The sequence below is a fragment of the Streptomyces coeruleofuscus genome, from assembly GCF_039532725.1.
Classification (GTDB): Bacteria; Actinomycetota; Actinomycetes; order Streptomycetales; family Streptomycetaceae; genus Streptomyces; species Streptomyces coeruleofuscus.
The window spans coordinates 230,687-287,803 of record NZ_BAAASE010000011.1 but is presented as its reverse complement, the minus strand read 5'-3'; the positions used below and the strand labels follow the sequence as shown (position 1 = coordinate 287,803).

Genomic DNA, 57,117 nt, shown 5'->3' with positions numbered 1-57,117 from the left:
CGAAGCCGTCCTCGCCGGTGTAGCCGGTGCGGGCGATCAGGGCCGGGACGCCCGCGACCGTGCCCGGCAGACCGGCGTAGTACTTCAGCCCGTCGAGGTCGGCGTCGGTGAGGGACTTCAGGATCCCCGGGGACTGGGGCCCCTGCACGGCGATCAGCGCGTAGGCGTCCCGGTCGTCGCGCACCTCGGCGTCGAAGCCAGCGGAACGTTCCGCCAGGGCGTCCAGCACGACCTGGGCGTTGGAGGCGTTGGCGACGACCATGTACTCGGTCTCGCCCAGCCGGTAGACGATCAGGTCGTCGAGGATGCCGCCGTCGGCCCGGCAGATCATGGTGTACCGGGCGCGGCCGGGCTTGACGCCGCCGATGTTGCCCACCAGGGCGTGGTCGAGGAGGGCGGCGGCCTGCGGACCGGTGACGGTGATCTCCCCCATGTGGGAGAGGTCGAACAGCCCGGCCTTCGTGCGCACGGCGTTGTGCTCGTCGCGCTCGGAGCCGTAGCGCAGGGGCATGTCCCAGCCGGCGAAGTCGGTCATCGTCGCGCCGAGCGAACGATGCAGGGCATCGAGCGCGGTGTGGCGGAGTTCTCCTGTGCTGCTCATCGGTCGGTCGTCTCCCAGGGCAATGGGGGTACCTCCCGCGCGAGCTCGTTCGAGCGTGGGGGAGGGCGAGGTCGTTCCTCCCCATCTGTCATCGGAACCTGAGAGGTTCGCCATGAAGGGACATGGCTTGCACCTTGGGTGGGACCACCGAGGACGGCGGCCCGCTTTTCAGATGTGCCTCGCCCGCGCGGTAACGGGGCCTGAGAGATTCAAGGGAGGGACTTGCTCCTTCGGCGCCCCAGCGTCAGTGGTGCTGGGGACTCTCCCGCGCGGATTCAAACGGCCGGTATGCAGTTGGCGCGCACATCATTGCACGCATCGTCGCGGGGTGGCAGGGGCACCACCCTGTAGCAGGCCTGTTGCAGGAAGAGGACTAAAACCAGAGACATCGGGCATTACCTTCTCTTTACACTCGGCGGGGATGGGACTCCACACCTGGCCCCAGGGGAGGACGATCACGGTGAACAGGACCACCGCGTACGCCACGACATCGGGCGTCGCGCTGCCCGAGCAGCCGGCCGCTCCGGCACGGGCGGCCTGCGGCCCGCTGCCGGTGCCGGTCGTCCGCGATCTGCGCGAGCGCGCCGGCCGCAGCCCGCACGCGCTGCTCTTCGGCCCCCGCGACCTCGTCGTGGTCACGGGCCTGCCCGGCAGCGGCAAGTCCACGCTGATGCGGCGCACCGTGCCCGGCCGGCGCATCGACTCCCAGGACACCCGCGACCGCTGGGACGGCCGCATGCCGCGCCTCCTGCCGTACGCGGTCTACCGGCCGCTCGTCCGCCTCGCCCACTACACCGGGCTGCGCCGCGCCCTGCGCACCGGAGAGGGCGTCGTCGTGCACGACTGCGGCACCCAGGCCTGGGTCCGCCGCTGGCTGGCCCGCGAGGCGCGCCGCCGGGGCGGCGCCCTGCATCTGCTCATGCTCGACGTCACCCCCGAGGAGGCCCTGGCCGGCCAGCGCGACCGCGGCCGCGGTGTCTCGCGGTACGCGTTCCTGCGCCACCGCGCGGCGACCACCCGTCTGCTGCGCGCCGTGGAGCGGGGCGAACTGCCCGCCGGCTGCGGTTCGGCGATCCTCGTCGACCGGGACGCGGCGGACACCCTGCGCCGGATCGGGTTCACCGGCTGACCGCGGGCGGCCGGGGAGACGCTAGCCTTTTGAGCCACAGCAGTGGTTCCAGGCAGGCGGTAGGCAGATGGACTTCCCGGCGGACTTCTCCGCGGACTTCCCGGCGCACACGCAGACCCACCCGCACGGCGGATGGCCAGGCAACGAACTGGAGGAGGTGCTCTCGGCCTCCCTCGGCGCCGGGCCGTCGGCCGGCGGGCGGATCGTCGAGGTGCTCGGCCGGAGTTTCGTCTGGGTCCCCCTGCCGAGCGGCGGCGGCCCGCAGAGCGGCCCCCTCGACCTGCCCGGCATCGAGATCGAGGGCCAGGCGTACGTACCGGTGTTCAGCTCCGAGGAGCAGTTCCGCCAGGTCGTCGGCTCCCACATGTCGTACACCATCGCGCCCGCCGTGGAGTTCGCCCGCGGTCTGCCCCCGCACGCCGGGATAGCCGTCAACCCGGGCGGCGTGGTCGGCATACCGCTCCCGCCGCCCGCCGTGGCCGAGCTCTGCCGGGCCGGCCGGACCCCCCTGGACGGCCCCGCGAGCGGCGGCCGGGTCCGCCTCTTCGAGCCCGACTGGCAGGACGACCCGGTGGACTTCCTCGCCGCCGCCTCCGCCGAGTTCGAGGCGATCGGCGTCGTCGTCACCGCCCGCCGCTGCCTCGCCGCGATCGAGACCGCCGACCCGGTGATGTTCGTGGGCGTCGAACTCTCCCAGTGGGAAGGCGACCTGCGGGCCCTCCCCCTGGACGCCCTGTCCCGGGCCGTGACCGGTTCCCCGGCCCCGTGGCCGGTCAACCTGGTCCTCCTGGACGTGGCGGAGGACCCCGTGGGCGCGTGGATGCGGGAGCGAGTGCGCCCGTTCTACCAAAGGGTTCACTAGCAGATCTTTCACAGGGTTCACCGGCAGACGCTCCCAGGAGTGAGGCACGCGACCGGTCACGGCCCGACCCGCACCCGCAGGACGAGGCAAGTCCCGAGTCGGCGGGCGGGCTTAAGCTAGGTCACGGTCGAGGCGTTGTACGAAGGGGCGGTAAAGGTGAGCGCGAGCGGCACGGCCGCGGCCGGACAGGTCGAGCACATGCTGCGCCAGGTCACGCCCGGGCGTTACGACGCCTACGAGGCACTCCTGCGCGCGCTCGCGACCCCGCACTCCGGCCAGATCTGGATGCTCCTCTGGCACGGCCAGGCGGGCTCCCCCGACGCCCAGTACGGGAACATGGAGGTCGACGGCTACGGCTACGCCCCCTGTGTGACCTCCGCCCAGGAACTCTCGGCCAGCGGCTGGAACCGCAGTTACGAGGTGGTCGACGGAGTCGACGTCGCCCGCGCCCTCTACCCCGACCACTACGGCCTCTGGCTCAACCCGCACGCCCCCGGCGGCGGCGTCGGCATCCCCTGGCTCGACCTGCGCCGGATCGCCACGGGCCTGGACCGCCAGCCCGCCGGCCCGCTGCGGCTGTCCGAACCCGCCATCGAGATCCCGCAGTTCTACGCCCTGCTCGCGCAGAACGCCCACCGCACCCCGGCCGTCCGCTCGCTGCGCCGGGCCTGGGTGCAGCCCGCGCTGGGCGCGCCGTATCTCGCCATCGGACTGGATGTGTACGACACCTCCCCGCCGGCCGTGGATTCCGTGCGCGCGATGATGCAGCAGTCCCTCGGTGCCGTGCCGGACGGGCTGCCCGTCTCCACCGTCGCCATGTCCGACGAACACGACCCGGTCGCCATGTGGCTGCGCAAGAGCGCCCGCCCCTTCTACGACCGTGAGGCCCACGCCACGGCCCCCGTCCAGGCCCCGGCCTCCGGCTACGGCTTCCCCCCGGCCCAGGGCAGGTACTGACCCGGCCCGCACCGGCCGTTGCCGCACCGGCCGTCGCCGCCCGGTCGGCCGGCCCGCGGGAGCAGGCGCTTTGCCCGCAATGCGCAGGTTTCAACGCCATATCGTCCGGACCACGTGCCCGCGTGTCCGGATAACGGAATCCCCCAGTCGGCATCACGGTTGCGCATACTTTCTCCACCAGGCCTGGCGTGTGATCGTGAGCGCGTTGAAGACTCGCCTCTCAGGCGCGAGGCCGTCGATCCTGTGAGCGATACCAAGCGAGGGATCGGCCTGACGGTGGCCGCACCATCTGCGGACGCCACGCCATAGCCAAAGTGGATAAAGCCGCCGAAAACGGTGGGCAAGGGGGCCGGTAACCACCGGCGAGAAGGGGCAGGGCACTTGTGACGGCACCGATCGAGACCACCGGATCGCAGGCCGAGGCCCAGCCGGAGGCCGTGCTGGCGGGTGTGAAGTCCCAGAACATCGAGGGCCGGTCTCTCGGGCAGATCGCCTGGACCCGCTTCAAGCGCGACAAGGTGGCGGTGGCGGGCGGCGTCGTCGTCGTGCTGCTCATCCTGACGGCCGCCCTGTCCCGCCCGCTGCAGTCGCTGCTGGGCCTCGACCCCAACGCCTTCCACCAGGACCTCATCGACCCCAACACCACGCTGCCCAAGGGCGACTTCGGCGGCATGAGCTGGGACCACCCGCTCGGTGTGGAGCCGAAGTTCGGGCGTGACATCTTCGCCCGCATCCTGGAGGGCTCCTGGGTCTCCCTCGTCGTCGCCTTCGGAGCGACGGTGCTGTCCAATGTGATCGGCACCGTGCTCGGCCTGATCGCGGGCTACTACGGCGGGCGCGTCGACGCGGTCATCAGCCGGCTCATGGACACCTTCCTCGCCTTCCCGCTGCTGCTCTTCGCCATCGCCATCTCGGCGACGCTCCAGGGCGGCGCCTTCGGGCTCGAGGGCCTCCCGCTGCACATCCTCGTGCTGATCTTCGTCATCGGCTTCTTCAACTGGCCCTACATGGGCCGCATCGTCCGCGGCCAGACGCTGGCGCTGCGCGAGCGGGAGTTCGTCGACGCCTCCCGGGGGATGGGCGCTTCGGGGCCGTACATCCTCTTCAAGGAGCTGCTGCCGAACCTGGTCGCGCCGATCATCGTCTATTCGACGCTGCTCATCCCGACCAACATCCTCTTCGAGGCCTCCCTCAGCTTCCTGGGCGTGGGCATCCAGCCGCCGCAGGCGTCGTGGGGCGGCATGCTCAACCAGGCCGTCGACTTCTTCGAGGTCGATCCGCAGTACATGCTCGTGCCCGGTCTCGCCATCTTCATCACCGTACTGGCCTTCAACCTCCTCGGTGACGGCCTCCGGGACGCTCTCGACCCCCGCAGCCGCTGACGTCTGCGGTCGCGGCCGGTGCCGCGTCCAGCCCAAGTGTTCAACTTCAGAAGGGGAATCCGACCATCATGCGAAGGTCAGCAATTGCCGTCGCCGCGGCCCTCAGCAGTGCCAGCCTCGTGCTGGCGGGCTGCAGCAAGGCCGACGACAACGGCGACGACGGCGGCAGCAAGGCCACCGCCGACGCCGCCACGAAGTCGGTCGTGAACGCCTCTACGGAGAAGGGCGGCACGGTCACCTACGCGATGTCCGACGTCCCGGACTCGTTCGACCCGGGCAACACGTACTACGCGTACATGTACAACTTCAGCCGCCTCTACGCGCGTCCGCTGCTCACCTTCAAGCCGGCTCCCGGCGAGAAGGGCAACGAGATCGTGCCGGACCTCGCGGAGTCCAAGGGCAAGTCGTCCGACGGCGGCAAGACCTGGACGTACAAGCTCCGCCAGGGCGTGAAGTACGAGGACGGCACCGAGGTCACCTCGGCGGACGTCAAGTACGCGGTGGAGCGCTCGAACTTCGCCCGTGACGTGCTCTCCCTCGGCCCGAACTACTTCGCCCAGTTCCTGGACGGCGGCGACAAGTACAAGGGCCCGTACAAGGACAAGAGCGACAAGGGCCTGGCGTCGATCGAGACGCCGGACAAGCACACGATCACCTTCAAGCTCAAGCAGCCGTTCACGGACTTCGACTACCTGGTCACCGCCCCGCAGACGGCTCCGGTGCCGAAGGCCAAGGACACCGGCGTCGACTACACCAAGAAGATCGTCTCCTCCGGCTCGTACAAGTTCCAGAGCTACGAGGAGGGCAAGTCGGTCACCCTGGTGCGCAACCCCGAGTGGGACGCCAAGACCGACCCGCTGCGCAAGCAGTACCCGGACAAGATCGTGGTCAACCTGAAGGTCAACCAGGCCACGATCGACAAGGACCTGATGGCCGGCACCACCACCGTCGACCTCGCGGGCCGCGGCGTGGACACGCAGACCCAGGCCCAGCTGCTCAACAACAAGGACAAGAAGGCCAACACCGACAACACCTACGGTGGCCGTCTCGTCTACGCGGCGCTCAACACCACGGTCAAGCCGTTCGACAACGCCGAGTGCCGCAAGGCCGTGCAGTACGCCATCGACAAGGTGGCCGTGCAGACCGCGCAGGGCGGCCCGGTCCGCGGTGACATCGCCTCCACGGTCCTGCCGCCGGACGTGATCGGCTACCAGAAGTTCGACTCCTACGCCACCCAGGGCAACAAGGGTGACGCCACCAAGGCCAAGGGGCACCTGAAGGCCTGTGGCCAGGAGAAGGGCTTCAAGACCTACATCTCCGCGCGCAGCGACCGTCAGCAGGAGGTCGACGCGGCCACGGCGATCATCGACTCGCTGAAGAAGGTCGGCATCAACGCCGAGATGAAGCAGTACCCGTCCGGCAAGTACTTCACGGACTACGCCGGTGTCCCCGCCTTCGCCAAGAAGCAGAAGATCGGCATCATGATGATGCAGTGGGGTGCCGACTGGCCGACCGGCTACGGCTTCCTGAACCAGATCCTCAACGGCAAGGCCATCAGCACCTCCGGCAACACGAACCTGTCGTCGTTCGACAACGCCGAGGTCAACAAGCTGCTCGACGAGGCCATCCAGAACCCCGACGAGTCGGCGCGCAACGCCGCCTACGCCGAGGTCGACAAGAAGACGATGGACGAGGCCGTCATCGTGCCGCTGACCTACTTCAAGGTCTTGCTGTACCGCTCGCCGAACGCCACCAACGTGGTCTCCTCGGCCGCCTGGAGCGGTCAGTACGACGCCCTCAACCTCGGTACGACCAAGAAGTAGCGCGAAGAGCAGCCCTGGAAGGCAGGTGAAGGCATTGGCGCCCGTGGGATTCACCCCCCGCGGGCGCCGGCGCCGGTCCCCGTGATCTCGTACATCATCCGCCGGGCGATCGCGGCAGTGATCCTGCTGCTGGTCGTCACCGCGGTCACCTTCGGCATCTTCTTCCTGCTGCCGAGACTGGCCGGGCAGAGTCCCGACCAGCTGGCCGCCCAGTACATCGGAAAGAACCCCTCGCCCGAGGACATCCTGGCGGTCAAGCAGAACCTCGGGCTCGACAAGCCGGTCTACGAGCAGTACTGGGAGTTCATCAAGGGGATCGTCTCCGGCGCCACCTACAACCTCGGCCCGACCACGGCCAAGTGTGAAATGCCCTGCTTCGGCTACTCCTTCAAGAACCACATCGAGGTCTGGCCGCAGCTCGTGGACCGGCTTCCGGTGACCATCTCCCTGGCCGCGGGCGCCGCCGTGCTGTGGCTGCTGTCGGGTGTCGCCGCCGGTGTGATCTCCGCGCTCAAGCCGGGCTCGTTCTTCGACCGCGCCGCGATGGGCGTGGCCCTGGCCGGTGTGTCGCTCCCCATGTTCTTCACCGGCCAGCTGGCCCTGCTCGTCTTCAGCTATCAGCTGGACATCTTCGGGCGGACCTATGTGCCGTTCACCGAGAACCCGTCCCAGTGGGCCAACACCCTGTTCCTGCCGTGGTGTTCGCTGGCCCTGCTGTACTCGGCCATCTACGCACGGCTCACCCGGTCCGGCATGCTCGAAACCATGAACGAGGACTTCATCCGCACCGCTCGGGCCAAGGGCCTGAAGGAGCGCAAGGTCGTCGTCAAGCACGGCCTGCGGGCGGCGCTCACGCCGATCGTGACGGTCTTCGGCATGGACATCGGCCTGCTGCTCGGTGGCGCGGTGATCACCGAGTCGGTGTTCTCCCTGCCCGGCATCGGCCAGTACGCCGTTCAGGCCATCACCGACAACGACCTGCCGCCGATCCTGGGCGTCACCCTGCTGGCGGCCTTCTTCGTCGTGCTCTGCAACCTGGTGGTGGACGTGCTGTACGCCACCGTCGACCCGCGGGTGAGGCTCTCGTGACCGAACTGACCAAGACCGGGGCCGCCGTGGGCGAGCCGACGAGCAGCGGGGAGGTCCCCCGGGCGTTCCTCGATGTGCGCGACCTCAAGGTGCACTTCCCGACCGACGACGGCCTGGTCAAGTCCGTCGACGGGCTCTCCTTCCAGCTGGAGAAGGGCCAGACCCTCGGCATAGTGGGTGAGTCCGGCTCCGGCAAGTCGGTGACCTCGCTGGCCATCATGGGCCTGCACCGCCTCGGCAACCGCGGCAAGAACGTGCGGATGTCCGGCGAGATCTGGCTCGACGGCAAGGAACTCGTCTCGGCCAGCCCCGACGAGGTGCGCCGGCTGCGCGGCCATGACATGGCGATGATCTTCCAGGACCCGCTGTCCGCGATGCACCCGTACTACACGGTCGGCAACCAGATCGTCGAGGCGTACCGGGTCCACCACGACGTCGACAAGAAGACCGCCCGCAGGCGCGCCGTCGAACTCCTCGACCGGGTCGGCATCCCCGAGCCCGACAAGCGCGTCAACAGCTACCCGCACGAGTTCTCCGGCGGCATGCGCCAGCGCGCCATGATCGCCATGGCGCTGGTCAACAACCCCGAGCTGCTGATCGCGGACGAGCCGACCACCGCGCTCGACGTGACCGTGCAGGCGCAGATCCTCGACCTGATCCGGGACCTGCAGAAGGAGTTCGGCTCCGCGGTCATCATCATCACGCACGACCTCGGCGTGGTCGCCGAGATCGCCGACGACATCCTCGTGATGTACGGCGGGCGCTGCGTGGAACGCGGTCCGGTCGACACGATCTTCTACGAGCCGCAGCACCCCTACACCTGGGGCCTGCTCGGCTCGATGCCGCGGATCGACCGTGAGCAGACCGACCGGCTCATCCCGGTCAAGGGTCAGCCGCCCAGCCTCATCAACGTCCCCTCGGGGTGCGCGTTCAACCCGCGCTGTCCGTACGCGGACGTCCCCAAGGGCGGGATCACCCGCACCGAGCGGCCCGAGCTGCGCGAGGTGGGTGGCAGGCACTTCACCGCCTGCCACCTGCCGCAGGAGGACCGCACCCGGATCTGGAACGAAGAGATTGCGCCGAAGCTGTGAGCGAGACCGAAACCCGGGCAGGGACGACGGCCGTGACCGACGACGATGACAAACCGCTGCTCAAGGTCGAGGGACTGGTCAAGCACTTCCCCATCAAGAAGGGCCTGCTCCAGCGGCAGGTCGGGGCGGTCAAGGCCGTGGACGGCATCGACTTCGAGGTGCGCCGCGGGGAGACCCTCGGCGTCGTCGGCGAGTCCGGCTGCGGCAAGTCGACCATGGGCCGTCTCATCACCCGGCTGCTCGAACCCAGCGGCGGGAAGATCGAGTTCGACGGTACGGACATCACGCACCTCGGCACGAGCGGCATGCGCCCGCTCCGCCGCGACGTGCAGATGATCTTCCAGGACCCGTACGGCTCGCTGAACCCCCGGCACACCATCGGCACCATCGTCTCGGCGCCGTTCAGGCTCCAGGGCGTGGAGCCCGAGGGCGGCGTCAAGCAGGAGGTCCAGCGCCTCCTGGAGCTGGTGGGCCTGAGCCCCGAGCACTACAACCGCTACCCGCACGAGTTCTCCGGCGGTCAGCGCCAGCGCATCGGCATCGCCCGGGCCCTGGCCCTGAAGCCGCGGATGGTCGTGGCCGACGAGCCGGTCTCCGCGCTCGACGTGTCGATCCAGGCGCAGGTCGTGAACCTGATGGACGACCTCCAGGACGAACTCGGCCTGACGTACGTGATCATCGCGCACGACCTGTCGGTCGTCCGGCACGTCTCGGACCGGATCGCGGTGATGTATCTCGGCAAGATCGTCGAGCTGGCCGACCGCGACTCGCTGTACGCCAGTCCGATGCACCCGTACACCAAGGCCCTGCTGTCCGCGGTGCCTATCCCGGACCCCCGGCGCAGGGCGGCCAAGAGCGAGCGCATCCTGCTCAGGGGCGACGTACCCTCGCCGATCGCCCCGCCGAGCGGGTGCCGCTTCCACACCCGGTGCTGGAAGGCCACGCAGATCTGCAAGAGCACCGAGCCGCCGCTGATCGAGCTGCGGCCCGGCCAGCGCGTCGCCTGCCACCACCCGGAGAACTTCGAGGACCAGGCACCGCAGGACACCGTTCTGCTGTCCGCCGCGAAGGAGGCGGCGGCACTGGTCGCCGACGAGGTGCTGGCCGAGTCGGCGCAGACGTCGGCGGCGGTGGCGGCGGAGGCCTCCGCGAAGGAAGCGGAAGGCTCCGCCTCCAAGGAGCCCGGGGAGACGTCCAAGGAGCCCGGGGACAAGTGACCCAGCCCTGCCAGAGCGCCTCTGCCTTGACAATTAAGGCAGAGGCGCTCTGGCAGGTAAAAATGTTCGGGTGCTCCAGCAACTGTTCAGCCCCTCCGTCCAGCACACGCTCGACCTGATCGGCATCTTCGTCTTCGCCATTTCCGGCGCCCTGCTGGCCGTGCGCAAGAACTTCGACGTGTTCGGCATCGCCGTGCTCGCCGAGGTCACCGCGCTGGGCGGCGGGCTCTTCCGTGACCTGGTCATCGGGGCCGTGCCGCCCGCCGCCTTCACGGACCTGGGGTACTTCCTCACCCCGCTGCTCGCCACGCTCCTCGTCTTCTTCCTGCACCCGCAGGTGGAGCGCATCCAGGTCGCCGTGAACGTCTTCGACGCGGCCGGCCTCGGCCTGTTCTGCGTCGCCGGCACCATCAAGGCGTACGAGTACGGGCTCGGCCTGACCGCCTCCGCCGGCCTGGGGCTGACCACCGCGGTGGGCGGCGGTGTGCTGCGGGACGTCCTCGCCAACGAGGTGCCCTCGCTGCTGCGCTGGGACCGCGACCTCTACGCGGTCCCGGCGATCGTCGGCGCCGCCCTGGTCGCCCTGTGCATCCGCTACGACGCCCTGAACCCGCTCACCAGCAGCCTCGCGGTCGTCACCGCCTTCGTACTGCGCCTGCTCGCCATGCGGTTCCACTGGCGAGCTCCGCGGGCCTGGCACCGGCGGTCGACGGTGAGCGAGGAGGAGCAGCCCGTCCTGCCGTGACGTGGCCGCGGCCGGTCACCTCCGTCAGCCAGCGGAACGCCGGGACCACCTGCGGCCGCCACAGCGCCATGGTGTGACCGCCCGCGCTCCTCGGGATGTACACCACGTGCACGGTCGTCGGCGCCTTCGCGGTCTGTTCCAGGGCGACGGCCGCCTCGTAGCCGTCGTGCGGCTGGCCGGAGAGGTAGAGCGAGATGCGCGGCGGGACGGGCGCCCCGCGCAGCAGCAGACAGGGGTTGTTCTCGGCCCGGAGGGCGGGGTTCTGCGCGGCGAGCGAGGCGCGTTCGCCGATCGGGTCGTTGTAGCCGGACAGGCTGACGGCGGCCCGGTAGCGGTCGGGGTGGGCGACGGCGAGCTTGGCCGCGCAGTGCGCCCCGGCCGAGTAGCCGGCCACCGCCCAGCCCCGCGGGGCGGACTCGGCGCGGAAGTTGTCCATGACCATCATCGGCACGTCGACGCTCAGCCAGGTGTCGGCGTCGACGGTGCCCGGGATGTTGGCGCAGCCGGTGTCCACCCCGGCCAGCAGGTTGGTGCGCGGCGCGACCAGGATGAACGGGGCGACCTGCCCGTCCCGCATCAGCGGCTCCAGCTGCTCGTGCGCGTGCAGCGAGCCGAACCAGGCCTTCGCCGAGCCGGGATAGCCGGGCAGCAGCTCCACGACCGGGAACTCGTGGTGCCGGTAGGCCGGTTCGTCGTACTGCGGCGGGAGCCAGACGTAGACCTCGGCGTTCACACCCGACACCCGGCCCTCGAGCTGGGTGACCCGTACCCCGCCGGCCGCGCCCATGCCGGGGCCGGTGGCCGGCCGGAAGGTCTGGCGCACTTTCGGCAGCCGCTTCAGGGCGATGCCTCCGGTGCCGTCGGCGCCCAGGTCGGCCGCCTGCTGCACGTGGTCGCCGGTGCCGAGCAGGTCGGCCCAGTTGTCGTACAGGTTGTCGGCGTTGTTGACCAGCGTGAAGACCAGCGCGACGGCGGTTCCCTGGGCGAACAGCAGCATCAGCGCGCGCGTCGCGGTGCGCAGGGCGCGGGGACCGCGGACGCGCGACCACAGGACGAGCGGCAGCGCCGGAGCGACGACCGACAGCGCGATCAGCGTGTAGAGGAACGGAGTCCCGGTGAGGCTCATGTCTCGTCAGAGGGACGGACGGTCCTCCGGGTTTACGGACGAGTGCGGACACTTACCGAGAAATTGCCTACACCTCACCCAAGACGGAACTGACCAAAGCTACCGCTTAGTAGTCAGTTCTTGTACTGTTCAGCCATGTCAGAAGCAGCCACCGCACCCGCCGTCCGGGCCACGATCGGCGACAGCGAGTTCGACCGCGACACCGCGCTCACCCGGCGCGCGCCCGGCGTCTACGACATCGACCTCTCCGCCGGCTGGACGATCATCAGCGCCGTCAACGGCGGCTATCTGCTGGCCGTCCTGGGCCGCGCGCTCGCGGACACCCTGCCGCACGCCGACCCCTTCACCGTCTCGGCGCACTACCTGACCGCGTCGCAGCCCGGCCCGGCGGTCGTCCGCACGGACACCGTCCGCACCGGCCGGACCCTGTCGACCGGCCAGGCCTCCCTCTTCCAGTACGACGACGAGGGCCGCGAGGTCGAACGCATCCGCGTCCTCGCCTCCTACGGCGACCTGGACGCCCTGCCCGACGACGTCCGCACGACGGCCCAGCCGCCCGCGATCCCGCCGCTGGAGCACTGCTTCGGCCCGGAGGACGGGCCCGCCCCCGTCGACGGCAGCTCGGCGATCGCCGACCGTCTGATGCTCAAGCTCGACCCGTCGACCCTGGGCTGGGCCCTCGGGCAGCCCTCCGGCAAGGGCGAGATGCGGGCCTGGTTCGGGCTCGCGGACGGCCGCGACCACGACCCGCTCTCCCTGCTGCTGGCGGTGGACGCCCTGCCGCCCACCGCCTTCGAACTCGGGCTGAAGGGCTGGGTGCCCACCGTCGAGCTGACCGTGCACGTCCGCTGCCGCCCGGCGCCGGGCCCGCTGCGCGTGTCGATCACCACCCGCAATCTCGCCGGCGGCTTCCTGGAGGAGGACGCCGAGGTGTGGGACAGCGCCGACCGGCTGGTGGCGCAGTCCCGTCAGCTCGCCCGGGTCAGGCTCGGCTGAGCGGCTCGCGCCCCAGCCAGGCCGCCAGCCTGCCGTAGGCGTCGGCGCCCTCGGGGGCCGGCCGGGCCGTGGCGAACGGCGTGTTCTCGTCCCGCTGTTCGTCCGGCAGCATGCGCTGGGCGACGGTCAGCGCGAACTCGGCGAGCTCCTGGTCGAGTTCACGCGGACGCCCCAGGGCCTCGGACAGGTCCCAGGTGTGGGTCACCGTCTCCAGGACGTAGGCCGACAGGGCGGCCCGGCCGGGCATCTCGCCGAACGGCAGGCGCACCACCGCGTCCAGCCGGTCGTCGCCCGCCCAGGCCTTCACGGCCCGGATCCTGGCCTCGTCGTACGCGGCCGTCCAGCCGTCGTCCGGGACGCCCTCGGCGAACGGCCGCACGGCGTTCGCGTCACCGCCCTCGGCGACGACGGCCACCCGGTGGGTCGCGCCGGTGAGATGGCTCAGCAGGGCGCGCACGTCGAACTCGGTACACGGCGTGGATCCGTCGAGCTGCTCCGCGCGGACGGACCGGACGAGCTCGGCGGCCTGCTCCGCGGCACGGCCGAACAGCGGACGGGGGTCGTTGGTCATGAGACTCCTCCTGAGTGCGTGGACAGGAGGAGCATGGCCGGAAAACCTGACATCCGCCGTCAACATTTGCCCGGGCCCCCGCACGCCACGATGCTGATGCCGTGAAGTCCGACCGCCTGCTGTCGATCCTGCTGCTCCTCCAGACCCGCGGCCGGGTCCCGGCGCGCGAACTCGCCGAGCGGCTAGAGGTGTCGGTCCGCACCGTCTACCGCGACGTCGAGGCCCTGTCGGCCGCCGGTGTCCCGGTCTACGCCGAACGCGGCCGGCACGGCGGCATCGAACTGCTCGCCGGTTTCCGCACGGACGTCACGGGCCTGACCGCCGACGAGTCCCGCGCGCTGTTCGTCCTGGCCGGGCAGGGCGCGCACGCCGCACTCGGCCTGGACGCGGCGTTCGGCTCCGCCCTGCGCAAGGTGATGGCCGCGCTGCCGGCTCCGCACCGCCCGGCCGCCGAGACGGTCTCCCGTCGCATCCTCGTCGACGCCACCCGCTGGCGCGGCGGGCCGCGACCGGCCGTCGACCTGGAGGTGCTGCGCGACGCGGTCTTCGCCGACCGCAGGCTGAGGCTGCGCTACCGGCACAGCGGAGAGCGCCAGGTTCGCACGTACACCGTCGACCCGTACGGCCTCGTCGCCAAGGCGGGCGTCTGGTACCTGGTCGCCGACCGGCGGGCCGAACCCCGGCTCTTCCGGGCCGACCGGGTGCGCTCCGCCCGGCTCCTCGACGATCCCGTACGGCGGCGCCCGGGCGTCGAACTCGCCGACGCCTGGCAGGCCCTGCGACGCCAGGTCGAGGAACGGCCCGGCGGCCTGGACGTCACCGTCCGGGTGCGGCGACACCGGCTCGACATGTTCCTGCGGCTGACGGCCTTCCTGCCGGCGGAGCTCCTGGACGACGACGGTGAGAGCGACTGGGCGACCGTGCGGCTGACGTACGGATTCCTCCCCGAGACCCGCCAACTGCTGATGTTCGCCGACCAGGTGGAGGTCCTCTCGCCCCCACAGGTGCGCGAGGAACTGGCCCGGGCGGCCGCTTCCGTCACGGAGCTGTACCGGGGCTCCGGCGCGGACCCGGGGTGAACGGCGGGAACGTGGGGTCGGTCAGTCCAGCCAGTGATGGCGGCCCAGGCCGATCAGCCGCATCTGCCGGGTCGCCATCTGCGCGACGTGCCGGGTCCGCTCCTCGCGCTCCCGCTCCGGTCCCTCCAGCGCCTCCAGGAAGAGCGACGCGGTGATCAGCATCTGGTCGACGTAGAGATGCGCGAGCATCAGCAGGTCGTCCTCGGTCCAGCCCGCGGACACCGGGTCCTTGGCCAGTTCGTCCTTGACCTCCTGGGCGAACCGGGCCAGTTGCTCCCGTATGGCCTCCCGTACCGGTTGAACTCCGCCATGTCGCTCACGGGCGATGAACCGGACATGTGCGGGGTACCCGTCGACGTGACGGGCGATCAGCTCGATGGTGCGCGTGATGCGCTCCTCGCTGTCACCCGTCGTGGACACCGTCGTCCGGATCATCGGGTGCAGGCTGCCCAGCGCCTCCTCGACCAGGGCCACGCCCAGGTCCGCCGTGGAGCGGAAGTGGCGGTAGAAGGCCGTCGGGGCGACACCGACGGCACGGGTGACCTCGCGCAGCCCCAGGCTGCTCAGACTCTGCTCCTCCAGCAGCCCGAGGGCCGCGTCCAGGAGCGCCTGCCGGGTCTTCTGCTTCTGGGCCTGCCGGATGCCGAGGGTGTGACTCATACCATGCAGTTAACAACTGTTCTCTGTAATTGGAAAGTCATGGGACGCGCTAGACTGGGAAGTCAGTGAACAAGTGTAACCACAAGCGTTCACCGAAACTCTGGGGGTTGTTTCCCGTGCTGTTCATCGTCGCCGCACTCCTGCTGCTGGGTGCCGTCCTGGGCACCGTGGCCCACGCGCCGCTCGGCTTCTCCGCCGCGGCCGGCGTCGTCATCGCCGTCTGGCTCGGCATCTTCGCGGTCCGCGAGCGCCACGGCCGTCGGCGCCACACCCAGGCGCACTGACGCGGTACGCGCTCAACCGACGACCACCACCGAACCGACACCGGGAGTCGATCACCATGCAGCTCACCGCTCCGGCCAGGCGCCGCACCGGTATCCGCGACACCGACGGCATGGCCGTCGCGTCCTTCGTCCTGGGCCTGCTCGGCCTCCTCGTCCTGAACGTCTTCCTCGGCCCGATCGCCATCGTGCTGGCGAGCCTTGCTCTGTGGCGCGGCACCCAGCGCCGCGGCCGCGCGTTCCTGGGCCTGGGCCTCGGCGTCGCCGACCTGGTGGTCCTGGTGGCGTTCATGCAGGCGGACAGCACGATCTCGTGGAGCTTCTGAGCCGTCCTCGGGCAGTCGCCCGCCGGCAAGCCGCTGCCCGCCCGGGGACGACGGGTCGCAGCCGCGCGGGGAAAGCGGTTCACGCCCTTTCCGGCTTCGGCCGACCTTGATCTGAGGACGGCCGAGGGGGAGCCGTAGAATCGGGCTCACCATGGCTTACCTCGACCACGCCGCGACCACCCCGATGCTCCCGGAGGCGGCAGAGGCGCTCACCGCCCACCTGGGTGCCACCGGCAACGCGTCCTCCCTCCACGCATCCGGCCGGCAGGCCCGCCGCACCGTCGAGGAGGCCCGCGAGACCCTCGCCGAAGCCCTCGGCGCCCGCCCCAGCGAGGTCGTCTTCACCTCGGGCGGCACGGAGGCCGACAACCTCGCCGTCAAGGGCCTTTACTGGTCACGCCGTGACGCCGACCCGGCCCGCACCCGCGTCCTCGCCAGCCCCGTCGAGCACCACGCCGTCCTCGACGCCGTGCACTGGCTCGGCGAACACGAGGGCGCCACCATCGAGTACCTGCCGGTCGACGCCCACGGCCGCGTCCACCCGGACGCCCTGCGCGAGGCGATCGCCCGCGACCCCGACGACGTGGCCCTCGCCACCGTCATGTGGGCGAACAACGAGATCGGGACGATTCTGCCGGTCCGCGAACTCGCCGACGCGGCCGACGAGTTCGGTGTCCCCCTGCACTCGGACGCCGTCCAGGCCTTCGGCCAGATCCCCGTGGACTTCGCCGCCTCCGGCCTCGCCGCGATGACGGTGTCGGGCCACAAGATCGGCGGGCCGTACGGCATCGGCGCGCTCATCCTCGGCCGCGAGCACACCCCCGTACCCGTCCTGCACGGCGGCGGCCAGGAACGCCACGTCCGCTCCGGCACCCTCGACGTCCCCGCCATCGCCTCCTTCGCGGTCGCCGGACGGCTGGCCGCCGAACAGCGCGAGTGGTTCGTCCGCGAGATCGGCGCCCTGCGCGACGCCCTGGTCACCGCGGTCCGTACGGCGGTGCCGGACGCGATCCTCGGCGGCGACCCGGACCCGGAGGGACGCCTCCCGGCCAACGCGCACTTCACGTTCCCCGGCTGCGAGGGCGACTCCCTGCTGCTCCTGCTCGACGCCCAGGGCATCGAGTGCTCCACGGGCTCCGCCTGCACGGCCGGCGTCGCCCAGCCCAGCCACGTCCTCCTCGCCACCGGCACCGACCCCGACCTGGCCCGCGGCACCCTCCGCTTCTCCCTCGGCCACACCTCCACGGAGGCAGACGTCGAGGCCCTGGCGAAGGCGATCGGCCCGGCAGTTGAGCGGGCGCGTGCGGCGGGGCTGACGTAGTCCCCGCCGTCTCCGCCCTGCTCGACCGGTCAGGCCGGCGCCGTACGCGCCTCGCGCACCAGCCGCATGTACCTGTCCCAGTCCCAGTGCGGTCCCGGGTCCGTGTGGTCCGTGCCCGGGACCTCCACATGGCCGATGATGTGCTCGCGGTCGACGGGTATGCCGTAGCGCGCGCAGATCCGGGCCGTGAGGCGGGCCGAGGCCTCGTACATCTCGTCCGTGAGGTCCTGCGGACGGTCCACGAAGCCCTCGTGCTCGATGCCGACACTGCGCTCGTTGTAGTCGCGGTTGCCCGCGTGGTAGGCCACGTCCAGCTCGCGGATCATCTGCGTGACGTGCCCGTCCTGGCGGACGATGTAGTGCGCGGCCGCCTTGTGCCCCGGGTCCTGGAAGGCCCTCACCGCGCTGTCGAAGCTGCCCTGCGTGACATGGACGACCACCATGTCTATGCCGTAGTCGTCGGGCCGGTCCGCGCGGCGCCAGTTCGCGTCCGACGCGGCCACCCAGCGCGCGCCCGCGTAGTCGACCTCGCCCTCCTTGCGCGGCTTCTCGACGCCGGGCACGCGCCACCACAGACGCGCCAGCTCGTCCCGGGCCAGCACGGCGGAGCCCGCCGCGGCCACCGTGCCACCGATCAGCAGCGCGCGACGGCCGACCTTCCGGTCGCCGTCCTTCGAAGCCTTCCGCTGTCCCATGTGATCGCCAACGGATACCCGGCGGCCTTGGTTCCCGCGCCCCCTTACCCTGGAAGGGTTATGACTCACACCCCGCAGCGCTCCCGCCCCCTCCGCGTCCTGGCCGCCATGTCCGGCGGAGTCGACTCCGCCGTCGCCGCCGCCCGCGCGGCCGAGGCGGGCCACGACGTGACCGGCGTCCACCTCGCCCTCTCAGCCAACCCCCAATCCTTCCGCACGGGCGCGCGGGGCTGCTGCACCATCGAGGACTCGCGCGACGCCCGCCGCGCCGCGGACGTCATCGGCATCCCGTTCTACGTGTGGGACCTCGCCGACCGCTTCCGTGAGGACGTCGTCGAGGACTTCGTCGCCGAGTACGAGGCCGGCCGCACCCCCAATCCCTGCCTGCGCTGCAACGAGAAGATCAAGTTCGCGGCGCTGCTGGACAAGGCGCTGGCGCTGGGCTTCGACGCGGTCTGCACGGGCCACTACGCGCAGGTCGTCACCCTGCCCGACGGCACCCGCGAGCTGCACCGCGCCTCCGACATGGCCAAGGACCAGTCGTACGTCCTCGGCGTCCTGGACGACAAGCAGCTCGCCCACGCGATGTTCCCGCTCGGCGACACGGTCACCACCAAGGACGAGATCCGCGCGGAGGCCGAGCGCAGGGGCCTGGCCGTGGCCAAGAAGCCCGACTCGCACGACATCTGCTTCATCGCCGACGGCGACACCCAGGGCTTCCTGGCGGACCGGCTCGGCAGGTCCGAGGGCGACATCGTCGACGAGTCCGGCAACCGGCTCGGCACGCACGAGGGCGCGTACGGCTTCACCATCGGCCAGCGCAAGGGCCTGCGCATCGGCACCCCGGCGCCCGACGGCAAGCCGCGCTACGTCCTCGACATCTCCCCGGTCACCAACACGGTCACGGTCGGCCCGGCCGACGCGCTGGACGTCAGCGCCCTGACCGCGATCAAGCCGCGCTGGTGCGGCGTCGCCCCCACCGGCCCCGGCACGTACACGGCCCAGCTCCGCGCCCACGGCGGCGAGACCGAGGTCACCGCCGAGCTGGTCGACGGCCGGCTGGAGGTGTCGTTCGCGGAGCCGGTCCGCGGCGTCGCCCCCGGCCAGGCGATCGTCCTGTACGACGGCACACGCGTGGTGGGCTCCGCGACGATCGCGTCGACCAGGCGGGCGACGGCGGGCGTGGCCTGACCCCGCGGGCGTCCGGGGGGGGCAGGCCGGTGCCACGCGCGCGTGCCCCCGTCCCTCCCGGCCCCGCCTGCTCAGCCCGCCTGCTCAGCCCCGCGTGAAGAACTCCAGCAGCACCGGCGCCAGCACGTTCGGCTCCACCATGTGCGTCTGGCCCTGGAGCGTGCGGTACGACCCGTCGGGGACGGAGTCCGCGATCGCCCGGGCCGCCTCGCGGAGCCAGGCCGGGCTCGCGTCGCCCGCGACCGCCAGGACGGGGACGCCGATCGAGGCCAGCCGGGCGCGCGGGACCCGGCCGTCGCGCATGACGGCGTCGTCGTAGGCGAGGCTCGGGGCGATCGCCTCCATGCCGGCCCACATGGGGGACTGGCGGGCGCCCTGGATCACCCCTTCGCCCAGGCCGGTCAGCCGCAGGAACAGCTCGACCGCGTCCCCGCGCCGCCCTTCGCCGAGCGCCTCCGTCAGACGCTCCGTGTACTCCGCGCGCTCCCTGGCGCCCTCCTCGGACATCGCGAACGGCGTCTCGTAGACGGCGACGCGCCGCACCGGCAGGCCGCTCGCCGCCGCCTCCAGTGCCAGTGCCCCGCCCGACGAGATGCCGTACAGGAACGCCTCGCCGCCCACCGCCTCGATCACCGCCGCCAGGTCCTCGACCTCGCGCTCCACGGCGTACGGCGCCGTGTCCCCGCTGGCACCGCGGCCCCGGCGGTCGTACACCACGGCCTGGAAACGCTCCGAGAGCGACACGGCGAGCGGTGCCAAAGTGCCGCCCGTCGACATCGCGCCGCTCACCAGGACGACCGCGGGGCCCCGGCCGGTGCTCTCGTAGGCGATGCGGGTGCCGTCACGCGAAAGGATCTTCTTGTCCATGCTCATGCAGACTGCCGCACGGCACGGTGTTCATCGATGAGGCGGGCCGCGCGTCAGCCGATCACATCACTTCCACGTCGTAGAAGCACAGGTGGTCCTTGATCTCCGCGACGTCCGGTTTGGGCTCCGGATACGCCCAGACGAGGTCCGCGGCGTCCGGCAGCGACCAGTAGGACGCGGTGCCCTTGAAGGGGCAGTACGTGCGCGTGCCGGACGGTGCCAGCAGGTCGAGGCGTACGTCCTCGGCCGGGATGTAGTAGCGCTCGGGGCAGCCCGTCTCGCGCAGGACCAGCGGCCGGTCGCTCTCCGCCATGACCTGCCCGGCGTGCACCACGCGAACGGGCCGGTCACTCTTCTCGATGGTGATGCGATGCCCGGTGGTCACAATCGCCCTCCTTGGGTAGCCGACTCCTCCGATACAGCGCAGGCTGAAGCGGAGTTCTTCCCTCGCCGCAGGAGGCCACCCATGCGAGCCACACAGCCGGCCAGAAACCGCAGCGCCCTGGCCCACCAGGTCCGGTACGCCCTGCGCCACCCGGAGCGCGTGCCCGCGCACGCCCGGCGCGCGGTGCGGGACGCCTGGCTGCGGCTGCGGTACCGCGACCACATCGCCTACTACCGCGCCGTGATGGCCTCCGACGCGGCGCGCAGCGCGGAGGCGGCGGTCGGGCACAACCCCTCACGCGAGGCGTGGGAGCGGATCGGGCGCATGCAGTTCGACTACCTCGTGGGACACGGCCTCCAGCCGCACCACCGCATGCTGGAGATCGGCTGCGGCAACCTGCGCGCCGGGCGCCTGTTCATCGACTACCTCGACGCCGGGCACTACTACGGCATCGACATCTCGCCGCACATCCTGCTCGCCGCCCAGGACACCCTCGTGGCCGGGAAACTCCAGCCCAAGCTGCCCTACCTGGCGCTCGCCGACGATCTCACCTTCGCCTTCCTGCCCGACGCGCACTTCGACGTCGTCCACGCGCACAGCGTCTTCTCGCACTCGCCGCTGCACGTCATCGAGGAGTGCTTCGCCCACGTCGGCCGGATCCTCGCGCCCGGCGGGTTCTTCGACTTCACGTTCGACCGCACCGACGGCGAGGAGCACCAGGTGCTGCACGAGGACTTCTACTACCGGACGGCGACGCTGACCGAACTCGCCGCCGAGCACGGCCTGGACGCCCGGTTCATGGACGACTGGGAACAACTCCCGCACCGGCAGTCCAAAATGCGGGTCACCACGACGTCGGACCGGGCCCGTACGGTGGGCCCATGAACATCTGTGTCTTCCTGTCCGCCGCCGATCTCGACGAGCGCTACACCCGTCCCGCGCGGGAGTTCGCCAAGCTTCTGGCCAAGGGCGGCCACACCCTGGTGTGGGGCGGCTCCGACGTCGGCCTCATGAAGGTGGTCGCCGACGGGGTGCAGGAGGCGGGCGGCCGGCTCGTCGGCGTCTCCGTGCGGTTCCTCTCCGCCAAGGCCCGCCCCGGCGTCGACGAGATGGTCGTCGCCCGCGACCTCGCCGAGCGCAAGAAGCTGCTCCTGGAGAAGGCCGACGCCGTGGTGATCATGGTCGGCGGCACCGGCACGCTCGACGAGGCGACGGAGATCCTGGAGCTGAAGAAGCACGGCCACACGGACAAGCCCGTGGTCCTGCTCAACACCGCCGGCTTCTACGACGGCCTGAAGGAGCAGTTCCGCCGCATGGAGGACGAGGGCTTCCTGCCCCGCCCGCTCACCGACCTGGTGTTCTTCGCGGAGGAGCCGGTGGGGGCGCTGGCGTACCTGGAGGAGAGCCGGGGCGTGGCGTGACGCCGGGCCGGCACCCCGCGTGACCCTCGCGTGATGCGAGCATGGCGGGCATGGCTACTCATGTGATCACCGGAGCCGGCTCGGGCATCGGCGCCGCCGTGGCCCGCCGTCTGCACGCGCGCGGGGACGACCTCGTGCTGCACGCGCGCGACGCGGGCCGCGCGAAGGAGCTGGCGGCCCAGTTCCCCGGGGCCAGGACCCTGGTAGGCGACCTGGCCGACCCCGACAAGCTCTCCTGGGCCTTCTCCCACCAGTCGCTGCCCGACCGCGTGGACTCGCTGCTGCACATCGCGGGGGTCGTCGACCTCGGCCCGGTCGGCGAGCTCACCCCGAAGACCTGGCGCCACCAGCTCAACGTCAACCTCGTCGCCCCGGCCGAGCTGACCCGCCACTTCCTGCCCCAGCTGCGGGCCGCCCGGGGCCATGTGGTCTTCGTCAACTCCGGTGCCGGCCTGAACGCCCACGCCGGCTGGTCCGCGTACGCCGCCTCCAAGCACGGCCTGAAGGCCCTCGCCGACTCCCTCCGCCACGAGGAGCACGCGGGCGGCGTCCGCGTCACCTCGGTCTACCCCGGCCGCACGGCCGGCCCCATGCAGGCCAAGGTCCACCAGCAGGAGGGCAAGGAGTACGACGCGTCGAAGTGGATCGACCCCGAGTCGGTCGCGACGACGATCCTGATGGCCCTGGACCTGCCGAGGGACGCCGAGGTCAACGACCTGACGGTCCGGCCGGGGAACTGACCGGCCGGGCCGCTGCGTAGGCTGCTGCGGTGAGCGAAAACAGCCAGTTCAGGTTCGGTGCCGCCACCGGTGTCGGCTCCATGCCCGGGGGCGACGCCCGGGAAGCCGCCAAAACGGCCACCGGAACCTTCGAGGACTTCCCCTTCCTGCCCGAACTGCCCGCCCGCGGGCCCGGCGCGGACATGATCGGGCGGACCGCCGGCATGCTCGTCGAGCTGTACGCGCGCGTGGAGCCCAGCGGCTGGCGGCTCGGCGACCGCCCGGGACGGGACACCAAACGGGCCCGCTCCTGGCTCCGCGAGGACCTCGACGCGCTGGAGGAATGCACGCAGGAGTACGCCGGGCAGCTGAAAGTCCAGGTCGTAGGGCCCTGGACCCTCGCCGCCAACCTGGAGCTGCGCAACGGCGAGGCCGCCCTCTCCGACCCCGGAGCCTGCCGCGACCTCGCCGCCTCCCTCGCCGAGGGACTCCGTCTGCACCTCGCCGAGGTCCAGCGGCGGGTCCCCGGCGCGCAGCTCGTCCTCCAGCTCGACGAGCCGTCCCTCACCGCCGTCCTGCGCGGCCAGGTGAGGACCGCCAGCGGCTACCGCACGCACCGGGCCCCCGACCGGCAGATCGTCGAGGCCGCACTCCGCGATCTCGTCGCAGTGCACGCGGGCGGCCCCGTCGTCGTCCACTCCTGCGCACCGGACGTCCCGTTCGCCCTGCTGCGCCGGGCGGGCGCGGCGGCCGTCTCCTTCGACTTCTCCCTGCTCACCGAGCGTGACGACGAGGTGATCGGCGAGGCGGTGGAGGGCGGCACCCGGCTCTTCACCGGTGTCGTGCCGTCCGCGGAGGGCCCATTGTCAGACCCTGCCGGTAGCGTCATGGGTGTCAGGACGTTGTGGCGCAGGCTGGGGCTGTCACCGGGGCTTCTCGCGGAGGCGGTCACGCTCACGCCGACGTGCGGACTCGCGGGGGCTTCCCCGGGATACGCGCGCGCGGCTCTCGCCCACTGCGCCCGGGCGGCGAGATCCCTCGCGGACAACCCAGAGTAACGGGAGGACGACACGGTGGCCGGCGACAAGCAAGCGGAGACGACGACGGTGCCCGCCGAGGCACGGGAGAAGCACGCGCGCCTCGCGGAGCAGATCGAAGAGCACCGCTTCCGCTACTACGTGAAGGACGCTCCCGTCGTCAGCGACGCGGAGTTCGACGAGCTGCTGCGTTCCCTGGAGGCACTGGAGGAGGAGTTCCCGGAGCTGCGCACCCCGGACTCGCCGACCCAGAAGGTCGCCGGTTCGTACGAGACGGAGTTCACGGCGGTCGAGCACCGCCAGCGCATGCTCTCCCTCGACAACACCTTCAACGACGAGGAGCTCGCCGCCTGGTCGGAGCGCATCGCCAGAGAACTGGGCGAGCAGGACTACCACTTCCTGTGCGAGCTGAAGGTCGACGGCCTCGCCGTGAACCTCACCTACGAGCACGGCCGTCTCACCCGCGCGGCGACCCGCGGCGACGGCCGCACGGGCGAGGACATCACACCGAACGTCCGGACGATCGCGGAGATCCCCGAGCGCCTCAAGGGCGACTCGGTCCCCGACCTCGTGGAGATCCGCGGCGAGGTCTACTTCCCGATGGAGAAGTTCCAGGAGCTCAACGCCCGTCTGGTCGAGGCCGGTGACAAGCCCTTCGCCAACCCGCGCAACGCCGCGGCCGGTTCACTGCGCCAGAAGGACCCGCGCGTCACGGCCACCCGCCCGCTGCACATGGTGGTCCACGGCATCGGCGCCCTGGAGGGCTTCACCGGCCTGACCCGTCTCTCCCAGGCCTACGACCTGCTGAAGACCTGGGGTCTGCCCACCTCCCGGCACAACAAGGTGGTCGACGGCCTCGACGGCGTACGGGAGTTCATCGCGTACTTCGGCGAGAACCGCCACTCCGTGGAGCACGAGATCGACGGCGTGGTCGTCAAGCTCGACCAGATCCCGCTCCAGGGCCGCCTCGGCTCCACCTCGCGCGCCCCGCGCTGGGCGATCGCGTACAAGTACGCGCCGGAGGAGGTCAACACCAAGCTCGTCAACATCCGCGTGGGCGTGGGCCGCACGGGCCGGGTCACGCCGTACGCCCAGGTCGAGCCGGTCACGGTCGCGGGCTCCGAGGTCGAGTTCGCCACGCTGCACAACCAGGACGTGGTCAAGGCCAAGGGTGTCCTCATCGGTGACACGGTGGTGCTGCGCAAGGCCGGTGACGTCATCCCGGAGATCCTCGGACCGGTCGCCGACCTGCGTGACGGCAGCGAGCGCGAGTTCGTGATGCCGGCCGAGTGCCCCGAGTGCGGTACGGCGCTCAGGCCGATGAAGGAGGGCGACGTCGACCTGCGCTGCCCGAACGCCCGCACCTGCCCGGCCCAGTTGCGCGAGCGCCTGTTCTACCTCGCGGGCCGCAAGGCGCTGGACATCGAGCACTTCGGCTACGTGGCCGCCGCCGCGCTCACCAAGCCGCTGGAGCCCGAGGACCCGCCGCTGGTGGACGAGGGCGACCTGTTCGACCTCACCGTCGAACAGCTCCTGCCCATCAAGGCGTACGTCCTCGACCCTGACAGCGGTCTACCCAAGCGCGACCCGAAGACCGGCGAGGAGAAGGTCGCCACGATCTTCGCCAACCAGGAGGGCCAGCCCCGCAAGAACGCGCTCGCCATGCTGGAGAACATCGCGGCGGCCAAGCAGCGTCCCCTCGCCCGGATCATCACCAGCCTGTCGATCCGTCACGTCGGACCGGTCGCCGCCGAGGCACTGGCCCGCGAGTTCCGCTCGATCGAGCGCATCGACCAGGCCACGGAGGAGGAGCTGGCGGTCACCGAGGGCGTCGGCCCGACCATCGCCGCCTCCCTCAAGCAGTGGTTCGCCGAGGACTGGCACCGAGAGATCATCCGAAAGTGGAAGGCCGCCGGCGTCCGCATGGAGGAGGAGAGCACCGGCGAGGACGAGGGACCCCGCCCGCTCGAAGGGCTCACCGTCGTCGTCACGGGCACCCTCGAACACTTCACGCGCGACGGCGCCAAGGAGGCCTTGCAGAGCCGCGGAGCGAAGGTGACCGGCTCGGTTTCGAAAAAGACGTCATTCGTCGTCGTGGGTGACAGTCCTGGATCGAAATACGACAAGGCGATGCAGCTGAAGGTCCCGGTCCTGAACGAGGAGGGTTTCGGGGTCCTGCTGGAGCAGGGACCGGACGCGGCGGCGGAAGTCGCCCTTTCGGCCGAGGAGTAGCGGTTGAAGGCCACCCGTTCGGCGCATACCAGATGCATACGGGTGGCCGGGGCGCATTCGGGCAACCGTCGGCGACCGCTGCCCGTGGAAGCCTTCTGCGGCCTACTGTTGAGATGTGCGCCTGCCGTGCCCAGCTGCGGTCGGGGCATCTTCGTGCTCGCGGAGCACGGGGAAGGGTTTTCCAACGCGGGCCGTTGAGGGTTGTCGGGCACCGGGCCGCGGGGCGTGGGCACCGCCGGCTGTGAGAGGGACGGGAATGGAACCGACCGAGAGCGCCGTGCCGGGCTCACGGCTGCGCCTGAGCCGCATGGCGGTCGCATGGCGTGCAGTCCGTGGGACGGGTCGGCCGGCGGGGCGTCCGGGCGCGGAAGTGCGCGCCGTCGGACAGTACACCGCGGACGGGCGCGCCTCCGGGGGGCGCGCCGCGGCGGACGGCCGCGGCGCCGCACAGCCGGTCACCGACCACACAGCCCGCCTGACCGGCGAGGACGCGGACACGGAACGGCACCTGTCCTGGCCCGCGCTGCCCGCGGCCGTCGTCGCGGCGGCCGGGTTCGTCCTGGGCGCCGGCTTCTACCGCGCCTTCACCGGCGGCCACGCGCTCTTCCCCTCCGGCACGGCCGGCTGGGCGCTGGCCGTGCTGACCGGCATCATCGTCGGCCACCTCGTCATGCTGGGCCGCTCCCGCTGGTGGGGCGGCACCGGCTCGGGTGCCGCCCTCACGCTCGCCGTGCTGCTGCTGTACGGCTGGGTACCGGCCGGCATGGTCAGCCTCACGGTCGTCGTGCTGGTCGGCGTAGCCCGCCGCAACCGCTGGCGCCAGGGCATCCTGCACGGGGCGGTCGACCTCCTCGGCATCGGTGCCGGCGCCCTGGTGCTGGGCGTCTTCGGATCCGTACCGTCCGTCGAGTCCCCCTCGGATCCGGACAGCTGGACGCTCTACACCGCGCCCGAGGTGGTCCTGGTCGCCGTCTCCTACCTGGCGGTCACCCGCGTCCTGCTCTGGTACCTGCACGCCCCGCGCCCCGGCCTGCCCACCGTCGCCCGCACCGCCCTGGTCAGACAGGGCCTGGTCGCCATCGCGCTGCTGGGAATCGCGCCGCTGGTCTGCGTGGTGGCCGTGGCCAAGCCGATCCTGCTGCCGCTGTTCTCCATCCCCCTCATCGCCCTGGACTCCACGCTCTGGATAGCCCGGGCCCGGGCCGAGGAGCAGCTGCGCGACCCGCTGACCGGGCTGCCCAACCGCCAGTGGCTGCTGGAGCGCATCTGGACCGCGCTGGACGACGCCGAGCGGATCGACGCGCGCGCCGCCCTGATGCTGATTGACCTCGACCGTTTCCGGTCGGTCAACGACACGCTCGGTCATCTGGCCGGTGACCGGCTGCTCCTCCAGATCGCCGACCGGCTGCGGTTGGCGCTGCCGCGCGGGGCGGAGGCCGCCCGGCTCGGCGGGGACGAGTTCGCCGTCTTACTACCGGTCGCCGACTCCACGACGTCCGCGACCAGGGTCGCCCGCAACCTGGTCGCCGCGCTCAGCTCCCCGCTCGACCTCGACGGCCTCACCCTCGTCCTGGAGGCCAGCGCCGGGGTCGCCGTCTTCCCCGACCACGCGCTCGACGCCGAAGGACTGCTGCGGCGGGCGGACGTGGCGATGTACCAGGCGAAGCGGGACCGTACGGGCGTGGAGGTCTACGAGTCCAAGCGCGACTCGAACACCCCGGACCGGCTCGGTCTGCTGGGAGACCTCCGCAGGGCGCTGGACGCCCACGAGGTGGAGCTGCACTACCAGCCCAAGGTCCGCTTCGACGGACAGGTCGCGGGCCTGGAGGCCCTGGTCCGCTGGGTGCACCCCGAGCGGGGCAAGGTCCCGCCGGACGAGTTCATAGCGATCGCCGAGTCCTCGGGCCTGATGCCCCACCTCACCGAGTACGTCCTGGAGACCGCGCTCGCCCAGGTCGCGCGGTGGCGGGCCCAGGGACTGTTCGTCCCGGTCGCGGTCAACGTCTCCCCGCGTGACGTCCACACCCCCGGCTTCGCCGGCTCCGTCGCCGCGCGGCTGGCCCGGCACGGCGTCCCGGCGGGAGCGCTCCAACTGGAGATAACGGAACACGTCCTCCTGGAGGACCCGCAGCGCGCCGCCGACACCCTCAATGCGCTGACCGGGCACGGCGTGAAGATGTCCCTGGACGACTTCGGCACGGGCTACTCGTCGCTGGTGCACCTGCGCAAGCTCCCGGTCAGCGAACTGAAGATCGACCGCTCCTTCGTCGCCCGGCTCGCCGTCGACAACGAGGACGCGGAGATCGTGCGCTGCACGGTCGACCTCGCGCACTCCCTCGGTCTGCTCGTCGTCGCCGAGGGCGTCGAGGACGACGAGACCTGGGAGCGCCTGCGCGACCTCGGCTGCGACGCCGTCCAGGGCTGGCTGGTCGCCGCCGCGATGCCCCCCGAGGAGACCACGGCCTGGCTCCGCGCCCGGGGCTCCCGCGGCTGGCAACGCCCCCGGGCCGCCCTCCCGGCGGCGACGGCGGACGACTCGGGGCGCATCGCCTAGGGCGGGAATCGAAGCGCCCTGGCGGGGCCAGGCAGCGGGCGCAGGGCAACCGTTTCACTGGCACACCCGCCCGCCCCATAGGATTGGCCCCAAACCACTCACACTCACCCCAGAGGATCGCTGCATGCCTGGCATCACGCGCGAGGAGGTCGCCCACCTCGCCCGGCTGGCGCGTCTGGAGCTGAAGCCCGAAGAGCTCGACCACTTCGCGGGACAGCTGGACGACATCATCGGCGCGGTGGCCCGCGTCAGCGAGGTCGCCGACCAAGACGTACCGCCGACCTCGCACCCGCTCCCGCTGACGAACGTCATGCGCCCGGACGAGGTCCGTCCCTCGCTCACCCCCGAGCAGGCGCTCTCCGGAGCCCCGGCCCAGGAGCAGCAGCGTTTCAAGGTGCCGCAGATCCTGGGGGAGGAGTAACCCGCCATGACGGAGAGCCCCATCATCAAGCTCACGGCCGCCGAGACCGCCGCGAAGATCGCCTCCGGCGAACTCACGGCCGTCGAGGTCACCGAGGCCCACCTGGCCCGGATCGAGGCCGTCGACGAGAAGGTGCACGCCTTCCTGCACGTCGACCGCGAGGGCGCGCTCGCGCAGGCCCGTGCCGTCGACGAGAAGCGGGCCAAGGGGGAGAAGCTCGGTCCGCTGGCCGGCGTTCCCCTGGCGCTCAAGGACATCTTCACCACCGAAGGTGTGCCGACCACCGTGGGTTCGAAGATCCTCGAAGGCTGGATCCCGCCGTACGACGCGACCGTCACCAAGCGGCTCAAGGCCGCCGACGTGGTGATCCTCGGCAAGACCAACATGGACGAGTTCGCCATGGGGTCCTCCACCGAGAACAGCGCCTACGGGCCGACCGGCAACCCCTGGGACCTGACCAGGATCCCCGGCGGCTCCGGCGGCGGTTCGTCCGCCGCGCTCGCCTCCTTCCAGGCCCCGCTCGCCATCGGCACCGACACCGGCGGCTCCATCCGCCAGCCCGCCGCCGTCACCGGCACGGTCGGCGTGAAGCCGACGTACGGCGGGGTGTCGCGGTACGGCATGGTCGCCTTCTCCTCCTCCCTCGACCAGGGCGGCCCCTGCGCCCGCACGGTCCTGGACGCGGCCCTGCTGCACGAGGTGATCGCCGGCCACGACCCGATGGACTCCACCTCGATCGACGCCCCGGTCCCGCCGGTCGTCGAGGCCGCCCGCAACGGCAGCGTCGAGGGCATGCGCGTCGGCGTCGTCAAGCAGTTCCGCGGCGAGGGCTACCAGGCCGGTGTCATCCAGCGGTTCGACGAGTCCGTCGCGCTGCTGAAGAAACTGGGCGCCGAGATCGTCGATCTGGACTGCCCGTCCTTCGACCTGGCGCTGTCGGCGTACTACCTGATCGCGCCGTCCGAGTGCTCCTCCAACCTCGCCCGCTTCGACGGCCTGCGCTACGGCCTCCGCGCCGGCGACGACGGCACGCACTCCGCCGAGGAGGTCACCTCCCTGACCCGCGAGGCCGGCTTCGGCCCCGAGGTCAAGCGCCGCATCATGCTCGGCACGTACGCGCTGAGCTCCGGCTACTACGACGCGTACTACGGCAGCGCCCAGAAGGTCCGCACGCTCATCAAGCAGGACTTCGACAAGGCGTTCGAGCAGGTCGACGTGATCGTCTCCCCGACGACCCCGACCACCGCCTTCCCGATCGGCGAGCGCGCCGACGACCCGATGGCGATGTACCTCGCCGACCTGTGCACCATCCCGACCAACCTGGCGGGCAACGCGGCCATGTCGCTGCCGTGCGGCCTCGCCCCGGAGGACAACCTCCCGGTCGGACTGCAGATCATCGCCCCGGTCATGAAGGACGACCGCCTCTACAAGGTCGGCGCCGCCGTCGAGGCCGCTTTCGTGGAAAAGTGGGGCCACCCGCTGATCGAGGAGGCTCCGTCGCTGTGAGCGCACTGTCCAAGGCCAAGGGCTTCAAGAGCTCCAAGTCCGGTCTGTACATCTCGATGGCCACGTCGGCCTTCGGCGCCGTCGGCGTCTACAAGCAGATCAAGAAGGCCCGCGGAGACAACGACACGCTGCGGCTGCTCGACGCCGTCGTGACCGGTGCCGCGGTCGTCACCAACCTGGCCATTCTCTACCGCGAGCTGAAGCGGCTGGGCGACGATGACGTCCTGCTGGGCTGAGAGGGAAGTTTCACCGTGACCACCACGACAGACCTGGTGTCGTACGAGGAAGCACTCGCGTCGTACGACCCCGTCATGGGCCTCGAGGTCCATGTCGAACTCGGCACCAAGACCAAGATGTTCTGCGGCTGTTCGACCGCCCTCGGGCAGGACGCCAACGCGCAGACCTGTCCCGTCTGCCTCGGCCTGCCCGGCGCGCTCCCGGTCGTCAACGCGACCGGCGTCGAGTCCGCGATCAAGATCGGCCTCGCGCTGAACTGCGAGATCGCCGAATGGTGCCGCTTCGCCCGGAAGAACTACTTCTATCCGGACATGCCGAAGAACTTCCAGACCTCCCAGTACGACGAGCCGATCGCCTTCAACGGCTACCTCGACGTACAGCTGGAGGACGGCGAGACCTTCCGCGTGGAGATCGAGCGCGCCCACATGGAGGAGGACACCGGCAAGTCCACGCACGTGGGCGGTGCGACGGGCCGTATCCACGGCGCCTCGCACTCGCTCCTGGACTACAACCGCGCCGGCATCCCGCTCATCGAGATCGTCACCAAGCCGATCGTCGGCGCGGGCGAGCGTGCCCCCGAGGTGGCGAAGGCGTACGTCCGTGAGCTGCGCGAGGTCATCAGGGCGCTCGGCGTCTCCGAGGCCCGCATGGAGATGGGCCAGATGCGCTGCGACGTGAACCTGTCGCTGCGCCCGAACGGCACCGAGAAGTTCGGCACGCGTTCCGAGACGAAGAACGTCAACTCGCTGCGGTCCGTGGAGCGCGCGGCCCGCTTCGAGATCCAGCGGCACGCGGCCGTACTGAGCGGCGGCGGGACGATCGTCCAGGAGACCCGGCACTTCCACGAGGACACGGGGTCGACGACCTCGGGCCGCGTGAAGGAGGAGGCCGAGGACTACCGGTACTTCCCGGAGCCCGACCTCGTCCCGGTGGCCCCGTCCCGCGAGTGGGTCGAGAAGCTGCGGGCCACTCTGCCCGAGCTGCCGCTGGTCCGCCGCAACCGGCTCCGCGAGGAGTGGGGCGTCTCGGCCACCGACATGCAGGCGATCCTCAACGCCGGTGCGCTGGAGCCCATCGTCGCCACCATCGAGGCCGGGGCCGACGCCGCGTCCGCCCGCAAGTGGTGGATGGGCGAGCTGGCCCGCAGCGCCAACGAGTCGGGCAAGGCGCTCGACGAGCTGGCGATCACGCCGCAGCAGGTCGCCCGCGTCACCGAGTTGGTGGCGAAGGGTGATCTGAACGACAAGCTGGCCCGTCAGGTCATCGAAGGCGTCCTCGCGGGCGAAGGCACCCCGGACGAGGTCGTCGACAAGCGGGGTCTGAAGGTCGTCTCCGACGAGGGCGCGCTCACCACCGCCGTCGACGAGGCCATCGCGGGCAACCCGGCCATCGCGGACAAGATCCGCGGCGGCAAGGTGGCGGCGGCCGGCGCGCTGGTCGGCGCGGTCATGAAGGCGACCCGGGGGCAGGCCGACGCGGCCCGCGTCAAGGAGCTGATCCTTCAGAAGCTGGGCGTCAGCGAGGGCTGAGCCCTTCCGTGGACCGACAGAGGGGGGATGCGCCGAACCCGGTGCATCCCCCCTCTCAGTCACCTAAGGGCGACGCCCCACGACCCGGACGAAGCCCAGCGTGCGGCCCTGGTCGAGGCGCAGCATCTCGGCGCACTGTCCGGCCATCCGGACGTGCCACTCGTCCGTGTGCTCCTCGGCCACGACCTCGCACCACCGCAGCCAGTCGCGCCAGCCGTCGTCCAGCCAGTCGGCCGTCTCGACCTCCACGGTCCCGCTGCGGGTCCACTGGCGCCGCCACCAGGCGGCCGAGTGGAAGCACCAGAAACCCGGCTCCCAGTACGGCTTGAGGTGCTCCGGCGGCTCGGCGCCGTCGATCTCCTCGCGCAGCGCCGGTACGACGACCCCGATCCGCCCGCCCGGCTTCAGCAGCCGGGTCAGCCTGGGCAGGTACAGGTCGTCGGTGCCGAAGTACTGGTACGCGTCGACGGAGACGATCGCGTCGAAGCCGCCCTCGCCGAACGGCAGGTCGTGCGCCTCGGCGAACACGGGCAGCACGCGGTCCGCGACGCCGGCCTCGGTGATACGGGCCGCGTTCTCACCGGGCTTGACCCACAGGTCGGCGGCGGTGACCTGAACGTCGTACTCCTTGGCGAGGAAGATCGACGTCATGGCGCGGCCGCAGCCCAGGTCGAGCACGCGGGAGCCGGGGCTCAGGGTGTCGAGCCCCAGAGCCGGGGCCAGCCACTCCAGCAGCCACAGCGCGTGCGGGCCCATCTGGTTCTCGATGGTCCAGCGGGCGTCGTAGCGGTTGCTGCGCGGGTAGCGGGGGTTGCTGACGCGGTCAGTGAGGGGGTCGTTCGAGGTCCGGGAAGTGATGTCCGACATCGGTGAACGGGCTCCTTGAGTCCTTGAGGAAGAAAGGGGATGCGTCGGAGCTCGGTCGGACCGTCAAACAATGCACCTGCTTCGGCCGGGCGGCGGGGTGCCGCGGGCGTACCTCGAACCAGCGGACGCTAACAGCCGGCCCGTCGGCCCCGCACTCGGTTTTCCCACCCGACGCGCTACCGTCTCGGCCATGAGTGGACGCGCTGATTCCGACACCGATCCTGAGATAACGGACCCGGGGGCAGCCGCCGCGCAGGACACCGAGCCGGAGGCCGTGCCCGACGACGAGCCGATCGACGCCGACGAGCTGGACGACGCCGATGAGCCGGACGACGATGCCGACGATGCGGCGGAAGGCGCGCGGCGGGCACGCTGGACGGCCGCCGGCACCGGCACCGTTCTGGCCCTGGCGGGTCTGGCCGCGGCACTGCTCCGCCTCGCCCGCTCCGCACCCGCACTCGTCCCGGCGGCGTACGCCGGCGGAGCGGCCGTCTGCGCGGGCGCCGCCGTGCTGGGCTCCCGGGGACGCACCCGGCGCGCGCTGTGGCTGCTGATCGCGGGCGCGATGGTGATGGCGCTGGGAGACCAGTTCGACTGATCCCTCCCGCTGTGAATAAGCCCACGAAAACGACAAATGATCTCGTAGGCCTGTAAGAGTGATTCCGCATTGCTCATGCGTTCTTTGCGGGCTGTTCAGTTCACGGACGACTGCTCCCGGTCAAAGATCCACAAAAAGTCACCCTGGGAGCACGTTTCGTGGCAGCCCTCGCACACTGGTGTGTCCGACGCCGTCTGGTCACCGTTCTGCTCTGGCTCCTCGCCTTCGCGGGGGTGGCCGCGGGCGCCGCGGCCGCCGGATCCGCGTACTCGAACGACTACCAGGTCCCCGGCACCGAGTCGGGCCGCGCCACCCAGCTGTTGCACGAGGGCTTCCCGCAGCTCGGCGGCGACAGCGACACCGTCGTCTGGCACACCACGTCCGGCAGCGTCCGCGCCGCCGACGTCGAGCAGACGATGACCCGCGCCCTGGAACGCGTCGAGAACCTGCCCGGCGTGGCCTCCGTGACCAGCCCTTACGACGGGCCGGGCACGGGACGCGTCAGCCCGGACGGCCGTACGGCGTACGCCACGGTCACCTTCGACGACCAGGCCCAGGACGTCAGCCGGTCCGAGGCGCAGGCCGTCGTCGACACCGCGAAGAGCGCGGAGACCGACGGGCTCCAGGTGGAGCTCGGCGGCAGCGCCGTCGCGCTCACCGAGTCCTCCGGCGGGCACGTCGCCGAGGTCGTCGGGGTGGTCGTCGCCGCGGTCGTGCTGTTCCTCGCCTTCGGCTCGCTCGCCGCCTCACTGCTGCCCATCGCCACCGCCCTGGTAGGCGTCGGCACCGCCTACGCCGGGATCGTGCTGCTCGGGCACGTGATGACCGTCGCCGACTTCGCCCCCATGCTCGGCATGCTCATCGGGCTCGGCGTCGGCATCGACTACGCGCTGTTCATCGTGACGAGACACCGGCGCGGGCTGAAACGCGGGCTGTCCGTCACCGAGGCCGCCACCAACGCCGTCGCGACCACGGGACGCGCGGTCGTCTTCGCGGGTGCCACCGTTTGCATCGCCCTGCTGGGCATGCTGATCCTGCGGCTGAGCTTCCTCAACGGCGTCGCCATCGCCGCCAGCCTGACCGTGATCCTCACCGTCGCGGCCTCCGTGACGCTGCTGCCCGCCCTGCTGTCCCTCATCGGCATGCGGGCGCTCAGTCGCCGCGAGCGCCGCCGCCTGGCGGAGCACGGGCCCGAACCCGAGCTGCCCACGGGCTTCGCCGCCCGCTGGTCGGCGTTCGTGGAGCGCCACCCCAAGGTGCTCGGGGCGGTAGCGCTGGTGGTCATGGCCGTCCTCGCGCTGCCCACGTTCTCCCTGCACCTGGGCACCTCCGACCAGGGCAACGACCCGAAGACGTCCACCACCCGCCAGGCCTACGACCTCCTCGCTGGGGGCACCTCCCGCTCGAGCGCAGCCGAGAGTGGGGGAGGCTTCGGCCCCGGCGTCAACGGCCCGCTCACCCTCGTCACGAAGGTCGACGGAGCCGACGACAAGCTCGCCCTGGACAACCTCGACGGCACGCTCCGGACCACCGAGGGCGTCGCCTCGGTGACGCCGGTGACGTTCGACTCCGGCGGCCACACCGCATACCTGACCGTCGTACCGGAGTCCTCGCCGCAGTCGAAGCAGACCAGCGACCTCGTCGACCGGCTGCGCGACGAGGTGCTGCCCCGCGCCGAGGCGGGCACCTCGCTGGACACGCAGGTCGGCGGCATGACGGCCGGCTACGACGACTTCGCCGACGTCATCGTCTCCAAGCTGCCCGTCTTCATCGGCGTCGTGATCGGCCTGGGCTGTCTGCTGCTCCTGCTCGCCTTCCGGTCGATCGGCATCCCGCTGAAGGCCGCCGCGATGAACGTCGCCGCCGTGGCCTCCGCCTTCGGGGTGGTCGTCGCGATGTTCCAGTGGGGCTGGGGCAGCGAACTGCTCGGCCTCGGCAGCGCGGGCCCCATCGAGCCGTTCCTGCCCGTGATCATGGTGTCGGTGCTCTTCGGCCTGTCCATGGACTACCAGGTGTTCCTGGTGAGCCGGATGTACGAGGAGTGGCTGGAGACCGGCGACAACCGGCGGGCCGTCCGGGTCGGCCTCGCCGAGACCAGCCGGGTGATCAACTCGGCGGCGGTGATCATGATCTCCGTCTTCCTCGCCTTCGTCCTCAGCGGCGACCGTGTGATCGCCATGTTCGGCATCGCCCTGGCCGCCGCCGTCGCCCTGGACGCCTTCGTCCTGCGGACGCTCCTCGTCCCCGCGCTCATGCACATGCTCGGCGGCGCCAACTGGTGGCTGCCCCGCTGGCTCGACAAGCGCCTGCCGCGGATCAGCATCGAACCGCCCGAGGCCAGGGCCGCCCATGAGAGGCTGGCCGCCGCGACGGACGCCGAGGTGGCGGACGTCCTGGCGGAGGAGGAGCGGCAGCGGGATGTACGCGATATCCCTGGGTGACGACGGCGCGGAACTGCGGCCCCTGGAACCCTGGCACGCGGAGGAGTTCTTCGCGCACCTGGAGCGGGGCAGGGAGTTCATCGGGCGGTTCATCAACTTCGGGTCGCAGGAGACGGACGTGGAGTCCGCGCGGGCCATGCTCCAGCGGTACGCCGAGATGCGCGCCGCCGACACCCGCTCGCTGCACGGACTGTGGCTGAACGGCAAGCTCGTGGGCGGCGTGCTGTTCCTGAACTTCGACGCCGCGAGCGGCAACTGCGAGGTCGGCTGCTGGCTGGAGCCCGCCGGGACCGGGCGCGGTCTGGTCACCCGGGCGATGCGCGTCCTCATCGACTGGGCGGTCGAGGAGCGCGGCATTCACCGGATCGAGTGGGTCGCCGCCTCGGGCAACCAGCCGAGCCTGAACGTGGCCCGGCGCCTCGGCATGACCCGCGACGGTGTGCGGCGCGAGGCCCACCCCTATGGTGGCGTACGGCACGATCTCGAAGTCTGGTCGGTGCTGGCACCCGAGTGGCGCGCGGCACGCGCGCGGGCCGCTCACGACGATCATTAAGAGACTTCTCAGACAGCGACCCTACGGTGCGAGACATGGCAACGAACGCAGTGGACGAGACCGAGGCCACCGAGGCCACGACCGACGAGAAGGCGGTGGACACCACCAAGTCCGACGAGGTGACCAAGACCGAGGTCCCGGCCGAGGCCGCCGAGACCAAGGAGGAGGCACCCTCCGGCGTCGGCCAGGGTGCTGCCGCCGTGGTCTCCGCGGCACTGGGCGTCGTCTCGCTCACCGGCAGCTGGCTCGGCACGGTGGCCGCCGCACGCCAGAACCTCATCGGTCAGCTGGAGACGGCGCAGAACGCGGACGTGGCCAAGCAGATCCAGGCGGTCTACGGCGACGCCTGGCAGACCACGGCCCTGTGGGGCGGCTTCTTCGCGCTGGTCGCGCTGGTCGTCGGCGTCGTGACGCTCGCCCGGCCGGCGTTCGGCACGCCCGGCAGGATCCAGGCCCCGTGGATCAAGTCGGTCGCCTGGGCGGGTGTCGCGCTCGGCGTGATCGGCCTGTTCCTGGCCGTCCTCAAGTACACCGGCATCCTGCTCGGACTGCCGTCGGCGAGCTGAGTCACCGCAGGTCCTGAGGGGTCTTAGGGAATCCGTGAGCACCTTACGGAGGCCCTGAGGCCCCTCAACCGTGTCTAAGGCCCCGACCGCCCCCGAAGATGCGGAACTCTCCCGATGTGGCAGCCCCGCCTGGGAGACGAAGGTGGAGGCATCGCAGAAAGCGAAGCCCAAGCACCCGACTCCCACCGAGGACACGCCATGTACGAGTACGAGCTCCAGCAGCTGCGCGCCGCCGACCTCATCCGCCGCGCCGACCACGAGCGGCAGGCCCGCGAGGCCACCCGGGCCCGCCGCGCCGCCCGTCACGAAGCCGCCGAAAGCTCCGCCGAGCACGAGAGCCATAGCCGCCGCTTGCGCAGGCCGCGGTCCGCCCGGACGGCGTGAACACGGGGCCGGGCCGGACCGGCGGCGTGACCGTCCGTACGAAAGCGGCTGTCGATGGGGCGGCCGTACGTACGGAAGCGGCTGTCGATGGGGCGGCCGTACGTACGGAAGCGGCTGTCGATGGGGCGGCCGTACGTACGGAAGCGGCCGTTGATGGGGCGGCCGTCCGTACGGAAGCGGCCGTTGATGGGGCGGCCGTCCGCACGGAAGCGGCCGCCGGTCCGGTGGCCCGCAGCGGCAAAACCGGTGCCGTGCCGCCGGACCCGCGTGCGATGCTCGGGTCCGTGGAGACCAGGTCCGTCAGCCCCGTGTTCGTCGGCCGGGCCGCCGAGTTGAGCATGCTCGACGAGGTGCTCGCCGGTGCCGCCGCGGGCGACCCGCAGGCGTTGCTCATCGGCGGCGAGGCCGGAGTCGGCAAGACCCGCCTCGTCGAGGAGTTCGCCGGCGCGGCCCGCGGGCGGGGCGCGGTCGTCGCCCTCGGCGGCTGCGTCGAGATCGGCGCCGACGGGCTGCCGTTCGCGCCGTTCTCCACCGCCCTGCGCGCCCTTCGCCGCGAGCTGCCCGGACAGCTCGCCGCCGCGGCCGCCGGGCAGGAGGAGGAACTGGCCCGGCTGCTCCCCGAGATCGGCACGGCCGCCGCACGCGAGGCGGCCCGGCACGACGAGGACGGCATGGCCCGCCTCTTCGAACTCACCGCACGCCTGCTGGAGCGCGTCACCGCCGAGCACACCGTCGTCCTCGCCCTGGAGGACCTGCACTGGTCCGACGCCTCCACCCGGCACCTGCTCACCTACCTCTTACGCACCCTGCGCACCGGCCGCCTCGTCGTCCTCGCCACCTACCGCTCCGACGACATCCACCGCCGCCACCCGCTCAGACCCCTGCTCGCCGAACTCGACCGCCTGCGCACCATCCGCCGCCTCGACCTCGCCCGCTTCAACCGCGAGGAGGTGTGCCGCCAGGTCGCCGGCATCCTCGCCCAGGAACCCGACCCGGACCAGATCGACGCGATCTTCGAACGCTCCGACGGCAACGCCTTCTTCGTCGAGGAACTCGCCGTCGCCGCCCAGGAGGGCTGCCGCACGGGCCTGACCGACTCCCTGCGCGACCTGCTGCTCGTCCGGGTGGAAGGGCTGCCGGAGACCGCCCAGCAGGTCGCCCGGATCGTCGCCGAGGGCGGCTCCACCGTCGAGTACCGGCTGCTGGCCGCCGTCGCCCGGCTCACGGAGGACGACCTCATCGAGGCACTGCGGGCCGCCGTCAACGCCGGCATCCTCACCCCCGCGCCCGGCGGCGACGGCTACCGCTTCCGCCACTCCCTGGTCCGCGAGGCCGTCAGCGACGACCTGCTGCCGGGCGAACGCTCCCGCCTCAACCGCCGCTACGCCGAAGTCCTGGAGACCGACCCGGCCCTCGTCCCCGCCGACCAGCGCGCGACGCGTCTGGCCAGCTACTGGTACCACGCCCACGACGCGGCCAAGGCCCTGCCCGCCGTCCTCGACGCCTCCGTCGAGGCCCGCGACCGCCACGCCTACGCGGAGCAACTCCGGCTGCTGGAACGGGCGATGGAACTGTGGGACACCGCCCCCGAAGCCGTACGCCGGGCCCTGCGCCCCGTCGACTACGCCGAGGCCTACCCTCCGCCACTGCCTGAACGGCGTGGGGGGAACCCCGTCGGCGGCGACCCGGAGGCCGGCGCCCTGCGCCACCTCGACCTGCTGGCCGAGGCGGCGGTCGCCGGACGGCTCTGCGGGGAGCGCGAGCGCGCCCTGAAGATCACCAAGCGGGCGCTGCGCCTCCTGGAAGTGGAGGACGATCCCCTGTGCGCCGCCTGGTTCTGGATCCAGCGCTCCCGGCTGGTGCAGCGGCTCGCCCGTGGTGACGGCTGGAAGGAGATCGCCACCGCGCAGGATCTGGTCCGCGGTCTGCCGCCGTCCGGGGTGCACGCCGAGGTGCTCGCCACGGTCGCCCATTGGTCGATGCTCCGCCAGCCGGGCCCGCAGGCCCTGACGGCCGCCGAGCGGGCGGTGGAGTACGCGCGGATGGTCGGCGCCGAGGACATCGAGGCCAACGCCCGGCTCACCCTCGGCGCACTCATGATCGACGCCGGGCAGATCGAGGCCGGGCTGGCCCATATGTACGAGATCAGCGACGCGGTCGTGGCCCGGGGGCTCGTGGGTGTCGTGGGCCGCAGCCATGTGAACCTGCCCTCCGCCCTGGAGGGCATCGGGCGCTCCGAGGAAGCCGTGGACGTCCTTCACGAGGGCCTGCGCCTCACGGGCAGGATGGGCCTGCGGGACTCCGAGGGCTGGATCTGGGGCAACCTCGCCGAATCGCTCATCTCCCTGGGCCGCTGGGACGAGGCGGCCGAGGCGGCCGTCAACGCCCAGCGGCGCGGGCAGACGGCCGCGCCGTACGGGTCCGGCGCCAACAGCCTGGCGTTTCTCGCGCTCGCCCGCGGCCGGGTGCCCGAGGCGGCCCGTCATCTCGCCGAGGGCCGCGGCTCCTACGGCCCGCACGACCCCATGCCGCAGCACGACCTCCCGCTCTCCTGCCTCACCGTCGCCGTCGCCGTCGCCGAGGGCCGCCTCCCCGACGCCCGCGCCGAACTGGCCCGCACCCTGGAGTCCGGCTTCCCGCCCGGCACCCAGCGCTACGCCTGGCCGCTGCTGCTCGAAGCCGCCACGGCCGAGGCCGACGCCCGGACGGTGCCGACCGCACGGGACGGCCGTGCGGAGGTCCTGAGGAGCATCTTCGGGGCCGTCAAATGTCTCACCACGAACGCTCCCGTCTGGCTCGCCCACGAGAAGTGGGTCCGCGCCGAGCTCCACCGCGCCGAGAGCCGGAGCACCCCGGACGTCTGGTCGGAGGTGGTCACCGCCTTCGAACCCCTGGAGCGGCCCTACGACCTCGCCCGCGTCCGGTACCGCCTGGCCGAGTCACTGCTGACGGGCGGCGGCGAGGCCGACGAGCGCGACCGTGCCACGGAACTGCTCCGCCTCGTCCATGCCGTCGCCCGCCACCTCGGCGCCCGGCCGCTCGCCGACGCCGCCACCGGGCTCGCCCAGCGGGCCCGCCTGCCGCTCACGCCCGCCACGGAACCGGTCCCCGCCCCCGCGGACCCCGCCGAGGCGCTGGGCCTCACCAGCCGGGAACGTGACGTGCTGCGCCTGGTTGCCGCCGGCCACACCAACCGCCGGATAGCCGAGGAGTTGTTCATCTCCCCGAAGACCGCGAGCGTCCACGTCTCCAACATCCTGGCGAAGCTCGGCGTCTCCGGGCGCGGTGAGGCGGCGGCGGTGGCGCACCGGCTGGAGCTGTTCACGGCCGAATCCGTCACGCCCGGCTCGGCCAACTGAGGTATACGCTGTAAAGGACGTCGGGGGAGACGCGGCCCTGGGAGGCTCCGTTGTTCAACATGTTCGAGGAACTGTTCTCACCCGGCCGCAAACACACCCGCGACGAGCAGAACCGGCTGGAACTGACCCGCGAGGACGTCGGGGACGGAGATCCCGGACGCGGGCCGATAGACCTGTCGTCCGGGAAGGTCGTCGTACACCCGCCACAGGAGCCGGAGGCCGAAGACCCGGAGGACTGAGCCCGGGTTACGTCACCCGCAGTTCCAGGATCCGGTCGTCCCCGTCCTCCGGATTGCCCCGGCCGTCCGTGTTGCTGGTCACGAGCCACAGCCGGTCACCGCCCGCCGGGACCACCGTGCGCAGCCGGCCGTACTCCTCCTCCAGGAACGCCTGCGGTTCGGCCGATGCCTCCGTGCCGTTCAGCGGGATGCGCCACAGCCGCTTGCCGCGCAGGCCTGCCATCCAGACCGAACCCTCGGCGTAGGCGATGCCGCTGGGCGAGGCCTCGGCCGTGGTCCACTGGTCGATCGGGTTGTGGAACCCGGTGTCGCCGGACCGGCCCTCCGCCTCCGGCCAGCCGTAGTTGTCGCCCGGCTTGATCGCGTTGAGCTCGTCCCAGGTGTCCTGGCCGAACTCCGAGGCGAACAGACGCTGCTTGCCGTCCCAGGCGAGGCCCTGCACATTGCGGTGGCCGTACGAGTACACGGGGGAATCGGGGAACGGGTTGCCCGGTGCCGGTTCGCCCTCCGGTGTCAGGCGAAGGATCTTGCCGCCCAGGGACTCCTTGTCCTGGGACAGTCCCGTGTCACCGCTCTCGCCCGTGCCGACGTACAGCATCTTGTCCGGGCCGAACTCGATCCGGCCGCCGTTGTGGACGAAGCCCTTGGGGATGCCCCGGAAGACCGTGTCGGGAGCGCCGAGCTGCTCGCCGGAGGGCTTCTTCTCGTCGTACAGCATGCGGACGATGCGGTTGTCGGAGGCCGAGGTGAAGTACGCGTAGACCATGTGGTCCGAGGCGTAGTCGGGGGACAGGGCGATGCCGAGCAGGCCGCCCTCGCCCGCGGCCGATACGCCCGGCACCTCGCCCAGCACGGTCTTCTTCCCGGTCTTCTCGTCGACCCGGACGATCGTCCCGTCGTCCCGGGAGGAGACGAGCAGGCCGCCGCCGGGCAGCGGGGCGAGGCCCCAGGGGGAGTCGAGGCCCTCGGCGACGGTGCGTACCACCTTCACCGAGCCCTTGGCGGGTGGTGTCTCCTCGGCGGCCTGCCCCGCCGGTGCGGACGATCCCGGTGCCGCACGGCTCGGGGAGGCGCTCCCGTCCGTGCCGGGCGATCCTCCGCCGTCGGAGGAGCAGCCGGCCGTCAGCAGGAGCGCGGCGGCGGCCAGCACGGCCGGCACGGCTCGACGTTGCACGATCATTGTCCCTTCGAGCGGCGGCGGGTTCTACCTGTCATACACCTCCCGCGCCTGGGAAGTTCCCGATCACCCAACCCGGAACCGCGAACGCGGGCGCGCTCAGGGCTTTTGCCCGGATCCCTCCGTCCGACGGGCATCGCCCCGCGCTCGCGGGATCGCCGTGGGCCGGCGGTGCCAGTCCTTCAGCGGCGCGGAGACCGCCCGTGCCCGAGCCGCCGCGTGTGAACGCGGGCCGGCCCGGGGGCAGTCCCACGAGCCGTGGGTGGGCCGTCTGCCCCTGAGGCTTTGTCTGAATCCCTCGGCGCGACGGTGCACGCCCGCCTCCTCGGCGGACTTCCGTCGGCCGGCGCTGCGAGCTTCGGGCAGCCGGGGCTTCGCTGCGGTGCCAGTTCTTCGGCGGCGCGGAGACCGCCGGTGGTCGAGCCGTTGCTCGTGGCGGGCGGCCCGGGTGCGGATCAGCCCCACGCCCCGTGTGGGGGCGGCAGTTCTGCCACCCTCAGGGCTTCGCCCGAAGCCCTCCGGGCGACGGTGCACGCCCGCCCCCCTCCGCGGACCGCCGCCGGGCGCCGCCACGGCGTCGGCCTCCGGCATCCGTATGCCGGTGCGGTGCCAGTCCGTCGGCGGCGCGGAGGGCGCCGGTGTCCGAGTTGCCGCGGGTGGTCGCGGCCCGGGCCGGGTCAGTCCCACGCCCCGTGTGTGGGCGCAGTTCTGCCACCTTCAGGGCCGAAGCCCTCCGGGCGACGGTGCACGCCCGCCCCCCCTCCGCGGACCGCCGCCGGGCGCCGCCACGGCGTCGGCCTCCGGCATCCGTTTGCCGGTGCGGTGCCAGTCCGTCGGTGGCGCGGAGGGCGCCGGTGTCCGAGTCGCCGCGGGTGGTCGCGGCCCGGGCCGGGTCAGTCCCACGACCCCTGTGCGGGCGGCAGTTGCGCCACCTCTCGCAGGTCCTCGGTCGTCAGGCGCAGGGTCGCGGCCGCCGCGTTCTCCGCGACCCAGCGCTCCTGCTTCGTGCCGGGGACCGGGACCACGTGCGGGCCCTGGGCGAGGATCCAGGCGAGGGCGACCTGGGCGGGGGTGACGTGCTCGCCGTGGCGGCGGGCCACCCGGCGCAGGCCCGCGACGATCGGCTGGTTCGCGGCCATCATCTCGGCCGTGAAGCGGGGGTGCCGGGCCCGTATGTCGTCCGCCTCGAAGCCCGCGCCGGGCCGCAGCCTGCCGGTCAGGAAGCCGTTGCCGAGCGGCATCGCCGCCAGGAAGCCGATGCCCCGCGTCCGGCACCACGGCAGCAGCGTCTCCAGAGCCTCCGGCGACCACACCGACAGCTCCGCCTCCACCGCGCTCACGGGGAACACCTGCTGCACCCGTTCCAGCTGCCGGATCGTCGCGTCGTGCAGCCGGGCCCCGGAGCGGCGGCCGGCCCGCGCGCCCACCGCGCACAGGCCCAACGCCCTCACCTTCCCGGCCCGGACGAGCTCCGCCATCGCGCCCCACGTCTCCTCGACGGGGACCTCCGGGTCGGCCCGGTGCAGCTGGTAGAGGTCTATGACGTCCGTCTGGAGGCGCCGCAGCGACGCGTCGCAGGCTCGTCTCACATATCCCGGGCGGCCGTTGGCGACGATGTGCTGGTCGCCCACGAGCAGACCGACCTTCGTCGACACGAAGGCGTCCGACCGCCGCTCCTTCAACGCCCGCCCCATCAGCAGCTCGTTGGTGAAGGGGCCGTACATGTCGGCCGTGTCCAGCAGGGACGAACCCAGGTCGAGAGCCCGGTGCACCGCCCTGAGCGACTCGTCGCCACGCTGCCGCGACGCGCTGTACGCCCAGCTCATCGGCATGCACCCGAGTCCGACGGCCCCCACCGCGAGCGCCGCCGCGCCGATCGTCCTGCGCTCCACCTGGTCGTGACCCTCCCTGTTCCGGCCACCCCAACCTAACCTCTGCCGTCGCACCCTCCTGACATAGCCTCCAGAGCATGACTGCTGACGTGTGGCTGCCCATCCCGCCGGACGAGATCGAGGGACTCCCCGAGGGCCCCGCCTACCGCTTCTGGAACGGAGAGGAGGACTTCCCCGCGGACCCGGCGGACTGCGCCTTCTACGTCGTCCCCTACATGAAGCCCAGCCCCCTGTGCGTGCGTCCCATGGCGGGGATGAGCCGGGTCCAGGTCGTGCAGACGCTCTCCGCCGGCATCGACCACGTGGAGCCGGGGCTGCGCCGGCTGCCCGCGGGCGTGCGGCTGTGCAACGCGCGCGGGGTGCACGAGGCCAGCACCGGAGAGCTCACGCTCACGCTGATCCTGGCCTCGCTGCGCGGCGTCCCCGACTTCGTCCGCGCACAGGACCGGGGGGAGTGGCTCGCCGGATTCCGGCCCGCGCTCGCCGACAAGAACGTCCTCATCGTCGGGTACGGATCGATCGGCGCGGCCATCGAGGACCGGCTCGTTCCGTTCGAGGTGGCGCGGGTGGCGCGCGTCGCGCGCTCCGAGCGCACCACGGCGCGCGGGCCGGTGCATCCGCTCACCGAACTCCCCGCGCTGCTCCCGGAAGCGGACGTCGTCATCCTGTCCACGCCGCTCACCGAAACCACCCGTGGCCTGGCCGGGGCCGACTTCCTGTCCCGGATGAAGGACGGCGCGCTCCTGGTCAACGTCGCCCGCGGCCCCGTCGTCGACACCAAGGCGCTGCTCGCCGAACTGGAAAGCGGCCGCATCACCGCCGCCCTCGACGTCACCGACCCCGAGCCCCTGCCGCGTGAACACCCCCTGTGGCGTGCGCCGGGGGTACTCATCAGCCCGCACGTCGGCGGACCCACCTCCGCGTTCCTGCCGCGCGCCAAGCGGCTCCTGGCGGACCAGTTGAACCGTTATGTGAACCGGGAGCCGCTGCGCAACGTGATCCTTACGACGGGTGCACCAACCGGCTGATCCGAACTTCGGGTACTGTCCGCAATCCTTCGGGCGCGGTGGGTACTCATGTATCTGGTGATCGTCACGGAGCGTAGAGAACCTATGTCCCTGAGTGACGAGACTGGTGTATCGTCCCGACAGGGGCTGCGCCGGGGACAGTTCGGCGCCGGGGACGGACACTTCAGGACTGTGAGGGGGGCGACAGGCGATGCACGGCCTTTGGACGAGCGATCCGACGGGGCGGGGCTGCCGGCGGCGACCCTGGCGGACGGCCGCGAGCAGACGACGCGGTCACCACGCCGATCACGGCGGGCAGCACACCCACCACAGCGACCACCACACCGACCACAGCCATCACCACCGCGGGGCCGGCGGCCGCGGAAGGCATGCCCAGCCGGCGCACCGGGGTCCGGTGGACCCGGGAGCGGCACGGACCGGGAGGGTCCGGTGAGCGCGCCGCCGACCCCCACACCCACGCTCGACGGAGCGCTGCGGGCACAGCCTCCGTCCCCCGGGGCGCTGCTGCCCCGCATGCCGGCCCCCGGCCCCCGGCCGGGCCTGGCCCTCCAACTCGTCCTCGCCCTGGTCTGCGCGGGATACGCCGTCGGTTCCGCGTTCGGCTGGGGTTCGTACGAACTGGCCCTGATCATGGGCGACTTCGGGCTGAGCGCCGCGGCGGCCACCGCCGCCGTGTCGTGCTTCCTCTACGCCCGCAACCGCCGCACCCGCTTTCGACCCGCCTGGCTGCTCTTCGGCCTCTCCTCGGCCATGGCGTCCATGGGCAACCTGGTCTGGGGGTGGTACGAGGTCGTCCTCGGGCAGCCCGTGCCCAGCCCCAGCTACGCCGACCTCTTCTTCCTCTGCTTCGCGCCACCCGCGATCGTCGGGCTGCTCGTGCTCGCCAAGCGGCCGGTCACCAAGGCCGGCTGGGTCTGCCTCGGTCTCGACGCCTGGCTGATCGGCGGCTCGCTGCTCACTCTGGCCTGGAGCCTGGCCCTCGCCCAGGCCGCGAAGTCGGGAGGGCCGAGCGTGGCGCACATCGCGCTGTCGCTGGCCTACCCGCTGCTCGACATCGCGCTGGTCAGCATGGTGCTCGCGCTGCACTTCAGGCGGTCCGCGGTGAACCGCTCCGCGGTCAACACCGCCATCGGCGCCCTCGCGCTGACCGTGATGTGCGACGCCCTGTTCACCTCACCGCTGATGCACCACGACTACCGCTCCGGCCAGCTGCTCGACGCGGGCTGGTTCGCCGGCTCGCTGCTCCTGGCGTACGCCCCGTGGGCCGCGCCCCGCACGCCGGACACCGACCGGCACGGCCCGGACCGGCAGAGCACGGCGGGGCACACGCGCGTGGTGCACGAGCACGTGCCCGGTCAGCGCAGCGGCCCGCACCATCATGCGCCGCTGCCTGGAGACGAGCTCGGCCGGTATCCGGCCGCCCGGCCCATCGCCGGCTCCCTCGCCGCCCTCACGCCGTATCTGGCGGCGGCCGTGTGCACCCTGGGCATCCTCTACAACGTCCTCAACGGCCGCAGCGTCGACCGCGTGGTCCTGCTCACCGGTGGCACGGTCGTGCTCGCCCTCGTGGTGCGCCAGGGCATCATGCTGCTCGACAACATCACGCTCACCCAGGAACTGGCGCAGAAGGAGAACCACTTCCGCTCCCTGGTGCAGGGCTCCAGCGACGTCATCATGATCGCCGCACCCAGCGGCGTCCTGAGGTACGTCTCCCCGGCCGCCGCCGGTGTGTACGGCCGCCCGGCGGAGGAGCTGGTGGGTACGGAACTGGCCGGTCTCATCCACCCGGAGGATCTGGGCTGCGTCGTGCACGAGGTGCGGCGTTTCCTCGCCGCCAACCCGGTCGAGGAACCCACTACGCGCATCGAGTGCCGATTCCGGTCCGGTGACGGAGGCTGGCTGAACGTCGAGTCGACCGTCAACCGCCATCACGGCGGCCTCATCTTCAACAGCAGGGACGTGACCGAAAGGGTCCGGCTCCAGGCCCAGTTGCAGCACAACGCCGAGCACGACCCGCTCACGGACCTGCCCAACCGCGCCCTGTTCACCAAGCGCGTCCAGCACGCCCTCTCGGGCCGCCGTGCCTCCGACCGGGGCGTGGCCCTGCGGAACACGGCCGTGCTGTTCATCGATCTCGACGGCTTCAAGGCCGTCAACGACACCATCGGGCACCAGGCCGGGGACGAGCTGCTCGTCCAGGCCGCCCGCCGGCTCCAGGACTCCGTCCGGCAGGGCGACACGGCCTCCCGGCTGGGCGGGGACGAGTTCGCGGCCCTGATCGTCGGGGACAACACCCGCGACCGCGAGGCCCGGCAGCGGCACATACTGGAGCTCGCCGACCGTCTCAGGACGACGCTGTCCCAGCCGTACGTCATCGACGGCAACGATGTCCGTGTCAACGCCTCCATCGGCGTGGCCTTCGCCGAGCCGGGCCTCGGCGCGGGCGAGCTGCTGCGCAACGCCGACCTGGCCATGTACCGGGCCAAGGCCGGCGGCAAGGGCCGCGTCGAGCTGTACAAGCCGCAGATGCAGCAGGACGTCGTACGGAAGGCGGAGCTGGCCACGCGCCTGCGGGCCGCGCTGCACGACGGCGAGTTCACCCTGGTGCACCAGCCGGTGGTGTCCCTGGAGGACGGCCGGATCGCATCGGTGTCCGCGCAGGCGCGGTGGCGCTCCTCACAGGGGGTGCTGTTCACCCCCGCGGAGTTCCTGCGGGTGGCCGAGGACAGCGACAAGACCGCGGAACTGGGCCGGTGGATGATCGAGGAGGCCGTCGAGCAGGCCGCCGAGCGGCACGCGACCGGGCTGCCCGCGCCGGTCGTCGTCCGGATGAGCGCCCGCCGGCTGCTGGACAAGTCGATGCCGCTCGGCACGATCGAGGCGCTGCTCACGCGCCACGGGCTGCCGTCCGGGTCGCTGGTCATCGAGCTGTCCGACGCCGACCCCAGGGCCGGCCTGGACGAGCTGGAGCGGCGGCTGGGTGCCCTCAGGCGGGCCGGTGTCCGGATCGCGCTCGACGGGTTCGGCAGCGGCTACGGGGCGATCACGGCCCTCAGGCGGCTGCCCGTCGACATCCTCAAGCTCGACCGCAGTCTGGTCGAGGGCGTCGTCGAGTCCGCCCGCCTGCACAAGATCACCAGTGGGCTGCTGCGCATCGCCGGCGACCTCGGGCTGACATCCGTGGCCGACGGGGTGGATCTGCCCGAGCAGGTCGTCGCCCTGCGGGCGATGGGCTGTACGCACGGGCAGGGCATGGCGTTCTCCGGGCCGCTCGACGAGTACCGGCTGCGCCGGGCGCTCGCTTCCGGCCACTATCCGGTGCCGCACGAACCGGCCGAACCGGCGTTCGCGGGCGGCGCCCCGCGGGTGTACAGCTCGGGTGTGTCCGCCGTCATCGGAGGCGGTACGGTCCTCCGCTCACATAATGAGACTCCCGTCCCACCCACTTGACAGTGAGTGCGTGCCGGGGAGAGGGTCTGTGCCATGCGCACCCGAATTCTCGTACTTGGAAAGCGCGTCGGCTGACGCTGAGCCTCGACCGCTCAGCGACCGCACCCGGCGCGCTCCCCTCGCTTGCCTTATGGCACGAGGGGTTTTTTGTTGCACGGGCGCCTTCCGTGCAACAGCCGAAAACCGTACAACCTTCGCAAAAAACCCTCAGCATCTGAGAAGAGAATGCCGATGACCGAGCAGGCCACCGGGGCCCATCACCCGCAGCCCCGGCCCCGATCCGGAGGACAGCACTCCGCCCCCGAGCAGGTGACGGGCGCGCAGTCCCTCATCCGCTCCCTCGAGGAGGTCGGCGCCGACACGGTATTCGGCATTCCCGGTGGTTGCATCCTTCCGGCGTACGACCCGCTGATGGACTCCACCCGCGTGCGTCACGTCCTGGTGCGTCACGAGCAGGGAGCCGGTCACGCGGCCGAGGGGTACGCGCTGGCCACCGGCAAGGTCGGCGTCTGCATGGCGACCTCGGGCCCCGGCGCGACCAACCTCGTCACGCCGATCGCCGACGCGCACATGGACTCGGTGCCGATGGTCGCGATCACCGGACAGGTGGCCTCCAAGGCGATCGGCACGGACGCCTTCCAGGAGGCGGACATCGTCGGCATCACCATGCCGATCACCAAGCACAACTTCCTCGTCACCAAGGCCGATGACATCCCTCGGGTGATCGCGCAGGCCTTCCACATCGCCTCCACCGGCCGTCCCGGCCCGGTCCTGGTCGACATCGCCAAGGACGCCCTCCAGGCGAAGACGACCTTCTCCTGGCCGCCGGCCATGGACCTGCCCGGCTACCGCCCGGTGACCAAGCCGCACGCCAAGCAGATCCGCGAGGCCGCCAAGCTGATCACCCAGGCCCGCCGGCCCGTGCTGTACGTCGGCGGCGGCGTGATCAAGGCCAAGGCCACCGCCGAGCTGAAGGTCCTCGCCGAGCTCACCGGCGCGCCCGTCACCACCACCCTGATGGCGCTCGGCTCGTTCCCCGACAACCACCCGCAGCACCTGGGCATGCCCGGCATGCACGGCGCGGTGGCCGCCGTCACCGCCCTGCAGAAGGCCGACCTGATCGTCGCCCTCGGCGCCCGCTTCGACGACCGCGTCACCGGCAAGCTGGACAGCTTCGCCCCGCACGCCAAGATCGTCCACGCCGACATCGACCCGGCGGAGATCGGCAAGAACCGCGCGGCCGACGTGCCGATCGTCGGTGACGCCCGCGAGGTCATCGCCGACCTGGTCCAGGCCGTGCAGAAGGAGCACAGCGAGGGCCACCAGGGCGACTACGGCATGTGGTGGAACGACCTGAACCGCTGGCGCGAGACCTATCCGCTCGGCTACGACCAGCCCGACGACGGCTCGCTCTCCCCGCAGCAGGTCATCGAGCGCATCGGACAGCTCGCCCCCGAGGGCACGATCTTCACCGCGGGTGTCGGCCAGCACCAGATGTGGGCCGCGCACTACATCGAGTACGACAAGCCGGGCACCTGGCTGAACTCCGGCGGCGCCGGAACCATGGGCTACGCCGTCCCGGCCGCCATGGGCGCCAAGGCCGGCGCGCCGGACAAGGCGGTCTGGGCGATCGACGGCGACGGCTGCTTCCAGATGACCAACCAGGAGCTCGCCACCTGCGCCCTGAACAACATCCCGATCAAGGTCGCCGTCATCAACAACGGCGCCCTCGGGATGGTCCGCCAGTGGCAGACCCTCTTCTACAACCAGCGGTACTCCAACACGGTGCTGCACTCCGGCCCGGACGACGTCAACCCGCAGGCCCGCGGCACCCGCGTCCCCGACTTCGTGAAGCTGTCGGAGGCCATGGGCTGCTACGCCATCCGCTGCGAGTCCCCGGACGACCTCGACAAGGTGATCGAGGAGGCGAACTCGATCAACGACCGCCCGGTCGTCGTCGACTTCATCGTCCACGAGGACGCGATGGTCTGGCCGATGGTCGCCGCCGGCACCTCCAACGACGAGATCATGGCCGCCCGGGACGTCCGCCCCGACTTCGGCGACAACGAAGACGACTGAGCGAGAGAGACCGAAGAGATCATGTCCAAGCACACGCTCTCCGTCCTGGTGGAGAACACCCCCGGCATCCTCGCCCGGATCGCCGCGCTGTTCTCCCGCCGCGGCTTCAACATCGACTCGCTCGCCGTCGGCGTCACCGAGCACCCCGACATCTCCCGGATCACCATCGTCGTGGGGGTCGAGGACCTGCCGCTGGAGCAGGTGACCAAGCAGCTCAACAAGCTCGTCAACGTGCTCAAGATCGTCGAACTGGAGCCGACGCAGGCGGTGCAGCGCGAACTCGTTCTGGTGAAGGTGCGCGCCGACAACGAGACGCGCTCCCAGATCGTCGAGATCGTCCAGCTGTTCCGCGCCAAGACCGTCGACGTCTCCCCGGAGGCCGTGACCATCGAGGCCACCGGCTCCGGCGAGAAGCTGTCCGCGATGCTCAAGATGCTGGAGCCGTACGGCATCAAGGAGCTCGTCCAGTCCGGCACGATCGCCATCGGCCGCGGTGCCCGTTCCATCACGGACCGGTCGCTGCGCGCCCTGGACCGGTCGGCGTAAGACGGAGAACGGGCGGTCGGCGCGCCGTCGGCCGCCCGTATTCCGAGACCCTCAAGCTTCCCTTCCGCCCCCCGTCATACGGTGGGACGCAACACCTGCACTCCCGAGGAGAGAACCCAAAGTGGCCGAGCTGTTCTACGACGCCGACGCCGACCTGTCCATCATCCAGGGCCGCAAGGTCGCGGTCATCGGTTACGGCAGCCAGGGCCACGCCCACGCGCTGTCGCTCCGTGACTCGGGTGTCGACGTGCGCGTCGGTCTGCACGAGGGCTCCAAGTCCAAGGCCAAGGCCGAGGAGCAGGGCCTGCGCGTGGTGACGCCGTCGGAGGCCGCCGCCGAGGCCGACGTCATCATGATCCTCGTCCCGGACCCGATCCAGGCCCAGGTCTACGAGGAGCACATCGCCCCGAACCTGAGCGACGGCGACGCCCTGTTCTTCGGCCACGGCCTGAACATCCGCTACGGCTTCATCAAGCCCCCGGCCGGCGTGGACGTCTGCATGGTCGCCCCGAAGGGCCCGGGCCACCTGGTGCGCCGCCAGTACGAGGAGGGCCGCGGCGTTCCCTGCATCGCCGCCGTCGAGCAGGACGCCACGGGCAACGCCTTCGCGCTGGCCCTGTCGTACGCCAAGGGCATCGGCGGCACCCGCGCCGGCGTCATCAAGACGACCTTCACCGAGGAGACCGAGACCGACCTCTTCGGCGAGCAGGTCGTCCTCTGCGGTGGTACGGCCGCGCTGGTCAAGGCGGGCTTCGAGACGCTGACGGAGGCCGGCTACCAGCCGGAGATCGCCTACTTCGAGTGCCTGCACGAGCTGAAGCTGATCGTGGACCTCATGTACGAGGGCGGCCTGGAGAAGATGCGCTGGTCGATCTCCGAGACCGCCGAGTGGGGCGACTACGTCACCGGCCCGCGCATCATCACGGACGCCACCAAGGCCGAGATGAAGAAGGTGCTCGCCGAGATCCAGGACGGCACCTTCGCCCAGACCTGGATGGACGAGTACCACGGCGGTCTGAAGAAGTACAACGAGTACAAGACGCAGGACTCCGAGCACCTGCTGGAGACCACCGGCAAGGAGCTGCGCAAGCTCATGAGCTGGGTCGACGAGGAGGCGTGAGCCTTTGGGCCCGGCCGCGGCACCGACGCCGCGGCCGGGCCCTTTCTCGTCCGGGTGATCCTTCCGCGCAGGCGTGAGACGCCCACCGTTGCACCACTACACTGCTGCATATATACGCGTCAGGCCCACAGCGTCGTGCGTCTTCCACGCGGCATGCACCCCTCCACCGCCTGCGGCCGTCGGGACGGCCGTCCGCAGTATTGGACTTGTGAGGACTCACGTGAGCTCGAAACCAGTCGTACTCATCGCTGAAGAGCTGTCGCCCGCCACCGTCGACGCGCTGGGCCCGGATTTCGAGATCCGGCAGTGCAACGGCGCGGACCGGGCCGAGCTGCTCCCGGCCATCGCCGAGGTGGACGCGATCCTGATCCGTTCGGCCACCAAGGTCGACGCCGAGGCGATCGCCGCCGCGAAAAAGCTCAAGGTCGTCGCGCGAGCCGGCGTCGGCCTGGACAACGTGGACGTCTCCGCCGCCACCAAGGCCGGCGTGATGGTCGTCAACGCCCCCACCTCGAACATCGTGACCGCCGCCGAGCTCGCCTGCGGTCTCCTCCTCGCCACCGCCCGCAACATCCCGCAGGCCAACGCCGCGCTGAAGAACGGCGAGTGGAAGCGCAGCAAGTACACGGGCGTGGAGCTGGCCGAGAAGACCCTCGGTGTCGTCGGCCTCGGCCGCATCGGCGCGCTCGTCGCGCAGCGCATGTCCGCCTTCGGCATGAAGGTCGTCGCCTACGACCCGTACGTGCAGCCCGCGCGCGCCGCGCAGATGGGCGTCAAGGTGCTGTCGCTGGACGAGCTGCTGGAGGTCTCCGACTTCATCACCGTCCACCTGCCGAAGACCCCCGAGACCCTCGGCCTGATCGGCGACGAGGCGCTGCGCAAGGTCAAGCCGAGCGTGCGCATCGTCAACGCCGCGCGCGGCGGGATCGTCGACGAGGAGGCGCTGTACTCCGCCCTCAAGGAGGGCCGGGTCGCCGGTGCCGGTCTCGACGTGTATGCGAAGGAGCCCTGCACGGACTCCCCGCTCTTCGAGTTCGACCAGGTCGTCGCCACCCCGCACCTCGGTGCCTCCACCGACGAGGCGCAGGAGAAGGCCGGCATCGCCGTCGCCCGCTCCGTGCGTCTCGCGCTCGCCGGTGAGCTCGTGCCGGACGCGGTGAACGTGCAGGGCGGGGTCATCGCCGAGGACGTCAAGCCCGGTCTGCCGCTCGCCGAGCGCCTGGGCCGGATCTTCACCGCGCTCGCCGGCGAGGTCGCGGTCCGCCTCGACGTCGAGGTGTACGGCGAGATCACCCAGCACGACGTGAAGGTGCTGGAGCTGTCCGCCCTCAAGGGTGTCTTCGAGGACGTCGTCGACGAGACGGTGTCGTACGTCAACGCCCCGCTGTTCGCCCAGGAGCGCGGCGTCGAGGTGCGGCTGACCACCAGCTCGGAGGCGACCGAGCACCGCAACGTCGTCACCGTGCGCGGCACCCTCGCCGACGGCGAGGAGGTGTCGGTCTCCGGCACGCTGGCCGGCCCCAAGCACCTCCAGAAGATCGTCGCCGTCGGCGACTACGACGTCGACCTCGCGCTCGCCGACCACATGGTGGTGCTGCGGTACGAGGACCGGCCGGGTGTCGTCGGCACGGTCGGCCGCATCCTCGGCGAGGCGGGCATCAACATCGCCGGCATGCAGGTGTCGCGGTCCGTGGCCGGCGGCGAGGCGCTGGCGGTGCTGACGGTGGACGACACGGTGACCTCCGGTGTGCTGGCCGAAGTGGCGGCGGAGATCGGCGCGACCTCGGCCCGTTCGGTGAACCTGGTCTGATGCATTCCGGGGGCTGCCGCCCCCGGACCCCCCGTTCGTCCTGAACGGACTCGTCCTCAAACGCCGGACGGGCTGAGTCGATCAGCTCGTCCGGCGTTGTCGTGCGAGGGCACCCGCCGCAGCGTGACCGCCGCCAGGACGGCCGCGGCCAGCAGCGTCACCGCCCCGGCCAGGGCGGCGCCCCGCATTCCGCTGGTGAAGGCCTCCCGTGCCGCCGCCGCCAGGACGTCCCCCGCGCGTCCCGGCAGCTGGTCTGCCACGGCCAGGGCGGCGCCCAGCGTCTCGTGGGCGGGGGCCGGTGCCGAGGCGGGGATCTCGTGGCGGTAGACCGCCGTACCGATTGACCCCAGGACCGCCATCCCGAGGGCCCCGCCGAACTCCGCGCCGGTCTCCATCAGGGAGGAGGCGGTCGCGGCCCGGTCCACCGGGGCGGCGCCCATCGCGAGGTCCATGATCTGGGTCGTCGCCATGACGACCCCGCAGGCCAGGACCCCGCACGCGGCCAGCACCAGCCCCATCGACTCCGTACCGGCGACGGCCAGCAGGCCGTAACCGCTCGCGGAGATCGTGAAGCCCGCCGCGACGACGGTGGCGCGGGCGACGCCCTTCTGGACCAGCCGAGCCGCCAGCGGGGCCGCCATGCCGATCGGCACCGACGGCAGCAGGGCCCACAGCGCGGCCTCCATCGCGCTCTTGCCGAGCACCGACTGGATGTACTGCGTGGTGAAGAACGCCGAGCCCATCATCCCGAACAGGGCGAGCAGGTTCAGGACGACGGCCGGCCCGAAGCCCCGGCCGCGGAACAGCGCGGGCGGGATCATGGGTGAGGCCGACGTGCGCTGGCGGTGGACGAACAGGGCGGCGAAGAGCAGGCCGACGGTGATCGAGACGACGTACCGGACGTTCCAGCCGTCCGACGTGATCTCCTTCAGGCCGTAGATCACCGGGAGCACCGCCGCCATCGACAGCGGCACGCTCAGCCGGTCGAAGCGGCCCGGAGCGGGGTTCCTCGACTCGGGGAGCAGGATCGGGCCGAGGACCAGCAGCAGCGCCATCGCGGGCAGGTTGACCAGGAAGACCGAGCCCCACCAGAAGTACTCGACGAGCACGCCGCTCATCACCGAGCCGAGCGCGACGCCGCCCGTCATCACACCTGACCACAGGGCGATCGCCTTCGCGCGCTGCGCGGGGTCGGTGAACATCGTGCGGACCAGCGCCAGCGTCGACGGCATCAGGGTGGCGCCGCCGATGCCCAGGACGGCGCGGGCCGCGATGAGGGCCTCGGCGCTGTCGGCGTACGCCGCGGCCAGCGAGGCGGCTCCGAAGGCGGCGGCGCCGACCAGCAGCAGCTTGCGGCGGCCGATCCGGTCGCCCAGCGCGCCCATCGTCATCAGCAGGCCGGCCAGGACGAAGGCGTAGATGTCGAAGATCCACAGCTGCTGGGTGCCGGTGGGCTCCAGGTCGGCGCCGATCTCCGGGACCGCGAAGTAGAGGACCGAGACGTCCATCGAGACCAGCAGCAGCGGCAGCATCAGCACGCCGAGAGCGGTCCATTCGCGGCGGCCGGCGCGCACCGGGGAGTTGGGGTTCGTCGTCATGAGCAGGACTGTACGAGCGTCTTATACGCTTGTCTAGTACGGCCGTATAAGACGTGCGTCTGGGACGTATGTATGGATGCGGGGGTAGGGTGAGACGCCATGGGACACCGTGAGGATCTGCTCGAAGGCGCCAAGCGCTGCCTGCTGGCGAAGGGGTTCGTGCGCACGACCGCGCGCGACATCGTCAAGGAGTCCGGGACCAACCTGGCGTCGATCGGCTACCACTACGGCTCGAAGGACGCGCTGCTGGCGCGGGCGTACGTCGAGATGGTGGAGGGGATGTCCGACGCCTTCGAGGGTGGCGGTGAGCTGAGCGGGGAGCCCGGGTCGCTGGAGCGGTTCGCCGAAGTGTGGTCGAACATCATCGCGACCATGCGGGAGCCCGGGTCGATGTGGCGGCTCAGCATGGAGATCGTGGCGATGGGCGACCAGCTGCCGGAGGTGCGGGAGCATCTCGCGCAGGCCCAGCGGGGCGGGGCGCGCGGCATCGTCACGCTCTTCCACGGCGGGAACGAGGACGACGTCCCCGAGGAGAAGGTCGACACCCTCGGCTACTTCTATCTGACCCTGATGATGGGGGTCATGGCGCAGTGGACCTTCGATCCGAAGAGCGCGCCCGAGGCCGGGCAGCTCGCCGAGGGGCTCCGCCAGGTGATCGAGGCCGCTACCCCGAAGTGACGCCGACGCGCCCCTCGCGCATCTCGACGACCCGGTCCGCGAAGTGCCGTACGACCGCCCGGTCGTGGCAGATGAACAGGTAGCCGAGGCCCAGGTCGTCCTGGAGATCGGCGAGCAGGTTCAGCACGCCCGCGCGTACCGACGGGTCGAGTGACGACACCGGCTCGTCGAGCACCAGCAGCCGCGGTTCGGATGCCAGGGCGCGGGCGATACCGGCGCGCTGGCACTGGCCGCCGGAGAGCTCGTGCGGGTGCCGGTCACCGTACGCGGGGTCCAGACCGACCCGGTCGAGGAGCTCGGTGACCCGGGCCGGGCCGTCGGCGGGATCCCAGCGGCCCTGGACCTTCAGGGGTTCGGCGACGGCGTCGCGGATGCGGTGGCGGGGGCTCAGCGAGCCGTACGAGTCCTGGAAGACGGGCTGCATACGGGGGCGCAGCGGGCGCAGCTCGCATTCGGTGAGGGATGTCAACTCCCGCCCCTCGAAGCGGACTTCACCGCTCGTCGGGCGGCGAAGCTGGAGCACCCCCAGAGCTGTGGAGGACTTGCCGCAGCCGGACGGGCCGTTCAGCGCGAGGGTCTCGCCGGCCGCCAGGGAGAAGGAGACGCCGTCCACGGCGGTGACCGTGCCGTAGCGGACGACCAGGTCGCGGACGTCGAGCAGGGGTTCGCTCATGCGGGCTGC

General features: G+C 71.3%; 52 protein-coding genes and 2 riboswitches (2 of these 54 only partly in view). Of the genes, 39 read left to right on the top strand and 13 right to left on the bottom strand.

All coding sequences use genetic code 11. The annotated features are described in order from the left end of the window. A protein-coding gene (gcvT, locus tag ABFX81_RS34935; protein ID WP_086849002.1) for a glycine cleavage system aminomethyltransferase GcvT crosses the window boundary here: on the bottom strand, window positions 1-601 show its 5' portion. The gene continues 521 nt to the left of window position 1, outside the view; 601 of the gene's 1,122 nt are visible here — the first part of the coding sequence; its start codon is at window positions 599-601; its stop codon lies beyond the left edge, outside the window. A 75-nt stretch (window positions 602-676) separates the two neighbouring features. Beyond that, window positions 677-779: riboswitch (glycine riboswitch) on the bottom strand. Next, a riboswitch (glycine riboswitch) is annotated at window positions 780-879 on the bottom strand. Between the two features lie 182 nt (window positions 880-1,061). Between gcvT and ABFX81_RS34930 the strand changes: the two genes are divergently transcribed. The 9 genes from ABFX81_RS34930 (at window position 1,062) to ABFX81_RS34890 (ending at window position 10,896) form a co-directional block, all read left to right on the top strand. Next, a complete protein-coding gene (locus ABFX81_RS34930; protein ID WP_086849000.1) occupies window positions 1,062-1,730 on the top strand; it encodes an AAA family ATPase in 669 nt (222 codons plus the stop codon). A 67-nt stretch (window positions 1,731-1,797) separates the two neighbouring features. Further along, entirely contained in the window at window positions 1,798-2,592 is a 795-nt protein-coding gene (locus ABFX81_RS34925) for an enhanced serine sensitivity protein SseB C-terminal domain-containing protein (protein WP_086848998.1), read from the top strand. A 156-nt stretch (window positions 2,593-2,748) separates the two neighbouring features. After that, window positions 2,749-3,549 carry an enhanced serine sensitivity protein SseB C-terminal domain-containing protein gene (locus ABFX81_RS34920; protein ID WP_086848996.1) on the top strand — a complete coding sequence of 267 codons (801 nt, stop codon included), beginning with the start codon at window positions 2,749-2,751 and terminating at the stop codon, window positions 3,547-3,549. A gap of 383 nt (window positions 3,550-3,932) precedes the next feature. Next, window positions 3,933-4,931, top strand: a complete 999-nt coding sequence (locus ABFX81_RS34915) for an ABC transporter permease subunit (RefSeq protein ID WP_086848994.1) — start codon at window positions 3,933-3,935, stop codon at window positions 4,929-4,931. A gap of 68 nt (window positions 4,932-4,999) precedes the next feature. Continuing rightward, window positions 5,000-6,754 (top strand): ABC transporter substrate-binding protein, encoded by a 1,755-nt coding sequence (locus ABFX81_RS34910; protein ID WP_346139180.1) that lies wholly within the window; start codon window positions 5,000-5,002, stop codon window positions 6,752-6,754. A gap of 81 nt (window positions 6,755-6,835) precedes the next feature. After that, window positions 6,836-7,843 (top strand): ABC transporter permease, encoded by a 1,008-nt coding sequence (locus ABFX81_RS34905; protein WP_059422738.1) that lies wholly within the window; start codon window positions 6,836-6,838, stop codon window positions 7,841-7,843. Continuing rightward, on the top strand, window positions 7,840-8,934 hold the full coding sequence (locus tag ABFX81_RS34900; protein WP_086848992.1) for an oligopeptide/dipeptide ABC transporter ATP-binding protein: 1,095 nt from the start codon (window positions 7,840-7,842) through the stop codon (window positions 8,932-8,934). The genes ABFX81_RS34905 and ABFX81_RS34900 overlap by 4 nt, the downstream gene beginning before the upstream one ends. Continuing rightward, entirely contained in the window at window positions 8,931-10,151 is a 1,221-nt protein-coding gene (locus tag ABFX81_RS34895; protein WP_086848990.1) for a dipeptide ABC transporter ATP-binding protein, read from the top strand. The genes ABFX81_RS34900 and ABFX81_RS34895 overlap by 4 nt, the downstream gene beginning before the upstream one ends. Before the next feature lie 70 nt (window positions 10,152-10,221). Further along, a complete protein-coding gene (locus ABFX81_RS34890) occupies window positions 10,222-10,896 on the top strand; it encodes a trimeric intracellular cation channel family protein (RefSeq protein ID WP_086603546.1) in 675 nt (224 codons plus the stop codon). Here the strand turns inward: ABFX81_RS34890 and ABFX81_RS34885 are convergent. Beyond that, window positions 10,787-12,022, bottom strand: coding sequence for an alpha/beta hydrolase-fold protein (locus tag ABFX81_RS34885; RefSeq protein WP_086848988.1), 1,236 nt, complete (start codon window positions 12,020-12,022; stop codon window positions 10,787-10,789). The genes ABFX81_RS34890 and ABFX81_RS34885 overlap by 110 nt on opposite strands. 135 nt (window positions 12,023-12,157) lie before the next feature. Here ABFX81_RS34885 and ABFX81_RS34880 point away from each other — a divergent pair, with 135 nt between their 5' ends. Next, window positions 12,158-13,018: an acyl-CoA thioesterase domain-containing protein gene (locus ABFX81_RS34880; RefSeq protein WP_086848986.1), complete on the top strand. Its 861-nt coding sequence runs from the start codon at window positions 12,158-12,160 to the stop codon at window positions 13,016-13,018. Here ABFX81_RS34880 and ABFX81_RS34875 read toward each other — a convergent pair. Next, window positions 13,005-13,589: a TIGR03086 family metal-binding protein gene (locus ABFX81_RS34875; protein ID WP_086848984.1), complete on the bottom strand. Its 585-nt coding sequence runs from the start codon at window positions 13,587-13,589 to the stop codon at window positions 13,005-13,007. The genes ABFX81_RS34880 and ABFX81_RS34875 overlap by 14 nt on opposite strands. Window positions 13,590-13,690: 101 nt before the next feature. Between ABFX81_RS34875 and ABFX81_RS34870 the strand changes: the two genes are divergently transcribed. Next, window positions 13,691-14,668, top strand: coding sequence for a WYL domain-containing protein (locus ABFX81_RS34870; RefSeq protein WP_086848982.1), 978 nt, complete (start codon window positions 13,691-13,693; stop codon window positions 14,666-14,668). A gap of 21 nt (window positions 14,669-14,689) precedes the next feature. Here the strand turns inward: ABFX81_RS34870 and ABFX81_RS34865 are convergent, their stop codons facing one another. Further along, window positions 14,690-15,328, bottom strand: a complete 639-nt coding sequence (locus ABFX81_RS34865) for a TetR family transcriptional regulator (RefSeq protein WP_086848980.1) — start codon at window positions 15,326-15,328, stop codon at window positions 14,690-14,692. 116 nt (window positions 15,329-15,444) lie between these two features. Between ABFX81_RS34865 and ABFX81_RS34860 the strand changes: the two genes are divergently transcribed. The 3 genes from ABFX81_RS34860 to ABFX81_RS34850 all read left to right on the top strand — a co-directional run bounded on the left by ABFX81_RS34860 (window position 15,445) and on the right by ABFX81_RS34850 (window position 17,256). Next, complete coding sequence (locus ABFX81_RS34860; RefSeq protein WP_086848978.1) at window positions 15,445-15,612, top strand: hypothetical protein; 168 nt, start codon at window positions 15,445-15,447, stop codon at window positions 15,610-15,612. Between the two features lie 56 nt (window positions 15,613-15,668). Beyond that, entirely contained in the window at window positions 15,669-15,935 is a 267-nt protein-coding gene (locus ABFX81_RS34855; RefSeq protein ID WP_086848976.1) for a DUF4190 domain-containing protein, read from the top strand. 151 nt (window positions 15,936-16,086) lie between these two features. After that, entirely contained in the window at window positions 16,087-17,256 is a 1,170-nt protein-coding gene (locus ABFX81_RS34850) for an aminotransferase class V-fold PLP-dependent enzyme (protein WP_086848974.1), read from the top strand. Window positions 17,257-17,285: 29 nt separating this feature from the next. Here the strand turns inward: ABFX81_RS34850 and ABFX81_RS34845 are convergent, their stop codons facing one another. After that, the gene (locus tag ABFX81_RS34845) at window positions 17,286-17,951 is read right to left on the bottom strand and encodes an N-acetylmuramoyl-L-alanine amidase (protein WP_086848972.1); all 666 of its coding nucleotides are present in this window, start codon (window positions 17,949-17,951) and stop codon (window positions 17,286-17,288) included. A 60-nt stretch (window positions 17,952-18,011) separates the two neighbouring features. Between ABFX81_RS34845 and mnmA the strand changes: the two genes are divergently transcribed. After that, a complete protein-coding gene (gene mnmA, locus ABFX81_RS34840) occupies window positions 18,012-19,142 on the top strand; it encodes a tRNA 2-thiouridine(34) synthase MnmA (RefSeq protein ID WP_086848970.1) in 1,131 nt (376 codons plus the stop codon). A gap of 84 nt (window positions 19,143-19,226) precedes the next feature. Here the strand turns inward: mnmA and ABFX81_RS34835 are convergent, their stop codons facing one another. Next, window positions 19,227-20,009 (bottom strand): alpha/beta fold hydrolase, encoded by a 783-nt coding sequence (locus tag ABFX81_RS34835; RefSeq protein ID WP_086848968.1) that lies wholly within the window; start codon window positions 20,007-20,009, stop codon window positions 19,227-19,229. A 61-nt stretch (window positions 20,010-20,070) separates the two neighbouring features. Further along, entirely contained in the window at window positions 20,071-20,394 is a 324-nt protein-coding gene (locus ABFX81_RS34830) for a DUF427 domain-containing protein (RefSeq protein WP_086848966.1), read from the bottom strand. Window positions 20,395-20,475: 81 nt separating this feature from the next. On the opposite strand from ABFX81_RS34830, the gene ABFX81_RS34825 reads away from it, so the two are divergent. The 10 genes from ABFX81_RS34825 (at window position 20,476) to gatB (ending at window position 32,050) form a co-directional block, all read left to right on the top strand. Next, window positions 20,476-21,279 carry a methyltransferase gene (locus tag ABFX81_RS34825; protein ID WP_086848964.1) on the top strand — a complete coding sequence of 268 codons (804 nt, stop codon included), beginning with the start codon at window positions 20,476-20,478 and terminating at the stop codon, window positions 21,277-21,279. Beyond that, entirely contained in the window at window positions 21,276-21,815 is a 540-nt protein-coding gene (locus ABFX81_RS34820; protein WP_086848962.1) for a TIGR00730 family Rossman fold protein, read from the top strand. The genes ABFX81_RS34825 and ABFX81_RS34820 overlap by 4 nt, the downstream gene beginning before the upstream one ends. Before the next feature lie 50 nt (window positions 21,816-21,865). Next, window positions 21,866-22,555, top strand: a complete 690-nt coding sequence (locus ABFX81_RS34815; protein WP_346139179.1) for an SDR family oxidoreductase — start codon at window positions 21,866-21,868, stop codon at window positions 22,553-22,555. A 29-nt stretch (window positions 22,556-22,584) separates the two neighbouring features. Further along, a complete protein-coding gene (locus ABFX81_RS34810; RefSeq protein ID WP_086848955.1) occupies window positions 22,585-23,592 on the top strand; it encodes a uroporphyrinogen decarboxylase/cobalamine-independent methonine synthase family protein in 1,008 nt (335 codons plus the stop codon). 15 nt (window positions 23,593-23,607) lie between these two features. Beyond that, window positions 23,608-25,803 (top strand): NAD-dependent DNA ligase LigA, encoded by a 2,196-nt coding sequence (gene ligA, locus ABFX81_RS34805; protein ID WP_086848952.1) that lies wholly within the window; start codon window positions 23,608-23,610, stop codon window positions 25,801-25,803. Window positions 25,804-26,059: 256 nt separating this feature from the next. After that, complete coding sequence (locus tag ABFX81_RS34800) at window positions 26,060-28,357, top strand: putative bifunctional diguanylate cyclase/phosphodiesterase (RefSeq protein ID WP_346139178.1); 2,298 nt, start codon at window positions 26,060-26,062, stop codon at window positions 28,355-28,357. A gap of 124 nt (window positions 28,358-28,481) precedes the next feature. Continuing rightward, window positions 28,482-28,778 (top strand): Asp-tRNA(Asn)/Glu-tRNA(Gln) amidotransferase subunit GatC, encoded by a 297-nt coding sequence (gene gatC, locus ABFX81_RS34795; RefSeq protein ID WP_004925108.1) that lies wholly within the window; start codon window positions 28,482-28,484, stop codon window positions 28,776-28,778. 6 nt (window positions 28,779-28,784) lie between these two features. Beyond that, window positions 28,785-30,284 carry an Asp-tRNA(Asn)/Glu-tRNA(Gln) amidotransferase subunit GatA gene (gatA, locus tag ABFX81_RS34790; RefSeq protein ID WP_086849540.1) on the top strand — a complete coding sequence of 500 codons (1,500 nt, stop codon included), beginning with the start codon at window positions 28,785-28,787 and terminating at the stop codon, window positions 30,282-30,284. Next, a complete protein-coding gene (locus ABFX81_RS34785) occupies window positions 30,281-30,520 on the top strand; it encodes a hypothetical protein (protein WP_086601598.1) in 240 nt (79 codons plus the stop codon). The genes gatA and ABFX81_RS34785 overlap by 4 nt, the downstream gene beginning before the upstream one ends. A 15-nt stretch (window positions 30,521-30,535) precedes the next feature. After that, complete coding sequence (gatB, locus tag ABFX81_RS34780; protein WP_086849542.1) at window positions 30,536-32,050, top strand: Asp-tRNA(Asn)/Glu-tRNA(Gln) amidotransferase subunit GatB; 1,515 nt, start codon at window positions 30,536-30,538, stop codon at window positions 32,048-32,050. A 63-nt stretch (window positions 32,051-32,113) separates the two neighbouring features. Here gatB and ABFX81_RS34775 read toward each other — a convergent pair whose 3' ends face one another. Then, the gene (locus tag ABFX81_RS34775) at window positions 32,114-32,917 is read right to left on the bottom strand and encodes a methyltransferase domain-containing protein (RefSeq protein ID WP_086849544.1); all 804 of its coding nucleotides are present in this window, start codon (window positions 32,915-32,917) and stop codon (window positions 32,114-32,116) included. A 190-nt stretch (window positions 32,918-33,107) separates the two neighbouring features. Between ABFX81_RS34775 and ABFX81_RS34770 the strand changes: the two genes are divergently transcribed. From ABFX81_RS34770 to ABFX81_RS34740, 7 genes are all read left to right on the top strand, one after another. Then, a complete protein-coding gene (locus tag ABFX81_RS34770; RefSeq protein WP_346139177.1) occupies window positions 33,108-33,515 on the top strand; it encodes a hypothetical protein in 408 nt (135 codons plus the stop codon). 158 nt (window positions 33,516-33,673) lie between these two features. Next, window positions 33,674-35,956 carry an MMPL family transporter gene (locus ABFX81_RS34765; RefSeq protein ID WP_086849547.1) on the top strand — a complete coding sequence of 761 codons (2,283 nt, stop codon included), beginning with the start codon at window positions 33,674-33,676 and terminating at the stop codon, window positions 35,954-35,956. Further along, the gene (locus tag ABFX81_RS34760) at window positions 35,934-36,509 is read left to right on the top strand and encodes a GNAT family N-acetyltransferase (RefSeq protein ID WP_086601603.1); all 576 of its coding nucleotides are present in this window, start codon (window positions 35,934-35,936) and stop codon (window positions 36,507-36,509) included. The genes ABFX81_RS34765 and ABFX81_RS34760 overlap by 23 nt, the downstream gene beginning before the upstream one ends. A gap of 35 nt (window positions 36,510-36,544) precedes the next feature. Continuing rightward, complete coding sequence (locus ABFX81_RS34755) at window positions 36,545-37,075, top strand: hypothetical protein (RefSeq protein ID WP_086849548.1); 531 nt, start codon at window positions 36,545-36,547, stop codon at window positions 37,073-37,075. A 198-nt stretch (window positions 37,076-37,273) separates the two neighbouring features. Then, entirely contained in the window at window positions 37,274-37,459 is a 186-nt protein-coding gene (locus ABFX81_RS34750) for a hypothetical protein (RefSeq protein ID WP_086849550.1), read from the top strand. A 272-nt stretch (window positions 37,460-37,731) separates the two neighbouring features. Continuing rightward, entirely contained in the window at window positions 37,732-40,818 is a 3,087-nt protein-coding gene (locus ABFX81_RS34745; protein WP_086843944.1) for an AAA family ATPase, read from the top strand. Window positions 40,819-40,868: 50 nt separating this feature from the next. Further along, window positions 40,869-41,057: a DUF6191 domain-containing protein gene (locus tag ABFX81_RS34740; RefSeq protein WP_086843926.1), complete on the top strand. Its 189-nt coding sequence runs from the start codon at window positions 40,869-40,871 to the stop codon at window positions 41,055-41,057. A gap of 7 nt (window positions 41,058-41,064) precedes the next feature. Here ABFX81_RS34740 and ABFX81_RS34735 read toward each other — a convergent pair whose 3' ends face one another. Both ABFX81_RS34735 and ABFX81_RS34730 read right to left on the bottom strand, forming a co-directional pair. After that, on the bottom strand, window positions 41,065-42,237 hold the full coding sequence (locus ABFX81_RS34735) for a PQQ-dependent sugar dehydrogenase (protein ID WP_346139176.1): 1,173 nt from the start codon (window positions 42,235-42,237) through the stop codon (window positions 41,065-41,067). A gap of 890 nt (window positions 42,238-43,127) precedes the next feature. Then, entirely contained in the window at window positions 43,128-44,126 is a 999-nt protein-coding gene (locus tag ABFX81_RS34730; protein WP_086843928.1) for an aldo/keto reductase, read from the bottom strand. 77 nt (window positions 44,127-44,203) lie between these two features. Here ABFX81_RS34730 and ABFX81_RS34725 point away from each other — a divergent pair, with 77 nt between their 5' ends. From ABFX81_RS34725 to serA, 6 genes are all read left to right on the top strand, one after another. After that, window positions 44,204-45,154 carry an NAD(P)-dependent oxidoreductase gene (locus tag ABFX81_RS34725; protein WP_086843930.1) on the top strand — a complete coding sequence of 317 codons (951 nt, stop codon included), beginning with the start codon at window positions 44,204-44,206 and terminating at the stop codon, window positions 45,152-45,154. A gap of 429 nt (window positions 45,155-45,583) precedes the next feature. After that, complete coding sequence (locus ABFX81_RS34720) at window positions 45,584-48,604, top strand: putative bifunctional diguanylate cyclase/phosphodiesterase (protein WP_346139175.1); 3,021 nt, start codon at window positions 45,584-45,586, stop codon at window positions 48,602-48,604. A 231-nt stretch (window positions 48,605-48,835) separates the two neighbouring features. After that, complete coding sequence (locus ABFX81_RS34715; RefSeq protein ID WP_346139174.1) at window positions 48,836-50,683, top strand: acetolactate synthase large subunit; 1,848 nt, start codon at window positions 48,836-48,838, stop codon at window positions 50,681-50,683. A gap of 21 nt (window positions 50,684-50,704) precedes the next feature. Beyond that, window positions 50,705-51,229, top strand: coding sequence for an acetolactate synthase small subunit (ilvN, locus tag ABFX81_RS34710; protein ID WP_086843934.1), 525 nt, complete (start codon window positions 50,705-50,707; stop codon window positions 51,227-51,229). A 121-nt stretch (window positions 51,230-51,350) separates the two neighbouring features. After that, entirely contained in the window at window positions 51,351-52,349 is a 999-nt protein-coding gene (ilvC, locus tag ABFX81_RS34705; RefSeq protein ID WP_086843935.1) for a ketol-acid reductoisomerase, read from the top strand. Window positions 52,350-52,569: 220 nt separating this feature from the next. Further along, window positions 52,570-54,159, top strand: a complete 1,590-nt coding sequence (gene serA, locus ABFX81_RS34700; RefSeq protein WP_086843937.1) for a phosphoglycerate dehydrogenase — start codon at window positions 52,570-52,572, stop codon at window positions 54,157-54,159. 56 nt (window positions 54,160-54,215) lie between these two features. Here serA and ABFX81_RS34695 read toward each other — a convergent pair whose 3' ends face one another. After that, a complete protein-coding gene (locus ABFX81_RS34695; RefSeq protein ID WP_086843939.1) occupies window positions 54,216-55,757 on the bottom strand; it encodes an MFS transporter in 1,542 nt (513 codons plus the stop codon). Between the two features lie 99 nt (window positions 55,758-55,856). Here ABFX81_RS34695 and ABFX81_RS34690 point away from each other — a divergent pair, with 99 nt between their 5' ends. Next, the gene (locus ABFX81_RS34690; protein ID WP_086843941.1) at window positions 55,857-56,435 is read left to right on the top strand and encodes a TetR family transcriptional regulator; all 579 of its coding nucleotides are present in this window, start codon (window positions 55,857-55,859) and stop codon (window positions 56,433-56,435) included. Here the strand turns inward: ABFX81_RS34690 and ABFX81_RS34685 are convergent. Both ABFX81_RS34685 and ABFX81_RS34680 read right to left on the bottom strand, forming a co-directional pair. Then, the gene (locus ABFX81_RS34685) at window positions 56,422-57,108 is read right to left on the bottom strand and encodes an ATP-binding cassette domain-containing protein (protein WP_346139173.1); all 687 of its coding nucleotides are present in this window, start codon (window positions 57,106-57,108) and stop codon (window positions 56,422-56,424) included. The genes ABFX81_RS34690 and ABFX81_RS34685 overlap by 14 nt on opposite strands. Next, window positions 57,105-57,117: the end of an ABC transporter ATP-binding protein gene (locus ABFX81_RS34680; RefSeq protein ID WP_346139172.1), read on the bottom strand. Its footprint extends 956 nt past the window's final position; 13 of the gene's 969 nt are visible here — the last part of the coding sequence; its start codon lies off the right edge, out of view; the stop codon is at window positions 57,105-57,107. The genes ABFX81_RS34685 and ABFX81_RS34680 overlap by 4 nt, the downstream gene beginning before the upstream one ends.

Bases quoted from the DNA above. Each gene is read 5' to 3' on its own strand.
- ABFX81_RS34925 (WP_086848998.1), top strand. From the start codon at position 1,798: ATGGACTTCCCGGCGGACTTCTCCGCGGACTTCCCGGCGCACACGCAG.
- ABFX81_RS34910 (WP_346139180.1), top strand. From the start codon at position 5,000: ATGCGAAGGTCAGCAATTGCCGTCGCCGCGGCCCTCAGCAGTGCCAGC.
- ABFX81_RS34885 (WP_086848988.1), bottom strand. From the start codon at position 12,022: ATGAGCCTCACCGGGACTCCGTTCCTCTACACGCTGATCGCGCTGTCG.
- ABFX81_RS34880 (WP_086848986.1), top strand. From the start codon at position 12,158: ATGTCAGAAGCAGCCACCGCACCCGCCGTCCGGGCCACGATCGGCGAC.
- ABFX81_RS34875 (WP_086848984.1), bottom strand. From the start codon at position 13,589: ATGACCAACGACCCCCGTCCGCTGTTCGGCCGTGCCGCGGAGCAGGCC.
- ABFX81_RS34865 (WP_086848980.1), bottom strand. From the start codon at position 15,328: ATGAGTCACACCCTCGGCATCCGGCAGGCCCAGAAGCAGAAGACCCGG.
- ABFX81_RS34855 (WP_086848976.1), top strand. From the start codon at position 15,669: ATGCAGCTCACCGCTCCGGCCAGGCGCCGCACCGGTATCCGCGACACC.
- ABFX81_RS34850 (WP_086848974.1), top strand. From the start codon at position 16,087: ATGGCTTACCTCGACCACGCCGCGACCACCCCGATGCTCCCGGAGGCG.
- ABFX81_RS34845 (WP_086848972.1), bottom strand. From the start codon at position 17,951: ATGGGACAGCGGAAGGCTTCGAAGGACGGCGACCGGAAGGTCGGCCGT.
- mnmA (WP_086848970.1), top strand. From the start codon at position 18,012: ATGACTCACACCCCGCAGCGCTCCCGCCCCCTCCGCGTCCTGGCCGCC.
- ABFX81_RS34835 (WP_086848968.1), bottom strand. From the start codon at position 20,009: ATGGACAAGAAGATCCTTTCGCGTGACGGCACCCGCATCGCCTACGAG.
- ABFX81_RS34825 (WP_086848964.1), top strand. From the start codon at position 20,476: ATGCGAGCCACACAGCCGGCCAGAAACCGCAGCGCCCTGGCCCACCAG.
- ABFX81_RS34820 (WP_086848962.1), top strand. From the start codon at position 21,276: ATGAACATCTGTGTCTTCCTGTCCGCCGCCGATCTCGACGAGCGCTAC.
- ABFX81_RS34815 (WP_346139179.1), top strand. From the start codon at position 21,866: ATGGCTACTCATGTGATCACCGGAGCCGGCTCGGGCATCGGCGCCGCC.
- ABFX81_RS34800 (WP_346139178.1), top strand. From the start codon at position 26,060: ATGGAACCGACCGAGAGCGCCGTGCCGGGCTCACGGCTGCGCCTGAGC.
- gatC (WP_004925108.1), top strand. From the start codon at position 28,482: ATGCCTGGCATCACGCGCGAGGAGGTCGCCCACCTCGCCCGGCTGGCG.
- gatA (WP_086849540.1), top strand. From the start codon at position 28,785: ATGACGGAGAGCCCCATCATCAAGCTCACGGCCGCCGAGACCGCCGCG.
- ABFX81_RS34775 (WP_086849544.1), bottom strand. From the start codon at position 32,917: ATGTCGGACATCACTTCCCGGACCTCGAACGACCCCCTCACTGACCGC.
- ABFX81_RS34770 (WP_346139177.1), top strand. From the start codon at position 33,108: ATGAGTGGACGCGCTGATTCCGACACCGATCCTGAGATAACGGACCCG.
- ABFX81_RS34760 (WP_086601603.1), top strand. From the start codon at position 35,934: ATGTACGCGATATCCCTGGGTGACGACGGCGCGGAACTGCGGCCCCTG.
- ABFX81_RS34755 (WP_086849548.1), top strand. From the start codon at position 36,545: ATGGCAACGAACGCAGTGGACGAGACCGAGGCCACCGAGGCCACGACC.
- ABFX81_RS34750 (WP_086849550.1), top strand. From the start codon at position 37,274: ATGTACGAGTACGAGCTCCAGCAGCTGCGCGCCGCCGACCTCATCCGC.
- ABFX81_RS34745 (WP_086843944.1), top strand. From the start codon at position 37,732: ATGCTCGGGTCCGTGGAGACCAGGTCCGTCAGCCCCGTGTTCGTCGGC.
- ABFX81_RS34735 (WP_346139176.1), bottom strand. From the start codon at position 42,237: ATGATCGTGCAACGTCGAGCCGTGCCGGCCGTGCTGGCCGCCGCCGCG.
- ABFX81_RS34725 (WP_086843930.1), top strand. From the start codon at position 44,204: ATGACTGCTGACGTGTGGCTGCCCATCCCGCCGGACGAGATCGAGGGA.
- ABFX81_RS34715 (WP_346139174.1), top strand. From the start codon at position 48,836: ATGACCGAGCAGGCCACCGGGGCCCATCACCCGCAGCCCCGGCCCCGA.
- ilvN (WP_086843934.1), top strand. From the start codon at position 50,705: ATGTCCAAGCACACGCTCTCCGTCCTGGTGGAGAACACCCCCGGCATC.
- ABFX81_RS34695 (WP_086843939.1), bottom strand. From the start codon at position 55,757: ATGACGACGAACCCCAACTCCCCGGTGCGCGCCGGCCGCCGCGAATGG.
- ABFX81_RS34690 (WP_086843941.1), top strand. From the start codon at position 55,857: ATGGGACACCGTGAGGATCTGCTCGAAGGCGCCAAGCGCTGCCTGCTG.
- ABFX81_RS34685 (WP_346139173.1), bottom strand. From the start codon at position 57,108: ATGAGCGAACCCCTGCTCGACGTCCGCGACCTGGTCGTCCGCTACGGC.